This window comes from bacterium (genome assembly GCA_030652805.1).
Taxonomy (GTDB): Bacteria; JAHJDO01; JAHJDO01; order JAHJDO01; family JAHJDO01; genus JAHJDO01.
The window spans coordinates 1-55,606 of record JAUSPT010000044.1 but is presented as its reverse complement, the minus strand read 5'-3'; the positions used below and the strand labels follow the sequence as shown (position 1 = coordinate 55,606).

Annotated in this window: 58 protein-coding genes, 1 tRNA gene and 1 pseudogene; 41 read left to right on the top strand and 19 right to left on the bottom strand. The window is 37.4% G+C overall.

Going from position 1 to position 55,606, the window contains the following annotated elements; genetic code table 11:
- Positions 1 to 166 precede the first annotated feature (166 nt).
- The 10 genes from Q7J67_04995 to Q7J67_04950 all read right to left on the bottom strand — a co-directional run bounded on the left by Q7J67_04995 (position 167) and on the right by Q7J67_04950 (position 9,582).
- Positions 167 to 562, bottom strand: coding sequence for a prepilin-type N-terminal cleavage/methylation domain-containing protein (locus Q7J67_04995; GenBank protein ID MDO9464636.1), 396 nt, complete (start codon positions 560 to 562; stop codon positions 167 to 169).
- Between the two features lie 225 nt (positions 563 to 787).
- Entirely contained in the window at positions 788 to 1,999 is a 1,212-nt protein-coding gene (locus tag Q7J67_04990) for a type II secretion system F family protein (GenBank protein ID MDO9464635.1), read from the bottom strand.
- A gap of 48 nt (positions 2,000 to 2,047) precedes the next feature.
- On the bottom strand, positions 2,048 to 2,416 hold the full coding sequence (locus Q7J67_04985) for a four helix bundle protein (protein MDO9464634.1): 369 nt from the start codon (positions 2,414 to 2,416) through the stop codon (positions 2,048 to 2,050).
- Positions 2,417 to 2,484: 68 nt separating this feature from the next.
- On the bottom strand, positions 2,485 to 3,843 hold the full coding sequence (locus tag Q7J67_04980; protein ID MDO9464633.1) for a sigma-54 dependent transcriptional regulator: 1,359 nt from the start codon (positions 3,841 to 3,843) through the stop codon (positions 2,485 to 2,487).
- A gap of 96 nt (positions 3,844 to 3,939) precedes the next feature.
- Positions 3,940 to 4,755, bottom strand: coding sequence for an AAA family ATPase (locus tag Q7J67_04975; protein ID MDO9464632.1), 816 nt, complete (start codon positions 4,753 to 4,755; stop codon positions 3,940 to 3,942).
- 2 nt (positions 4,756 to 4,757) lie between these two features.
- Positions 4,758 to 6,599 (bottom strand): ATPase, T2SS/T4P/T4SS family, encoded by a 1,842-nt coding sequence (locus Q7J67_04970; GenBank protein MDO9464631.1) that lies wholly within the window; start codon positions 6,597 to 6,599, stop codon positions 4,758 to 4,760.
- An 11-nt stretch (positions 6,600 to 6,610) separates the two neighbouring features.
- Positions 6,611 to 6,982, bottom strand: a complete 372-nt coding sequence (locus Q7J67_04965; GenBank protein ID MDO9464630.1) for a response regulator — start codon at positions 6,980 to 6,982, stop codon at positions 6,611 to 6,613.
- Entirely contained in the window at positions 6,979 to 7,359 is a 381-nt protein-coding gene (locus Q7J67_04960) for a response regulator (protein MDO9464629.1), read from the bottom strand. The genes Q7J67_04965 and Q7J67_04960 overlap by 4 nt, the downstream gene beginning before the upstream one ends.
- The gene (locus Q7J67_04955) at positions 7,352 to 8,827 is read right to left on the bottom strand and encodes an ATP-binding protein (GenBank protein ID MDO9464628.1); all 1,476 of its coding nucleotides are present in this window, start codon (positions 8,825 to 8,827) and stop codon (positions 7,352 to 7,354) included. The genes Q7J67_04960 and Q7J67_04955 overlap by 8 nt, the downstream gene beginning before the upstream one ends.
- 2 nt (positions 8,828 to 8,829) lie before the next feature.
- Positions 8,830 to 9,582, bottom strand: coding sequence for a response regulator (locus Q7J67_04950; GenBank protein ID MDO9464627.1), 753 nt, complete (start codon positions 9,580 to 9,582; stop codon positions 8,830 to 8,832).
- A gap of 173 nt (positions 9,583 to 9,755) precedes the next feature.
- On the opposite strand from Q7J67_04950, the gene Q7J67_04945 reads away from it, so the two are divergent.
- Genes Q7J67_04945 through Q7J67_04915 form a run of 7 tightly spaced genes read left to right on the top strand, consistent with a single transcriptional unit; the run spans position 9,756 to position 14,976 of the window.
- A complete protein-coding gene (locus Q7J67_04945) occupies positions 9,756 to 10,355 on the top strand; it encodes a hypothetical protein (protein MDO9464626.1) in 600 nt (199 codons plus the stop codon).
- Positions 10,342 to 11,160, top strand: coding sequence for a nucleotidyl transferase AbiEii/AbiGii toxin family protein (locus tag Q7J67_04940; GenBank protein ID MDO9464625.1), 819 nt, complete (start codon positions 10,342 to 10,344; stop codon positions 11,158 to 11,160). The genes Q7J67_04945 and Q7J67_04940 overlap by 14 nt, the downstream gene beginning before the upstream one ends.
- A 2-nt stretch (positions 11,161 to 11,162) precedes the next feature.
- Complete coding sequence (locus Q7J67_04935) at positions 11,163 to 12,008, top strand: ABC transporter permease (GenBank protein MDO9464624.1); 846 nt, start codon at positions 11,163 to 11,165, stop codon at positions 12,006 to 12,008.
- A 49-nt stretch (positions 12,009 to 12,057) separates the two neighbouring features.
- The gene (locus Q7J67_04930) at positions 12,058 to 12,414 is read left to right on the top strand and encodes a four helix bundle protein (protein ID MDO9464623.1); all 357 of its coding nucleotides are present in this window, start codon (positions 12,058 to 12,060) and stop codon (positions 12,412 to 12,414) included.
- Positions 12,411 to 13,733: an ABC transporter ATP-binding protein gene (locus Q7J67_04925; protein ID MDO9464622.1), complete on the top strand. Its 1,323-nt coding sequence runs from the start codon at positions 12,411 to 12,413 to the stop codon at positions 13,731 to 13,733. The genes Q7J67_04930 and Q7J67_04925 overlap by 4 nt, the downstream gene beginning before the upstream one ends.
- 14 nt (positions 13,734 to 13,747) lie before the next feature.
- A complete protein-coding gene (locus Q7J67_04920; protein MDO9464621.1) occupies positions 13,748 to 14,662 on the top strand; it encodes a class I SAM-dependent methyltransferase in 915 nt (304 codons plus the stop codon).
- Positions 14,659 to 14,976, top strand: a complete 318-nt coding sequence (locus Q7J67_04915) for a hypothetical protein (protein MDO9464620.1) — start codon at positions 14,659 to 14,661, stop codon at positions 14,974 to 14,976. Before Q7J67_04920 ends, Q7J67_04915 begins: the two co-directional genes overlap by 4 nt.
- Here the strand turns inward: Q7J67_04915 and Q7J67_04910 are convergent.
- Positions 14,944 to 16,215, bottom strand: coding sequence for a transposase (locus tag Q7J67_04910; protein ID MDO9464619.1), 1,272 nt, complete (start codon positions 16,213 to 16,215; stop codon positions 14,944 to 14,946). The two genes, Q7J67_04915 and Q7J67_04910, sit on opposite strands and share 33 nt — an antisense overlap.
- Positions 16,216 to 16,376: 161 nt before the next feature.
- Here Q7J67_04910 and Q7J67_04905 point away from each other — a divergent pair, with 161 nt between their 5' ends.
- Genes Q7J67_04905 through Q7J67_04885 form a run of 5 tightly spaced genes read left to right on the top strand, consistent with a single transcriptional unit; the run spans position 16,377 to position 21,433 of the window.
- Positions 16,377 to 17,513 (top strand): radical SAM protein, encoded by a 1,137-nt coding sequence (locus tag Q7J67_04905; GenBank protein ID MDO9464618.1) that lies wholly within the window; start codon positions 16,377 to 16,379, stop codon positions 17,511 to 17,513.
- Positions 17,506 to 18,432 (top strand): glycosyltransferase, encoded by a 927-nt coding sequence (locus Q7J67_04900; GenBank protein MDO9464617.1) that lies wholly within the window; start codon positions 17,506 to 17,508, stop codon positions 18,430 to 18,432. Before Q7J67_04905 ends, Q7J67_04900 begins: the two co-directional genes overlap by 8 nt.
- A 14-nt stretch (positions 18,433 to 18,446) precedes the next feature.
- The gene (locus Q7J67_04895; GenBank protein MDO9464616.1) at positions 18,447 to 19,412 is read left to right on the top strand and encodes a glycosyltransferase family 2 protein; all 966 of its coding nucleotides are present in this window, start codon (positions 18,447 to 18,449) and stop codon (positions 19,410 to 19,412) included.
- 6 nt (positions 19,413 to 19,418) lie between these two features.
- Entirely contained in the window at positions 19,419 to 20,351 is a 933-nt protein-coding gene (locus tag Q7J67_04890; GenBank protein ID MDO9464615.1) for a glycosyltransferase family 2 protein, read from the top strand.
- A complete protein-coding gene (locus tag Q7J67_04885; GenBank protein MDO9464614.1) occupies positions 20,348 to 21,433 on the top strand; it encodes a glycosyltransferase family 4 protein in 1,086 nt (361 codons plus the stop codon). The genes Q7J67_04890 and Q7J67_04885 overlap by 4 nt, the downstream gene beginning before the upstream one ends.
- Before the next feature lie 112 nt (positions 21,434 to 21,545).
- On the opposite strand, the gene Q7J67_04880 is transcribed toward Q7J67_04885, so the two are convergent.
- Positions 21,546 to 21,695 (bottom strand): hypothetical protein, encoded by a 150-nt coding sequence (locus Q7J67_04880; GenBank protein MDO9464613.1) that lies wholly within the window; start codon positions 21,693 to 21,695, stop codon positions 21,546 to 21,548.
- Between the two features lie 55 nt (positions 21,696 to 21,750).
- Here Q7J67_04880 and Q7J67_04875 point away from each other — a divergent pair, with 55 nt between their 5' ends.
- From Q7J67_04875 to Q7J67_04745, 27 genes and pseudogenes are all read left to right on the top strand, one after another.
- Positions 21,751 to 23,181: an O-antigen ligase family protein gene (locus tag Q7J67_04875; protein ID MDO9464612.1), complete on the top strand. Its 1,431-nt coding sequence runs from the start codon at positions 21,751 to 21,753 to the stop codon at positions 23,179 to 23,181.
- A gap of 94 nt (positions 23,182 to 23,275) precedes the next feature.
- Positions 23,276 to 23,827, top strand: a complete 552-nt coding sequence (locus Q7J67_04870) for a type II secretion system protein (protein ID MDO9464611.1) — start codon at positions 23,276 to 23,278, stop codon at positions 23,825 to 23,827.
- 2 nt (positions 23,828 to 23,829) lie between these two features.
- Complete coding sequence (locus Q7J67_04865) at positions 23,830 to 24,357, top strand: prepilin-type N-terminal cleavage/methylation domain-containing protein (GenBank protein MDO9464610.1); 528 nt, start codon at positions 23,830 to 23,832, stop codon at positions 24,355 to 24,357.
- Positions 24,357 to 24,905, top strand: a complete 549-nt coding sequence (locus tag Q7J67_04860; protein MDO9464609.1) for a prepilin-type N-terminal cleavage/methylation domain-containing protein — start codon at positions 24,357 to 24,359, stop codon at positions 24,903 to 24,905. The genes Q7J67_04865 and Q7J67_04860 overlap by 1 nt, the downstream gene beginning before the upstream one ends.
- Positions 24,902 to 26,917, top strand: a complete 2,016-nt coding sequence (locus Q7J67_04855; GenBank protein MDO9464608.1) for a hypothetical protein — start codon at positions 24,902 to 24,904, stop codon at positions 26,915 to 26,917. Before Q7J67_04860 ends, Q7J67_04855 begins: the two co-directional genes overlap by 4 nt.
- A gap of 177 nt (positions 26,918 to 27,094) precedes the next feature.
- Positions 27,095 to 27,478 (top strand): hypothetical protein, encoded by a 384-nt coding sequence (locus Q7J67_04850; protein MDO9464607.1) that lies wholly within the window; start codon positions 27,095 to 27,097, stop codon positions 27,476 to 27,478.
- Positions 27,479 to 27,704: 226 nt separating this feature from the next.
- Positions 27,705 to 27,912: pseudogene (locus Q7J67_04845) on the top strand (type II toxin-antitoxin system HicB family antitoxin).
- Positions 27,909 to 28,124: a DUF5678 domain-containing protein gene (locus Q7J67_04840; GenBank protein MDO9464606.1), complete on the top strand. Its 216-nt coding sequence runs from the start codon at positions 27,909 to 27,911 to the stop codon at positions 28,122 to 28,124. The pseudogene Q7J67_04845 and the gene Q7J67_04840 overlap by 4 nt, the downstream one beginning before the upstream one ends.
- Positions 28,121 to 28,519, top strand: coding sequence for an aspartyl protease family protein (locus tag Q7J67_04835; protein MDO9464605.1), 399 nt, complete (start codon positions 28,121 to 28,123; stop codon positions 28,517 to 28,519). The genes Q7J67_04840 and Q7J67_04835 overlap by 4 nt, the downstream gene beginning before the upstream one ends.
- 114 nt (positions 28,520 to 28,633) lie before the next feature.
- Positions 28,634 to 29,260, top strand: a complete 627-nt coding sequence (locus tag Q7J67_04830; GenBank protein MDO9464604.1) for a flagellar brake protein — start codon at positions 28,634 to 28,636, stop codon at positions 29,258 to 29,260.
- 35 nt (positions 29,261 to 29,295) lie between these two features.
- Positions 29,296 to 30,492: a GGDEF domain-containing protein gene (locus Q7J67_04825; GenBank protein MDO9464603.1), complete on the top strand. Its 1,197-nt coding sequence runs from the start codon at positions 29,296 to 29,298 to the stop codon at positions 30,490 to 30,492.
- Positions 30,493 to 30,613: 121 nt separating this feature from the next.
- Positions 30,614 to 31,264 (top strand): PilZ domain-containing protein, encoded by a 651-nt coding sequence (locus Q7J67_04820; GenBank protein MDO9464602.1) that lies wholly within the window; start codon positions 30,614 to 30,616, stop codon positions 31,262 to 31,264.
- A gap of 1 nt (position 31,265) precedes the next feature.
- Positions 31,266 to 31,469, top strand: coding sequence for a hypothetical protein (locus tag Q7J67_04815; GenBank protein MDO9464601.1), 204 nt, complete (start codon positions 31,266 to 31,268; stop codon positions 31,467 to 31,469).
- A complete protein-coding gene (gene pilM / locus Q7J67_04810) occupies positions 31,466 to 33,193 on the top strand; it encodes a pilus assembly protein PilM (protein MDO9464600.1) in 1,728 nt (575 codons plus the stop codon). Before Q7J67_04815 ends, pilM begins: the two co-directional genes overlap by 4 nt.
- A 29-nt stretch (positions 33,194 to 33,222) precedes the next feature.
- Positions 33,223 to 33,780 (top strand): type 4a pilus biogenesis protein PilO, encoded by a 558-nt coding sequence (gene pilO / locus Q7J67_04805; GenBank protein ID MDO9464599.1) that lies wholly within the window; start codon positions 33,223 to 33,225, stop codon positions 33,778 to 33,780.
- Positions 33,777 to 34,265 carry a hypothetical protein gene (locus Q7J67_04800; GenBank protein MDO9464598.1) on the top strand — a complete coding sequence of 163 codons (489 nt, stop codon included), beginning with the start codon at positions 33,777 to 33,779 and terminating at the stop codon, positions 34,263 to 34,265. Before pilO ends, Q7J67_04800 begins: the two co-directional genes overlap by 4 nt.
- A 14-nt stretch (positions 34,266 to 34,279) precedes the next feature.
- A complete protein-coding gene (locus tag Q7J67_04795) occupies positions 34,280 to 35,776 on the top strand; it encodes a secretin N-terminal domain-containing protein (GenBank protein MDO9464597.1) in 1,497 nt (498 codons plus the stop codon).
- A gap of 37 nt (positions 35,777 to 35,813) precedes the next feature.
- Positions 35,814 to 36,728: a tetratricopeptide repeat protein gene (locus tag Q7J67_04790; protein ID MDO9464596.1), complete on the top strand. Its 915-nt coding sequence runs from the start codon at positions 35,814 to 35,816 to the stop codon at positions 36,726 to 36,728.
- A 436-nt stretch (positions 36,729 to 37,164) separates the two neighbouring features.
- Positions 37,165 to 38,100, top strand: a complete 936-nt coding sequence (locus Q7J67_04785) for a CsgG/HfaB family protein (GenBank protein MDO9464595.1) — start codon at positions 37,165 to 37,167, stop codon at positions 38,098 to 38,100.
- A gap of 57 nt (positions 38,101 to 38,157) precedes the next feature.
- Positions 38,158 to 38,697 carry a CDP-diacylglycerol--glycerol-3-phosphate 3-phosphatidyltransferase gene (gene pgsA / locus Q7J67_04780; protein MDO9464594.1) on the top strand — a complete coding sequence of 180 codons (540 nt, stop codon included), beginning with the start codon at positions 38,158 to 38,160 and terminating at the stop codon, positions 38,695 to 38,697.
- Positions 38,678 to 40,000 carry a ribosome biogenesis GTPase Der gene (gene der, locus Q7J67_04775; GenBank protein ID MDO9464593.1) on the top strand — a complete coding sequence of 441 codons (1,323 nt, stop codon included), beginning with the start codon at positions 38,678 to 38,680 and terminating at the stop codon, positions 39,998 to 40,000. Before pgsA ends, der begins: the two co-directional genes overlap by 20 nt.
- Entirely contained in the window at positions 39,997 to 40,638 is a 642-nt protein-coding gene (plsY, locus tag Q7J67_04770; GenBank protein MDO9464592.1) for a glycerol-3-phosphate 1-O-acyltransferase PlsY, read from the top strand. Before der ends, plsY begins: the two co-directional genes overlap by 4 nt.
- A 24-nt stretch (positions 40,639 to 40,662) precedes the next feature.
- Positions 40,663 to 41,658 carry an NAD(P)H-dependent glycerol-3-phosphate dehydrogenase gene (locus tag Q7J67_04765; GenBank protein MDO9464591.1) on the top strand — a complete coding sequence of 332 codons (996 nt, stop codon included), beginning with the start codon at positions 40,663 to 40,665 and terminating at the stop codon, positions 41,656 to 41,658.
- A gap of 5 nt (positions 41,659 to 41,663) precedes the next feature.
- The gene (locus Q7J67_04760; protein ID MDO9464590.1) at positions 41,664 to 42,005 is read left to right on the top strand and encodes a MerR family transcriptional regulator; all 342 of its coding nucleotides are present in this window, start codon (positions 41,664 to 41,666) and stop codon (positions 42,003 to 42,005) included.
- A 6-nt stretch (positions 42,006 to 42,011) separates the two neighbouring features.
- Positions 42,012 to 42,088: transfer RNA gene (locus Q7J67_04755), tRNA-Pro, on the top strand.
- A gap of 18 nt (positions 42,089 to 42,106) precedes the next feature.
- Positions 42,107 to 44,773, top strand: coding sequence for a preprotein translocase subunit SecA (gene secA / locus Q7J67_04750; GenBank protein ID MDO9464589.1), 2,667 nt, complete (start codon positions 42,107 to 42,109; stop codon positions 44,771 to 44,773).
- Positions 44,766 to 45,413 (top strand): uracil-DNA glycosylase, encoded by a 648-nt coding sequence (locus tag Q7J67_04745; protein ID MDO9464588.1) that lies wholly within the window; start codon positions 44,766 to 44,768, stop codon positions 45,411 to 45,413. Before secA ends, Q7J67_04745 begins: the two co-directional genes overlap by 8 nt.
- On the opposite strand, the gene Q7J67_04740 is transcribed toward Q7J67_04745, so the two are convergent.
- Complete coding sequence (locus tag Q7J67_04740; GenBank protein ID MDO9464587.1) at positions 45,414 to 45,809, bottom strand: PilZ domain-containing protein; 396 nt, start codon at positions 45,807 to 45,809, stop codon at positions 45,414 to 45,416. It abuts the gene before it with no gap.
- Positions 45,810 to 45,840: 31 nt separating this feature from the next.
- Positions 45,841 to 47,094: a proline--tRNA ligase gene (proS, locus tag Q7J67_04735; protein MDO9464586.1), complete on the bottom strand. Its 1,254-nt coding sequence runs from the start codon at positions 47,092 to 47,094 to the stop codon at positions 45,841 to 45,843.
- A 94-nt stretch (positions 47,095 to 47,188) separates the two neighbouring features.
- Here proS and Q7J67_04730 point away from each other — a divergent pair, with 94 nt between their 5' ends.
- Both Q7J67_04730 and Q7J67_04725 read left to right on the top strand, forming a co-directional pair.
- Positions 47,189 to 48,952 (top strand): AMP-binding protein, encoded by a 1,764-nt coding sequence (locus Q7J67_04730; GenBank protein MDO9464585.1) that lies wholly within the window; start codon positions 47,189 to 47,191, stop codon positions 48,950 to 48,952.
- Positions 48,953 to 48,984: 32 nt separating this feature from the next.
- On the top strand, positions 48,985 to 50,259 hold the full coding sequence (locus tag Q7J67_04725; protein ID MDO9464584.1) for an MFS transporter: 1,275 nt from the start codon (positions 48,985 to 48,987) through the stop codon (positions 50,257 to 50,259).
- Positions 50,260 to 50,374: 115 nt separating this feature from the next.
- Here the strand turns inward: Q7J67_04725 and Q7J67_04720 are convergent, their stop codons facing one another.
- The 5 genes from Q7J67_04720 to rpmA all read right to left on the bottom strand — a co-directional run bounded on the left by Q7J67_04720 (position 50,375) and on the right by rpmA (position 55,399).
- Positions 50,375 to 51,571 carry a hypothetical protein gene (locus Q7J67_04720; GenBank protein ID MDO9464583.1) on the bottom strand — a complete coding sequence of 399 codons (1,197 nt, stop codon included), beginning with the start codon at positions 51,569 to 51,571 and terminating at the stop codon, positions 50,375 to 50,377.
- Between the two features lie 64 nt (positions 51,572 to 51,635).
- Positions 51,636 to 52,706 (bottom strand): flavodoxin-dependent (E)-4-hydroxy-3-methylbut-2-enyl-diphosphate synthase, encoded by a 1,071-nt coding sequence (ispG, locus tag Q7J67_04715; GenBank protein MDO9464582.1) that lies wholly within the window; start codon positions 52,704 to 52,706, stop codon positions 51,636 to 51,638.
- The gene (gene rseP / locus Q7J67_04710; GenBank protein MDO9464581.1) at positions 52,678 to 54,021 is read right to left on the bottom strand and encodes an RIP metalloprotease RseP; all 1,344 of its coding nucleotides are present in this window, start codon (positions 54,019 to 54,021) and stop codon (positions 52,678 to 52,680) included. Before rseP ends, ispG begins: the two co-directional genes overlap by 29 nt.
- Positions 54,009 to 55,142, bottom strand: coding sequence for a 1-deoxy-D-xylulose-5-phosphate reductoisomerase (locus Q7J67_04705; protein ID MDO9464580.1), 1,134 nt, complete (start codon positions 55,140 to 55,142; stop codon positions 54,009 to 54,011). The genes rseP and Q7J67_04705 overlap by 13 nt, the downstream gene beginning before the upstream one ends.
- Positions 55,139 to 55,399, bottom strand: coding sequence for a 50S ribosomal protein L27 (gene rpmA / locus Q7J67_04700; protein MDO9464579.1), 261 nt, complete (start codon positions 55,397 to 55,399; stop codon positions 55,139 to 55,141). The genes Q7J67_04705 and rpmA overlap by 4 nt, the downstream gene beginning before the upstream one ends.
- Between the last annotated feature and the right edge of the window lie 207 nt (positions 55,400 to 55,606).

The window sequence follows — 55,606 nt, the reverse complement described above, 5'->3', positions numbered from 1 at the left end:
AACTATGTCTTAAATCGTCTAATTCCTTCTGAAAATCTCTTTAACATTCTTTTTTCTACCTTTGATGTATGTTTCTGCCTTTTTTTATTCTCTATCTCTTTTTCTTTTTCCTTTAATTCTCCATTTTGCAGAACTCTTGTTTGTCTGAATCATTACATCTCAGGCATTACTTAAAAGACCCGTCTGAAGTGTTGTAAGTATATGCAATACCGTTAGGTCCTGTATAAGTATTAGTAGTTCTGGTCCACCCTGTAGTGATTGGTGTATCTAATACTGAGACAAAAAACGGATCAGTCGTATTAGCAGTTGTCCCTGCATAATCCAAGACATCCGGCCATGAAGCTGCGTCCGATCCTCCGTCTATTAGATTTCTAGCATGCCAGATACTGATTCCCGCTCTTACACCTCCAACTGTTCCCTTCTCAGAAGCATTCTTAGCATCTGTCTGCAAAGCGATATATTTAGGAACAGCTACCGCTGCCAGTATTCCGATGATCACGATTACCATGACAAGCTCAATCAGTGTAAATCCTTTGTCCACTTTAAGCATTTTTTTTAACATGTTTCTCACCTCCTCTTTTAGGATGCTATCACATCAACTTTTATTACGTCAAGCCTTTTTTGCATTTCGCACCCTGATTATATTAGAAGCAAAATACGTGCCAATTTAGCCAATTCCTTTTCCGCAAACCTATCTATGAATCAGGTGTTTTATCTTCTATTCCTATCTGAAACAGTAAAAATAAGAACCTGTTCTAATATGATACAGCCCATTTTTCTATCCTCCTCATTTCACAGCGCTCGCCAAATTCCACATAGGTAAAAATATTCCCATAGCTATAAACAAAACTATGACACCAAGAGCAACAGTGAGTATGGGCTCAATCAGAGTGGTTAAGTTTTTAACCATAGAGTTAATCTCCTGGTCGTAGTGCTGCTGGAGAGAATCCAGCATTTCGTCAAGATGCCCGGACCGCTCGCCTATAGCTACCATATGAGAAACAAGAGGCGGAAAAAACTTGCCTTCTAGAAGCGGCTCAGCAAGTCCTTTTCCTTCCGTAACTGAGGCGCTTAACTTATTTATTTCTTCAGCTATAACAACATTTCCCACAGTTGTTCCTACTATATCCAGAGTTTTAAGGATAGGCAGTCCAGACCTGTTTAAGGTAGCCAGCGTCTGGGCGAATCTGGACGCAGCAGTCTTGGTGGAAAGGGGACCGAATATAGGAAGTTTAAGCTTGATCCAGTCCCACTGATACCTCCCTCGTTCTGTCTGGATATATTTCCAGAGGCCGAATGCCAAAAAGAGAATAGACGGGACAATATAGAACCAATAGTGGCGGATGCCATAATCTATACCTATCAAAATCCTGGTAGGCAATGGGAGTGCTACTTTAGAAGCTGCGAAAACACTTGCAAACTTAGGGACAACCGTAGTAACCAGAACAAAGAATGCTATAGTTATTCCGACTATTACTATAATAGGATATCTGGTAGCTGCTTTTATATTTGCCTGGATTTCGCTCTCATGCTCCAGTAAGGCAGCCAGTCTGTTAAGGGACACGTCTAAGGTGCCCCCTGCCTCCCCTGAGAGGACTGTGCTTATATACAGCTTGGTAAAAACCTTTGGATGCAGGGAAAGAGCTCTTGAAAAAGGGCTCCCTTCCTGAATAGCCATATTTATTTCTCTTAAGATCTCTTTAAATTTTTCATTTTCCGATTCTGCTATCAAGGTGTTAAGACTCGCAATAATAGGCACTCCAGCGCGAATCATAGTGGCAAGCTGCCGAGTAAAGACCACCAGAGTTTTTCCCTTTATCTTTCCTCCTAATGAAAATTTGAATTTTGGTCCTTCTTTTTTCTTAACAAGGGATACTGTAATAGGAAGATTTCCCAGGGCTTCCAGTTGAGCTATAACCTGAGGCTCACTATCTGTGTCTAATCTGCCCGTGACAATCTCACCTTCTTTATTCCTGGCTCTGTATTGATAAGTCGGCATATTTAAAAGTTAGAAGTTAAAGTTAAAAAGTTAAAAGAATTCAAGTTCTTAAAGTTTCCTTTTTTTTAAAGTTAGGATGCTTGCTCCCAGAATATTTGCTATCTCACAGACCTCCTGTAATAAAGGCGCTATTACATTTTCTGTTACTTTTTTAGAATCTTTTAATAATCCAAGCCAATATTTAGTCTCATTGGCTGATTTTAAAGAGTAGCTATAAAAATTCGCAAAATCTTTTCTAGAGCTTCCAGCTTGGGCTTCAGTGATGTTAGCTCCTATAGAAGTTGCCGATCTTAATAGCTGCGCCCCTATGACTTGAGCAGAGTGTTGTTTAGGTAAGTTATCAACTAATTTAATTATTTTTAAAGAATACTGATAAGCTCGTTCTCTTAGGCTAGTTTTAGTCCGCAATTTCTCCACTTTGTCCTCTTCTTTTTACTTTTAAGTTTTAAGCTTTTACTTTCTTTCAAGCTTTTACTTTTCACATTTCACATTATTCCATATTTTTTGACTTTTCGATAAAATGTTGTCCTGCCAATTTTAAGTTTCTCGGCTGCTTGAGAAATATTCCCTTTAGTCAGAGACAGAATTTTAGAAATCGCTTCTTTCTCTATCTCTTCCAGGGAAGGTATGTCCGCATCCGACAAATTTAAGTAAAGGGAAGAAATATTTTCTTTTCTTATATTTATACAAGCGGGGAGATATTCCGGTTTTAATGTATCGCCGTCAGAGAGAATCATAGCCCTTTCAATAACATTCTCCAGTTCTCTGACATTTCCCCTCCAGTTATAATGGGTAAGCAGCTGCACAGTCTCAGGAAGAATGTGTTTAATTTTATGGTGATTATAACTATTAAGCCTGTCCACAATGTGTTGAATAAGCAGAGGTATGTCTTCTTTTCTTTCTCTTAAAGGATGAAGATATATTGGAAAAACATTTATCCGGTAGTATAAATCTTCCCTGAAATTTCCGTTTTGAACCTCTTTGTCCAGGTCTTTATTGGTAGCGGCTATAATTCGCACATCCACATTTATTTTTTTCCTGCCTCCTATTCTCATAAACTCTTTCTCTTCCATGACCCTTAATATTTTTACCTGCAGAGATGCGGACATTTCTCCAATCTCATCCAGGAATAGAGAGCCTTTATGCGCCAGCTCAAATTTACCCAATTTGCGCATTTTAGCATCGGTAAAAGAACCTTTTTCAAAACCAAAAAGCTCTGATTCCAGCAAAGTCTCTGGTATAGCTGAACAGTTTATAGAGATAAAAGGGCCCTCTTTACGGACGCCATTGAAGTGAATAGCCCTGGCAACCAGTTCCTTGCCTGTGCCTGATTCGCCATGAATAAGGACAGTAACATCATTATCTTTAACTTTTTCAATGGATTTAAATGTTTGTCGTATACTTGAAGATTTTCCTATAATCTCTCTGAATCCATATTTCTGCTGGATATGCTTTCTTAGGGGAGTGGAAGGGAAACCTCTAGATATCAAAGCTCTTTCTATACAGTCCTGCAGCTTTTCTTTATCAAAAGGTTTGGTAATATACCCGGATGGCTCCCATTTTTTAGCTATCTCTGCTAATTTGCTGTCTCCGTAAGCGGTCATAAATATCACAGGTAGTTTTTCATCAATATTTTTTATTCTCTTAAAAGTTTCTACGCCGTCTATGATAGGCATTGCTAAATCCAAAAGAACGACATCATATTTATTTAAAGCTATTTTCTCCAGAGCTGTAAAACCTGAGTTAGCAGTGTCTACTTCATAACCCAGGTTCTCAAGTCTTATATTAACAGCGCGGATGATATCTGATTCATCGTCTACAACTAAAATTTTTGCGACCGCCATCTTTATACCTCAAAAGTTAAAGTGCAAAAGTCAAAAGAAAAAAATTCCCTTATCTTTTACCTCTCTTTTAAGCTTTTACTTTTTACTTTTACGTTTTTATATCCCAAAATCCTTTATCACCTGCTGAACTAATTGCCCGCTTATTTCGTCCGCTTTTTTCCCGAAGCCGACAAGCATAGAAAGGTCACATATATGATTGATTCTTCTGGGAATACCACCTGAATGTTCCTGAATTACTGATATTGCCTCAGGAGTAAAAATAGGTTCTTCTCTCCCGGCAACTTTGAGCCTGTGTGTCATATACGCTGAAATCTCTTTTGTCTCTAATTTGTCCAGATGACATTTTATAGGCATTCTTTGTTCTAACTGTTTAATATTATATATCTTGTTTTTAAGTTCTGGCTGTCCGAATAGAAGCAGAGTCAGGAGAAATTTTCCTTCAGTCTGAAAATTGAGTAAGAGTCTCAACTCTTCAAACACCTTTGGGTCATCTATAATATGCGCTTCATCTACGATTATTATAGTCTTCTTTCCGTCCCTGTCGTTGTCTATCAGGACACCCTCCAGAATTTCCAGAAGTGAGTCTACCAAGAGCTCAGTTTTTTTATCAGGCAGCTTAGAAGAATTTAGGTTTCTTACTATAGAGCGCAGAAGATCAGGGAAGCTGAGCATGGGATTATCTATAAATGCAAAATTATACCTTTCCACACCCAGCTGCTGCATCAACGACTTACCAACAATAGTCTTTCCACAGCCGAATACACCCGTCATTACGGCTCCACCCATGTCTCCAGTCACTGCGTATGAGAGTTTCATTAAAGCATCTTCGTGCTGGGGGGAATAATACAGATATCTGGGATCAGGAGTGTTTTTAAAAGGCTTCTCCTCTACTTTCCAGTATTTTTCATACATCTTTACCTTTCCTTTGCAATCCAGGAGGTTATCTTATTCTCATATTCGTTCAGGTTTAAAGCTCTTCCCCAATTTGCAGATGGAGCTTTTTCTTCTGTTATTATCTTTCTTTCTTTTATTTCCTCTTTCTTTGCTTCCACCTTTTCTTCCTGGCTGACCTCCATAGGCGCCATCATATCAGCAGTCATCTGAGTAACCCGGGTAACTTCTTCTATAGTAGTAACACCCTGCAAAATCTTACTTATTCCATCTTCTCTTAACGGTTTCATTCCCTCTTTTTCCGCTTTTTTCCTAATAGCAGTAGACGATATTCCCTTAATTATTAACTCTCTTATTTCATCACTTACTCTTAGTAGTTCAAATAGACCGGCTCTTCCTTTATATCCTGTCTCTTTACATTCTTTACATCCTCTTCCTCGATGGAAAAGGTATGATTTATTTTCTTCTAATCCTAATCTGCGCAGAAGAACTCTGCTTGGTTTGTAGGACTCCTTGCATCTGGAACATATTCTCCGAACTAAACGTTGAGCTACCACTCCAATCACAGACCCGGCGATTAAGAAAGGCTCTATCCCCATGTTAACCAATCGAATTACTGCCCCTGGAGCGTCATTAGTATGAAGTGTGGAAAAGACCAAGTGCCCGGTAAGAGCGGCTTGAGAAGCAATGTCTGCTGTTTCATGGTCTCTGATCTCTCCAATCATAATAACATCAGGGTCCTGCCGTACTATAGATCGCAGACCATTGACAAAAGTAAGACCTGCTTTTGGATTTGCCTGAATCTGACGAATGAGACCGAGCCGGTATTCTACAGGGTCCTCAATAGTAACAATGTTTTTCTCCACGGTATTAATTCTGTTCAAAGCCGCATATAATGTGGTAGTCTTGCCGGAGCCGGTTGGGCCTGTAACCAAAACAGTACCCCATGGCTGGGATATTATCTCTTCAAATCTAGTCAGCATTTCAGGAGAAAAACCAAGTTCGTCCAGCCCGAGTAAAGCAGTAGCTGGATTTAAGACTCTAATAACTAAATTCTCTCCATAAATGGTAGGGACAGTGGAGATTCGGCAATCAATTTCTTTGCCTTCAAGTCTCTTTTTAAAATGACCATCCTGCGGGATACGGGTGGTAGCAATATCTAAGTTTGACAGAACTTTTAGCCGAGAGATAATAGCCAGTTCCAGATGTTTTGGCGGAGAGGGAACTTCATAGAGTATACCATCTATTCGGAAACGAATTCTTAAAGAATCTTCATCAGGTTCAATATGAATGTCACTGGCTCCATCTCTTGCAGCTTGAGTTAGAATAATATCTACTAACTTACTCACTGGAGTACTAGTTGCAACCTCGGTTAAGGATTCCGGGCTAATTTTAATGAGCTCCTCCACATCCTCTATAAGGGCAAGAGCTGCATCACCTTTTTCATAACTCCCTCTTATAGCTTCACGTATGTCGTCTTCTGTAGCCAGGCAGGCTTCTATTTCCAGATTAGTTTTCATTCTCACTTTATCTATAGCCGCCAGATTCGTAGGGTCTGCCATAGCTATAGTCAGAGTATTTTCTATTTTGAACAGGGGATAAATCAGGTGCTGAGTAGCATCTTCTCCATCTATCAGATTAATAACCTTCGGGTCCACAATATAATTGGACATGTCCACATAAGGAACATCTATTTCTTCAGCTATAATACTATACGCTTCTTCCTTGGTAACAAATCCCATCTCTATCAATACTTGAGACAGGGATAGTCTGCCCCTCTTTGCTCTTGATAAAGCCTCATCCAGTTGTTCTTCGGAAATTAGCCCTTTAGAGAGAAGACTCTGTCCCAGATTTTCTTGGTCCATTTTCATTCACCTCATTTTTTGGAAAGGAGACTTTTGATTTTTTCAAAAAGAAAAGGCCAATCAAATGGTTTTGTAATATATTCGTCAGTGCCATTCTCATATCCTTTTTTCACTGCATCCTCTGATGATTTGATACTGAGCATTAGGACAGGAATATGTTTATATTCAGGGTCAGCTTTTAAGCGATGGCAAGCTTCAAAACCGCTCATTTTTGGTAGAACGACATCCAGAATAATCAGGTCGGGAAATTCCTCTTTAGCCTTCTTCAGACCATCTTCACCATCTTTACTCATAATTACTCTGAAATTATGCTGCTTTAGTCTGATCTCCAGGGCTTTTCTCAGGTCTTCTTCGTCTTCTACTATCAGAATTTTCTCATTCATTCTTTCTCCTCACATGGTATGAATTTAGTTATTTTTTCCAAAAGGTCTGACCAGTCAAATGGTTTTGTAATATATTCATCAGTGCCTGTCTCCATGCCCAATCTCTTATCATCTTCCTCAACCCTGGCAGTAACCATTATTATAGGTATCTCTCTATACTTCTGGTCAAATTTAAGAAGACGGCACACCTTATACCCATCTATTTTGGGTAACATCAAGTCCAAAATAATAAGATCAGGTTTCTCCTGGCGGGCTTTTTTTAAAGCTTCCTCTCCATCATGAGCAATGCTCACCTCATAACCTGCTGCAGTTAACCTGATCGTCATAGCTTTGGTTAACTCCACTTCATCATCCACTACTAATATCTTTTTAGCCAATTTTAAATTTTTTCTCCTTACTGGTGCTCATGCAGCTTTTAATCAATTCTTCCGCTGTGCCGCCATCAGCCGGATAGGTTGCAATTCCTATTATTAAAGAAAGAGGGATGGGGAACTGCACAGCTTTTAACTCTTTTACCAGTCTCTCAGCTAAAGCAGAAGATTGTTTCACATTACTGTTGGGCAGTCCAATGAATAAACTACTGCCTTTTTGCAGAGGCCCGTAATCAACAGCCTTGCGTAGTTTTTCTTCAAGACTCTTTTTGATTCTTTTGATTATAATTCCCTCTTTCCCCAGTTTCTTTTCTATGCCGTGAATGTTTTCTACTTCTATACGTAGAATGCTAAATTCTCTTCCAATTACCCGGGAAAAATTAACATTATCTTCTACATATTCACTTAATCCCTTCATTTTATAACACGGAACGGTAAAACTAAAATCAGAACCTTTGCCTTTCCTGCTTTCTACCCAGATTTCGCCGCGATGCAGCTTAATAATTTCTTTACATATAGGCAAACCTAATCCTAATCCTTTAGCTCCAGGGCCCGGTTCTATACCAATCTGATAGAAAGTGGTAAAAATTCTTTCTGTATCTTCAGGAGGAATGCCCTCGCCATTATCAATAACAGAAACCTTAATACATTCTTTATCTTTTTTGGCCTTTACCTTAATTTTCCCGCCAGGCGGAGTATGTTTGATTGCGTTCTCTATTAAATTAGTTAAAACCTGCGTTATTCTATCCACATCTATGTAAGCGTATGGGAAATAGGCGGGAAAAGAAACTGCAGCTAAAGAGATATTTTCCTTGTCTGCATGGGGCTTTAGGAAGTAAACAGTCTGCTTAATGAGTCTCTTTATACTGGCGATTTCCAAATTAAGTTTAACTTTTCCTGCTTCTAACCGAGAAACATCAAGAAGAGTTGAGATGATCCTGCCTAATCTATTTATATTGTTATGAGTTATACCTAAATAATCTTTCTGGGTAGGATTCAACTCGCCTGCTAAACCATCCAGAAGAATAGAGATGAACTCTTTGATAGTGGTCAGAGGAGTACGTAACTCATGAGAGACATGGGATATCAGCTCTGACTGGAACTTCTCCCTCTCCTTCTGGGAGCTTACGTCAAAAACGGAAATTATAAATCCTGAATTCATATCTTTTTCGTCTATTGGCGCAAGCGCTGTTTTTATGACCTTTTCCCTTTCTTTTAATGGCAAAAATATTTTAAGTTCTTTGTTTATTGTCTTTTTCCCGGGTTCGTTCAATTCGCGAAATAAAGGAACAAATATCTCTTCCTGGAGTTTCCTGGATAAGTTCTCTTTAGGTCCTATTTCTAGTATTCTTCTAGCTGATGGGTTGAGAAATATGAAATTATAATTTTTATCAGCAACTATAATCCCTTCATCTATAATCGCATCTATTTTCTGGAGAAGGGCATCAGAGGAAAGTTCTTTAAATATCTTCAAATTTACTCTTCTAAATATTTTCTTATCTTACCTATTAATAGTTCGGAAGAATAGGGTTTGGTTATATACTCTTCTGCTCCAGCCTCCATGCCCGATATTTTATCTTCTTTCTCTGCTCTCACTGTCAGCATTATTACCGGTATATGTTTGTACTTGGCATCAAATTTGATAAGGCGGCATATTTTATAACCATTCATTTTAGGAAGCATAATATCCAAAATAATGAGATCAATGCGAGACTTTCGGATTTCTTTTAAAGCTTCATCTCCATCAGCAGCTAAAAGGACATCCCAGTTGTTATCCTCCAGCCGTATCTTGAGAGCTTTGCGAACATCCGGCTCGTCTTCTACCACCAGAATTTTCTTCTTCTCAGAAGTTTTTTCCTTTTTTAGAAGAGCCTCTCGAATCATTATAGCTGATTTATTAAATTCATATCCCTTAGGGGAGAATCCTGCTATTTTGAGATTTTCTTTCTCATCTACTAATTCCTGAGGAATATAATCAGATAACATTATTACAGGAATGTCTTCGTCTAAATCTCTTATTAACCGAAGAGTGTGAATCCCATCCATCCCTGGCATGTTCTCCTCCAACAGAATAAGAGCAGGCAGCGTTTCCGATATCTTATTTAAAGCAGCTCTCCCGGATGAAGCTATAGTTACTTCAAATCCCCAGCTTTCTAATTTTTCCTTCAAATATCTAGCTACATCAGGCGTGTTCTCTATCACCAGAATTTGTTTCTTTTTAACAATCATATTCAATATGTATCATAATAAAACAGTTGTGTCAAGATAGACTCGCTCGCACTCGCTAACTTCCAAGGGGCAAAGTCCCTTTGGAAAAATCGCACTTGCGATTTTTCTTGACAGCCGTAAAAAGCTAAGGTATATTCATTTCAGTAAGTAGACAAAAAAGTATACTTAATGAAATGAAATTTAAAGACTTATATAAAACACTGGAAGAATATAAGTACTACGTTTTTTCATACGAAGACATCCTGTCGTTTTACCAAGATGAAAAAAAATACAATCTTAAAAAGATGATTTTTAGATGGAAAAAGAAAGAATGGATTTATCCTTTAAAAAGGGGATTATACGAACTTACATACCCTAAAGACTTTAATATTCCTGATATGTATGTTGCTAATAAACTCTACAGCCCCTCTTATGTATCATTAGAAACCGCCTTATCCAATTACAGTATTATTCCAGAAGTTTCAATGGCAGTAACTTGTATTACTACGAAGCCAACGCGAACCTTTAAGAATAAACACGGTCTTTTTATGTACCGAACAATCAAACAAGATAAGTTCACAGGATATTATGTAGAAAAACATGGAGCTTTTGATATCCTTATCGCTGAACCTGAGAAAGCACTTATTGATTACTTATATCTCTACAATAAGAAATTGAACCTCAAAGATGAAAGATTAGACAAAGATGTGATTTCACAACTCAACAAGAAGAAACTAAATAAGTATGCAAAATTGTATGGGCTAAATTTAAAGGAGCAGTATGCTTACTTATGACTCTCTCATAGAACAAGCAAAATCCAGAGAAATGCCTCCTACGAAAATTAGGGGAATTCTAAGAGAATATCTTCAGATCCTCATTCTCAAGGAACTCTATAGAACTGAAGCAGGAAAGAAGCTTTATTTTACAGGAGGAACCTATTTAAGATTAGTTCGCAATACTAAAAGGTTCTCAGAAGATCTGGATTTTAACGCCAACAAAATAACAAAGGAAGAATTTGAGAATCTTTTGGGAAATGTAAAGCGAGAACTCAAAAGAACAGGATTAGAAAGCCATATAGTATTTACTCACTGGGGAAATGTGTATGTTTCAAAACTAATCTTTCCTAACGTAGAAAGAATGTACAGCGTTATATCAAAATATTCGAAGAAAAAAGGCATAATAATAAAAGTAGAAACAAATAACCCAAAATGGGAAATAAAAAATGAAACCCAAGTAATATCAGGTTTTGGCGAATTTTATCCCTGTATATGCACAGATAGAAGTGTTTTATTTGCAGATAAAATAGACGCGCTTACCAAAAAGAATAGAGGAAGGCACCTGTATGATATTATATTTATGCTTTCAAATAAATTCCCTATCAGTAAAAGTATCTTAAGATCTCTGGGTATAAAGAAAGATCCTTTAAAAGTTATATCAGATAAGGTGAAAAGTTTATCAAAAGAAGAATTGAAAAAGCAGGCGGAGATATTGAGACCTTTTCTTTTCGAGGAAAGTGAAGCGGATTTAATTGCAAACGCTCACAGTATAATCCCGCCACTGATAGAACAATATAGAGCATCTATCCAAGATAGAGGATAAATATGAACGAAATTATAACAACTTACCAGCCCGATAACTCTCTAAAACAGGGTTACCATTCTATCTTTAAAGAAATATTCTATGAGCTTAAGAAAAACAGATGGCTTACATGGCAGCTATTTAAAAGGGATTTTTTCTCCCTTTACAAGCAGTCATTTATTGGCGTTCTATGGGCATTGATAGTGCCTATCGTAAGTGTCGGAACATTCATTATATTAAACAGAGCAGGCATATTCAAAATCGGGGCGATTAGTGTCCCCTATCCTGTCTATGCAATACTTGGTATGGCTTTCTGGCAATTGTTCGCTACAGGATTAATCAATAGCTCAAACGCGCTTGTAAAAGCAGGCTCAATGATAGTGAAAATCAATTTCTCCAAGAAAGCTCTTGTAATTGCCTCATGGGCTCAGTCAATAATAGCGTTTTTAGTTCAATTAGTTCTCCTGTGTGTTTTATTCACATGGTATGGGATTTTACCAGGTATAGCAGCATTATGGGTTCCGCTTCTTATGCTTCCGTTAATATTATTGACATTAGGGCTGGGATTTATGCTATCTCTTCTAAATGGAATTATGCGGGATATTGGCAATATTCTTTCAATATTTGTAACATTTCTGATGTTTCTAACTCCTGTCTTGTATACAAAACCCAAAATAGGGATGCTTGCTTCAATTAGTAAATATAACCCTTTATACTATCTTGTTTCAGTGCCAAGAGAACTTGTATTGATGGGAACAATTTCCGAATGGAAAGGATTTATAATATCAAGCATCATATCAGTAATTGTTTTTGTCGCATGCCTGCTTGTATTTCATCTGACAGAGACAAGAGTTGCGGAAAGAATTTAAAAACAGTTATGAGTAATCGGTGATCAGTAATGAGTGAAGGGGAATTGGTGTGAAGACACATAAAGATTTAGATGTTTGGAAGAGTAGTATGAGTTTAGTTGAGGAAGTATATAACATCACACGAGAATATCCACAGGAAGAGAAATTTTCATTGATTAATCAAATTAGAAGGGCATCTGTTTCTGTTCCAAGTAATATTGCTGAGGGTGCGGCAAGAAATTCAACAAAAGAATTTATTCAGTTTCTATATATCGCACTTGGTTCCCTTTCAGAATTGGAAACACAATTACTTTTATCTCAAAGATTGGGATATCTATCTGATAAGAAAGAAATTTTTGCAAATGTTGAACAGATAAGACGAATGCTTTTAGGCTTAATAAAATTCTTAAAAGGAAAACCCTCATGACCCATCCCTCATCACCCATTACCCATAACCCATCACTCGTTACCGCCGATACAGCCATCAGAGTTGAGCATGTTTCAAAAAAGTACTGCAAATCCCTAAAACGCTCCATGCTTTATGGTATGAAAGATATCGCAAAGAATACACTTGGATTGAGTTCGCACTCTGAGAAATTACGAAAGGATGAATTCTGGGCATTAAATGATATTTCTTTTGAAGTAAAAAAAGGAGAAACTCTCGGAATTATCGGGCCTAACGGTTCAGGGAAAACTACACTGCTTAAGCTTCTAAATGGTATTTTCTGGCCGGATAAAGGCAAAATAACTGTCAGAGGCAGAGTTGGCGCTCTTATAGCAGTAGGGGCAGGTTTTCATCCGATGCTTACAGGCAGGGAAAATATCTATATCAATGGTGCAATTCTTGGAATGGGTAAAAAAGAAATTGATGAAAAATTTGATGAGATTGTCGCATTTGCAGATATCGGCGATTTTCTTGACACACCGGTAAAATTTTATTCATCTGGCATGTTTGTAAGACTAGGCTTTGCCATCGCAGTCCATTGCGAGCCGGATATTCTGTTGGTGGATGAAGTGCTGGCGGTAGGGGACTTCAACTTTCAAGATAAATGTGTAAAGAAGATCGATGAGTTCAGAAAAGAAGAAAAAACCATTGTGATTGTCTCACATGATAAAGAAAGGATTAGAAATCTATGTTCTGAAGCAGTATGCTTACATCGAGGCAAGATAGTTTCCTATGGTGACACGAATGAGGTATTAGACTATTACTATGCATATATTAAGCAGGAAAAAACTGATAAGATAATTGGCGAAAGATTGTACAAAGAAGGAAAAAAGAGAATTAAAAAAAAGTTAGAAATAGTTGAGGTAGCAACTTGTGATGAAGATAGAAATCAAAAAGGCATCTTTGATTGTGGCGACCCCATGACCGTTAGAGTAAAAATAAAGGCTAACAGGTCTATTGATAATTCAATAGTGGCATGCCAGATTTACCGAGAAGATGGCATTCTTATTCATGGAGCAAGTACCTATCGATTAGATTTAACCCTCAATGTCAACAAGGGTAAAAGCACAACTGTGGAATTCCATTACGAAAAACTCAATATTTTGGAAGGAAATTATTACTTAAAGGTTTTTCTGATGGGACATTGGCTTTCTCCTATGAGATACGACGAAATTGAGCAGGCCTGTTTTTTTATTGTCAAGAGTGAATTGGCCAAGAGTGGATTGGCCAAGAGCGAAGGCTTGGCATATATACCTTGCAAAATAACAGGCGATCATGTTAAAAAGTCAAGCAAAATCTAATTTTCCAAATCTAATTGGATAGGGATATTACGTCTGTCGTTAAAAAAGGAACTGACAGAAAATCTATTATGGACTCTTGCAAAGAATATCTTCAGAAAAAAATAGACCTTACAAAGAAAAACAGGAACTATTCAAAGATAGTTGCGTTGATAGGGAGAGATAAAAGGGTTATTGATTTCGGATGTGGTTCTGGTTATTTTACCAAGATTCTCAAAGATAAAGGATGCAGGGTAACATGTATTGATATCTTGGAGGCGGAAGCAAGAAAGGCCATCCCTTTCAGCGAAAATGTAATAATCCATGACATTGACACCATCAATCTTAAGGAGCAGTTGAATGGGAAATATGACGTGGCTCTATTTGCAGATGTTTTGGAACATCTCAAATACCCTGAAAGGATACTTTTACAGACAAAGAGATTTCTTCATCCTCATGGTAGCATTGTAATAAGCGTACCAAACATAGCACATGTAACCATAAGACTAGCTCTTTTAATGGGCAAATTTAACTATCAGAAAAGAGGGATATTGGACAGAACTCATCTGAAGCATTTCACCAGAGAAAGCATATTGAGACTACTTGTTGAATGTGGTTATCGGGCACAATCTATTGATGGTACAATTCTTGGTGTCTCACACTTCTATATCGAGTCCGTAGCAAAAACAATAGGGGTAGATAATATTAAGAAGTTTGAAGAGTATCTCCTAAAAGGCGATGCTCTTGTTGGCCAGTTTGTGATAAAGGCCTCTGTTGCAGATTATATACCAAAGAGTCTGGATGTTCCGGAGATAAATGAACAATTTATTGACTATGAGAATGTAAAATCTTACGTTCTCGATCTTGAGAGAAAGATTAGTTTTTTGAGCAAAAGAAAAATTGAACGGGTATTTACCTTTGTACGGAACTGTCTCAGGAAATATAAGCAATGAAAATAGCCCTGGTTCATGCAAGTATTACGTCGTGTGGATTTAACAGTTTTGGCAAAGGAGACCTTACTGAAAGCACATGGATAAGTCATGGTCTTTGTTCTATAGCTGCCTTTGCAAATAGCAAAGGTTTTAGTAATGTTGAACTAATAGATTTACGCAGGTTGAAGAACTGGCAAGACTTCACTCAAAAAATAATGAATAAAAATCCTGATGTAGTTGGTATAACCATGATGAGTGTAGATTTCAACCCAGTCATGCGATCTGGAGTTTCCCCAAAAAATTTATTCATAAGTGACTGCAAAATCGAAGGATAACTGATTTGAGCATTTATTTTTGTCAGAATTCGCGAAATTTTTAGATTTGTAGTTGAATAAAACCTTGTATATACCGTCAGCTATGGCGTATTGCTTAAAGTCTGGTATCTCAAAAAATCTTTTCGCTTTCTCATACAACTTTCTCAATAATATGTTCAGTTTTATCTTTTTCCCTAACTCAATACTGACAAAGTAAAATATCGCATGAATCAAAGCTACTGTGTTCCTTATCGCAATGTAACTTCTAACTCTGACGTCCTCCAAATTGTATGACTGTTTAATGAATCTGTAGCTCTCCTCACATTTCCATCTGGTTAAATATGTATCCAATATCCATTCCATATCATATTTGCTTCTTATCGGCTTTGTATTAGTTAGCAGCATCATTGGTTTATCTCCAAACCCTTTTATTACTACCATCCATAGCGGCTCATCCCAAAATGTTAATTTCACTTTCTTAGAACCTATGGATATTTTTCTCCTATCCAGTTTTCCTTCTTTTCTGATTACTAATTCTCTTGTTCTCCAGCAGTGACAGTTATTCGCTATCCTTAGAGCCCTTCTCTTTTTATCCCCAATCCATAAATCTCTTGTTCCAACCATCCTTATTACAAACCTATTTTTATTTTCTAAAAAAGGTTTTATTATCTTTTTGCGGTCTCCTCCTCTGTCTATGCAGTATATACCTCTGCCATTCAGCACACTGCTTACCGCTTCTACTGCATGTTCTATCTGCTCATTTTCGCTTTTGAATCCTTTTGCTCCTGCTGAATAAAGTTCGCTGTAAAGCGGAATTAATTCTTCTCCGTCTATGTCCGCTCCTACTATCTCACATGTCCAATATCCCTTCTTTATCTTTCCTGTACTTCCGTCTCTCACCCTCTCTAAAAATTCTAAACTTTTACTATGCTCCTTAGAAATATCTCCCAAATCTACTGCTAACACTGTATCATTACTTATCCTTAAAGCTCCTTCCTCTATTATTTTCTTGTTAATTTCTTGTGTCAGGTCTTTCTGTGACATCTGTCTGGATAACCTGTTCTCTGTCTTTATTAAACGTATTTTTTCTTCCAAACTTCTGGAAATGTTTGATAATTTTATATCCTTGCATGCTTGTATTCCATACATCATTCCAAACAAAAACTTTTGCTTCGGTTTCGATAGCCCTCTTCCTATCTTGTTACTGAACATTTTGATCTGCGCTTTTAATTTGCCTGCTGTTTTGCTAGTATTCTCCATTGAGATCCTCCTTGTTTTGGTTTTTAGAGATTCCCCAAATTTTAACAGATTTGGGTACCAATCACAGGGAGGATTCTCTATTTCCACTTCCTAACTTCCTTAACTTACTGATATTACTAACGTTATACTTCTTATTATCAAAAAAATGGGGAAACTCCAACATGCGATGTATTGACATTATTAAAAAAGTTAATCCGGAGATTAAAATAGTAGTGGGGGGACCACATCCTAGTTTGATGTTGGATGAAGTAGCTTCCAACTCAAAAATTGATTATATCATGCTTGGTGAAGGAGAAATAAGTTTTACTAATCTATTAAAAAATATTCAAGAAGGCAAAAATAGAAAAAGGATTATTCAAGGAATCAAGCCGGAGCTTGATAAACTTCCTTTTATAGATAGAGAGCTTTATGAAGGTTTTGAAAAACCTTGCATAGAAGACTTCCCCAGCCCTTTTTCCACTATTATTGCGGGAAGAGGATGTATATATAATTGTAGTTTCTGCCAGCCTTCAGAAAAAATTCTTTTTGGGAAAAAAGTTCGACGAAGGTCAGTTGACAATGTAGTTGAAGAACTGAAAATCTTAAAAAAAAGATATGGATTCAAGAGTTTTTTAATCCATGATGACTGTTTGACAGAAGATAAAAAATGGATAAATGAATTCTGTGAAAAATATAAAAATAATGGATTTAACCAGCCTTTCTACTGTCAAACCAGAGCAGACATCATTTGTAAAAATGAAAATTTGGTAAAGCAAATGAGGGACTCAGGACTAGCAATGTTTATTATCGGGTTTGAAAGCGGAAACCAAAGAATATTAAATTTTTTACGAAAAGGAACTACTGTTGAACAGAATTATAAAGCTGCTGAAATGTGTAAGAAATATGGAATAAAAATTTGGGCCAATTATATGATGGGTATTCCCACTGAGACCAAGAAAGAAATGATGGATACAGTGAGAATGATTAAGAAGATTAAGCCCGCTCATTGTAGCCCAGCGTACTATACACCGCATCCTGGAAGTGATTTATATACATATTGCATTGAAAATAATTTATCTTTGATTGCTAACCATGACAGTTATAGAAGAAATCCAGGTGAGGCAAAAATAAAGGGGGTTGACTATAAATTTTTAAATCAGGCTCTGTTAGACTCAATGCATTATGGGAAGGTAAATATACGCCTAAGCCGAATTTTCTTAGAAAACAAGCAACTAATGTTTTGGAAGGAACGCATTAAAAAAACTTTTTTGGGGAAAATACTCGTAGGGTGGATTAAGAAAATTATTAAATATGTGTGAAAAAGTCTCCATAATCATTCTAACTAAAAATGCGGAAGAAAATATATTTGATACTCTCACAACGGTTTTCAAACAGAGAACTTCTTTCCCTTTTGAAGTCATGGTTATAGATGACAGTTCAACTGATAAAACTGTAGAAATAATCAAAAAATTTTCGAAGGTCACACTTATCCAAATCAAACCCGAAGAATTCGGCCATGGAAAAACAAGAAATCTTGGCGCTAGTTTAGCCAGTGGACAATATCTGGTTTTTCTAAATGGTGATGCTATCCCTAAAGACGAATATTGGCTTTCATCTCTGATTGGAAACTTCAAAAATAATGATAAAGTGGCTGGAGTATATAGCAGACATCTTCCCAGAGAAAATTGCCACTTATATATGAAGCTAGACCTCTTTAATGGAATGCCACCAATAAAAATGATAAAGCAACTTAAGAATGTTTCAAAAGATGAGATCAACCTTTTTATTAACGATTTAATCCAATTTTCTACTGTGAGTTGCGCAATAAAAAAAAGAATCTGGGAGAAAGAGCCATTTGACGAAAGATTAGTTTTAGCGGAAGATCAAGATTGGTCAAAAAAAATGCTAGAAGAAGGATATACAATAATATATGAACCAAGCTCTATGGTATTTCACTCTCACAATTATACTCCAATGGAATTTTTTATCTATCATCTCAAATGCGCAAGAATGTTCAACTATATCAAAGGTAACCCAAGAACAAGGAAAGGTATTTTATATTCGATTTTATTTTCCCCCTTTAATATTTTCCTCCAAATAATACATCAGACAATTTATGCTTTGCAAAGAGGCTACAAACCTGCTAGGGTTTTAAAAGAAGGAGTCATAACTTTTATTTTAAGGTTTAGCGGCCTGCTGGGAAATATCTGTGGAGCAAGGAGTAAAACACTTAAATAATAAACTATCAAAAAATGAATTTTGTGTCTGTTATCATTGTCAATAGGGACGTGAGCTTTTTAAAAAGATGTTTGGATTCTGTATATCAACAAACTTACGAAAAGATTGAGGTAATTCTCATTGATAATGCATCGTCTGATGGATCAGTAGAATTTGTTACGATGAACTACCCTGCTACTGTAGTGGTAAGAAATTCTGTTAATGAGGGTTTCTGTAAGGGCAACAATCGTGGCTTTGCGCTGGCTAAGGGAGAATACATAATGCTTCTCAATGCAGATGTCTATCTAAAGCCGACATATGTAAGCGAGCTTGTTAAAGCTGTTGAGAGTAGTAATAAAATTGGCTCATCCTGTGGGAAACTGCTGCGGATGAAGCTGGATGGAACATTTACAAACATCATCGATTCAGCTGGCATACAGATTGGAAAGAACAGAAATTTTCTTAACCTTGGCTCAGGTGAAGCCGACCGTGGTCAATATGACACGCGCTTATATGTCTTCGGAGTTCCTGCGACTGCTTGCCTTTGTAGGAGAGAAATGTTGGACGATATTAAAATCGGCGGAGAGTATTTTGATGAAGCCTATTTCATGTATTTTGAAGATGCTGATTTGAGCTGGAGGAGTCAACTTTTTGGCTGGAAGTGTATCTATACCCCGGTCGCGGTTGGATATCATATTGGGGGTAGTTTTCCCGATGAGTTGCCCCATCGAGCTAGCTCGAGAACCATGGACTACCTACTTTTCAGGAACAGGTATTTGACCATGATAAAGAATGACATAGTGAGTAACTGTCTCCACGATTTATTTCATCTTGCTATGTTTGAAATAAAACAGCTCGTAAACACTCTTTGTCTGCGACCTTATCGATTCCGGGCCATAAGCCGACTCTTAAGGCTGTTACCGTATGCCATTTCCCGGCGTAGATTAATTCAGGAGAGAAGAGTGGTTTCTGCAGTAGATATGAGACATTGGTTCTCTTAAATTGATATGGACATTACGACGCAAGTTCTCTCAATTGTAATAGTTAATTGGAATGCTGAAGGGTTTTTGAAAGATTGCCTAAATTCCATTTACAAAAGTTGTAAGTTAAAACTTGAGGTGTTTGTAGTAGATAATTCTTCTTCTGACAAAAGCATGGAAGTGCTCGAGAACGAATTTCCTCAAGTTAAAATAATAAAAAATAAAGAGAATTTAGGATTTGCTAGAGCTAATAATCAAGCAATAAAACAAAGTAGAGGAAGATATGTATTAATGTTAAATCCGGACACCATTGTTTTACCCAATGCTTTAGATATTATGGTAGAATTCATGGATGAACATACTGAAGCTGGCGCATGTGGCCCTAAGTTGCTAAATCCAGATGGGAGCTTACAGCCTTCCTGCAGAAGCTTTCCTACGCTTCTAACGACATTATTTGAAGAGACTTTATTAAATAGGATCTTTCCTAAAAATAGGGTTATTGGTGAATATAGGATGGGATATTGGGATCACGGTGATATTTGGGAAGTTGACCAACCAATGGGGTCGGCTCTAATGGTAAGGAGGGAAGCCATTGAGCAAGTTGGGCTTCTAGATGAGCAATTTTTTATCTATTATGAAGAGGTTGACTGGTGCTACCGGATGAAAAAGCGAAGCTGGAAGGTGTTTTTTCTCCCCCAGGCGCAAATAATTCATTATGGGGGAGCCAGCTGCAACCAGGATAGAGGCATTAACTTGATGGAAATGTATCGCAGCCTGATTAAGTTCTTTCGGAAGCATTATGGGCAGACCTCGGTAATCTTATTAAGGTTTCTGATTGTATATGGACTGCTCCTAAGAACATTTATCTTTTCTATTCTCTATCTATTGAGCAGGGAGCAATTAGAAGCAAGGCAGAAATTGAAGGCCTGTTTAGCGGTTTTTAGAGAGGCTATTCGATGAGAAAAATGCGAGTCCTATTCTTAACACAGACCGCAGAGCTTGGAGCAGCCAGTAGATACCTGGTCTATCAGTACTTAAGGTTTCTGGAGCAAGAAGGCATTGAATGCACCGTGAGCCCTGGCATACCTTCCAAACATTTCTCAAAAGCATATTTCACCGAGAGTCTCCTTAAAAAAATTCCCTATCACGGTCTAGTCTTCCTAAAACGACTCAGGGAACTGAGCTCTCTTAACGGATATGACATTATCTTCGTGCAAAAGTGTGTGCTGCCTCAGACCTTTCCCGTCATTGAAACGATAATTTCTCATTTGAATAAAAAACTAATCTTCGATATTGATGAAAGCCTCTTCTATTTGCCGCCGCGCCGCAAGCGAAGCACCCTTTACAGATTGCGTTATAATGCCATTCCACGGATCCTAAAGATGAGTAGACATGTTATTGCGGGCAATAATTACCTCAGGGATTATATCTTAAATTATAATAGCAATGTTTCAGTAATTCCAACCGTAATAGATACCGACCGATATGCTGTGAGAGACTATAAAAATGATAATAACAAAAACATTGTCATCGGCTGGATGGGAAATCCTACCACTAGCATCTACCTTGACCAGTTGAGGACAGTTTTTAAGGTGCTTTCCCAGAGATATAATATTACCATACGCATCATTGGTGCCAACGGTTTTAAAATCGATGATGTCGAGGTGGATAGCCGTGATTGGAATCTGCATTCCGAGGTCAAGGAACTGCAGGATTTTGATATTGGAATAATGCCCCTAACAGACGATGTATGGACTCGAGGGAAATGTGGTTGTAAGATCTTACAATACATGGGAGTAGGCGTGCCTGCAGTTGCTTCCCGCATCGGAGAAAATGGCAAAATTATCAAGGATGGAATCAATGGATTTCTAGCGGATTCTAATGATGAATGGATTGAAAAGTTATCCTTGCTCATTGAGGACCCGACTCTCAGGCAAAAGATGGGAAAGGAAGGCCGAAATACAGTTGAAAATTTTTACTCTCTCAAGGTAAATACTTCCAAGTTAAAGGCTGTTTTGGAGAAAGTTTATTTAAGTTCATGAGAGAATAAAAAAGTGAAAGCAGTTTCTATTTACGATCAAACAATAGAAATAGAATTATGGAAAGAATTATACAATATGTTTTAATCCTCATAATCATAATTACCCCGTTTGATTATGGATTCCTGGATTTAAAGATACTTACCTTAACATTACTTCTTTCTTTAACTCTTTTTTTCTTCTCACTTTTAAGAGGGCTCAAAAACAGCAGGATTTCCTTTGTTATTACACCTCTGTATATTCCGCTGTTACTTTTATTATTCATTATTGGCTCGTCCTTTTTTTACTCCATTTACCCTTATTCCAGTCTCACTGAGATTATGAGAATTTTCTCTTACCTTCTTATCTTCTTAGCAGCTCTGAATACTCTTTCTACTTCTAAATTTCTTTTAATTTTTAAGGTTTTGGTTATCTGGGTTACTATTTTGAGTATATACGGACTAATAGAATATTTTCTAGAGAGAGTTCCTGCGGTTGATTCTGTATTTGCCTATCACAATAATTTCGCCTGTTATCTTCTTCTCAGCGTACCTTTGGCCATAAGTTTGGGCAAAGAAAAAAAGTTTTTCTTTTGGTTAGGAGGATTCAATTTTCTGGTTCTTTTATTGACAGGCGCTCGCAGCAGCTGGTTAGCTTTTCTCTTAAGTTTCTTAATTTTTATTCCTCTGGTTATTAAATACCTAAAATGGAAATGGCTCATCATTTCTTTACTGGTTTTAGTACTCTCTTTAGGTCTGCTTTTTACTTATGATCAAACATTTAGGAACTCTGGGCTTGCCAGTAGAACAAAAAGCCTCCTGTCCCCTTATAAAGTCTCAAGTGTTCAGGCGCGTTTCAAATACTGGCAAAGCGGCTTTAAAATCATTAAAGGAAGTTTTCCTTTCGGAACCGGAATCCAAACTTTCTATCAAATTTATCCCAAGTATAAACACTCTAGTTTCAAATCCTGCACTCACCATTTTGCCCACAATGATTATCTGCAGCTTCTTTCTGAAGCAGGGATATTAGGGCTGGGGGCTTTTATCTATCTAATCTTCTTTTATCTCTATCTCCTCTTTAATATTATTTTCAAAAAAAGAGGAAAAGAGCCTGTCTTTATTGGTATAGGAATGGGCTCAGTCTGTTTCTTTCTACACAGTTTTTTGGAATTCAATATATATATTCCTGCGCTAATGGTAGTTCTTTATCTGTATTTTGCTTTTGTTGGCAAAGAAAGCTCCTTAGGGGTAAAAACTCTCGAGATTTCTGCTTCAAGCAAGAAATTTCTTTATCCGAGTCTTGGGATTGTATTTCTTCTGCTTGTCTGGGTTAGCAGCCTTCCTTATCAGGGGCAGATTTATAACGAGAAAGGACTGATACAGTCCAAAAAGGGCGATTTTCTCACAGCTTTAGAAAGTTTCAAAAAAGCAGGCAGATTAAGTTCTTTGAATTCTAATGTGTGGACTAACTTAGGAAAAACTTATTTTAAGCTGGAAGATGCGGAAAGCGCTAAATCGGCGTTTCATAAAGCCATTAAGTCAAATCCCTATGAAGCGATTAATTATGAGCTCTTAGCTGATATATTATACAAAAGCGGTTCTGCAAACGATAAAATTAGGGCTGTAAACTATCTTGAGAGGGCAAAAAAACTCAATCCCTCTCAGGACAGGCTCGGTTTTAAGCTGGGTATACTTTATAAAGACTTGGGGCTGGATAAAGAGGCGGCGCACAAACTGCTTGAAAAATTAGAAAGGCGAGAAGATAATATTTAACTCACCCTGACCCTCTCTTGAGAAGAGAGGGAAAGGGCTATCCCTTCTCTTGGAAGAGAAGGGTAAGGGGATGAGTTGGAGGGGCAAGGAAAGAGTGGCGATTAGAATGGAGAAAATAATTAAAAATTTAAAATTAAAAATTGCAGCCATAGGCTGCCATGGCTTTACAGTGATTGAGTTAATTATGGTGATTTTAATTGTTTCTATTTTAGCGGTAGTTCTAATACCAAAAATTGGAGGCATTCATTCATTTAAGCTTGATGGGGCAGGGCAAAAACTGGTTTCTGATATAAAATACGCTCAAAAGCTGGCTATGTCCAAACACCAGATACATGGAATTTTGTTTGAACCCGCTCAGGAGAAATACACAGTATATCAGGACGGTGCAGATACCCCGGTAGAAGATCCCCATCGTCCCGGATCTTCTTTAATTGTGGATTATGATGATGAACATTTTGAAGGGGTTGATCTTTACTCAGCTAACTTTACAGGCGGAAATGAAGTAAGATTTGACTGCTTTGGTACACCTTCTGATGCATCAGATACGCCATTGACAGTAACTGGCGAGGTGGTGCTAAAATGTAGTGGTGAGCAAATTTCTATACAGGTAACTCCCAACACGGGCAAAACAGAAATGGTTAAATAGAAATGAAAATCGCAAAAGGCAAAGTGAAAAATAAAAAACACTGTGGTCTATGGTCTATGGTCTATGGTCTGTGGTTTATTAAGAGAGGAATGACTCTAATAGAGATAATTATAGTAATAGTAGTCCTTTCCATAGCTATGCTGCCCCTTCTTATTATGTTTAGCAATGTAGTCGCTAAGAGCGCTGAAGGACAGTTTGTCCCCACGGCTACTCTTTTAGGCCAGGATTTAATTGAAGAAATAGAGAGTAAAAGATACGACGAGAACACGGATCCTCCGTGGACAGTAACATTAGGTCCTGAAGAAGCAACCAGAGATGATTATGATGATGTTGATGATTTTAAGGGATATAGTGAAGATCCCATTAGCGGCTATCCAAATTACAGCAGTTCTGTAGATGTCTATTATGTTGAACCTGGAGATTTAAATATAGAAGTAACAGGTCCTACCGATTTCAAGAAGATTATTGTAATGATTAGCCACAGTCAGACAGGAGATATAGAATTGGTTACAGTAATGCAAGGATACTAATGAAAAGTCAAAAGTCAAAAGTCAAAAGTCAAAAATTTAAAGAAATTCTGACTGTTGATAAAAAAGGATTTACCATAATTGAGCTTATCATGGTAATTGTAATAACAGGCATAATAGCGGGTATCACTGCGATGCTGTTATTGCAAGTGATGAACGTGTACAGTTTCGTAACTGTAAGAGAGGTTATTTTATCTGATGGGGAGTTAGCTATGGGAAGAATGTCCAGAGAGATCAGGCAGATTGAAGATGTCTATAGCATTTATAAAGCTGATAGCGAAGAAATAGAATTTGAAGATGCTTATTATAACCTAATCAATTTCAGACGCTCCGGCGGTTCTCTTCTGCGAAATAGCGATGAATTGGCAACTGACTTGACCAGTCTAACTTTTCAGTATACTACCAGTGACGGCAATCCTCCAGTAGTGAATGACCCTGCTACCCCGGAGGAAGAGGAGACTAATATTAAAAGAATCCAGATAAACCTTACTATTAAAAAGGGCGATGAAGAGATAGCGCTGCAGTCTCAAGTCTATCCCAGGAACCTATGAAAAAAACTCAAAACGCAAAATGCAAAACGCAAAACTCAAAAGCTGAAAATTTTCTGCCTTCTGCCCTCTGCCTTCTGCCTTCTGGAAACAACCGAGGCGTAGCTGCAGTTATGGCTGTTTTTGTTCTGATTCTTTTCTCTCTTCTGGGACTTGTGATATGTCCGCTTTTTTCCACTCAAAGCGCTGGCAAGGTCAATTTTTTAGCGTCTCAGCAGGCTCTGCAGATTGCTGAAGCCGGCAGGCAGTATGCTGTCTGGTATCTTAATACACAGGATAATTTATGGGCTACAGATTGGACTCCGGAACAAACTCTGGGCAGGGGCACCTGGCGGGTAAAAGTAGAGAGTGATACAGGAATAATAGTTACTTCCAAGGGTTATGTGCCTCAAGAAACTAATTTCCGGGCACAGAGAATAGTAGAAATGGAAGGGATTTATGATATTAATGAAAGCACTCATCCAATTTATAGTTATGCTTTGTATACTGACTCACAAGATGTTATTGCCGATTCCCCATTAGTTTTTGACGGAAGCAGTTATACTCTTTCTACAACCGAAGATAATGACGGCGATGCTGATGTCCATTCCAATGAAACAATTACGTTTTTAAATGGCAGTGGACAGGTAGTGGCTGGCACTGTTTATTCAGCTAATCAAATAGATGCATCCGGCTGGACTGGCACCCCTTGGAGAGATGGAGCCTATGCCGATACTGGTGTAATTCTGCCTCCTTATATGGGGGAGGAGACTAAAGACTACTATAGGCAAAGAGCGCAAGCGCAGGGGAATTATCATCTTGGTGACTTTACTATTACAGGAGATCTTCCGCTGAATTCCATCCTCAGCGGGACAGCTACTTTGATATTTGCCGAAGGTAATGTAACTATTGGAAATGTCATCTATAGAGGACCGCAGATTTTCGGGAATAATTATGCTGCCGGGGTAGGGACTATTGTAGCCGGGGGAAACATGACTATCAATGGCTATATTGAACCTCATAGTGGGATAATAGGACTCTGGAGAGATAGATGTACTTTGGCTTTAGTGTCTTTTGGGGATGTAAGTTATCAGGAAGAGCTTATTGAACCCCCTTATTATGAAGATGATAGAATATTGAATATTGAGGATAGCGCGGGAGAAGATACATTTATTTTTAATAATGAGAATATTACTATCACTTATCAACGTAATCCTGGAGACTGGCGTTCAGCATACGGTTGGATAACCATTGCTAACCATGACCTATCCTATTATAACGATGTCTATATAGGAACACCAAGTGGGGATCTCTTTTCCTATACGTTTCATACCAGTAGTTTGCCACCACCGCCCGATGGAAATGACTGGTACTACTTCCGGGTGCAGATTTGCCGAAGAAGTAATAGAACCCAGTTGAGAAATCAGGTTTATGCCTACTTTATTAACGGTAGCCCTTCCGAACCACAACATTCTATTAGATGTTATGAGGATGCTGGTTTTACTCAGGAGACAAGTGAGTTTGAGAATGAAGGGACCATCTATCTTAAGATTTATACTAAAAATTCAGGTGCCGCTATAGATATCATTGAAATAAGCGACTATCCACGGCAAGAAGTTGAAGATCTTTCAGGAGAACAGGAAAATGAGATCAATGATGGAACATATATTACCTGTAACTTTGATCTTCCCGCTCTTACTACTGAATACTGGTGGTATAATCTATATGTTACCACAGATGATGGATGCTATTTTGCCAAACAAATCTATATTAAACCTGCTGGAGCAACAGATGTATATAGCTGTATTTACGCGGATGATAAATTCGGAGTTCCCGAAAGCAGTAATCTTAAAATTACGGGAAACTTAGCAACAAGACGTGGGCTAACTCTCACCCCGGACAGCCCTTTGACCAATTTAGAAATAGAGAAAGATACTGAAGCTTTCCGAGGCGATCTCCCCTGGCAGCAGAATGACCCCAATGCTGTTCCCGGCGCAGTCAGTTTTAGCTATACATGGAAGGAAGTGAAGGATTAAAAGAGATTAAATTCGAGGTACAAAGTACATAATCGCAGAATTATCTTAATAACCAAGTTTTATTGTATAAAAAACGGAAAATACAAAGTTTGCATATTAGTTGTTCGACAAGAATAAAAGGAGGATTACTTGAGATATTTAGTTATTTTATTAATAAGTATTGCAATCGTGTTTATAATATTTTCATATAAACAGAAAAATCTAGATGCACCCGATAACGCAATATTAATAATAAAGCCATATTGGCATAATGGAACATGGGTCTTTGACGATAAAAGAGTGAATTTATATCAAGAACCATTTGTCGCGGGGATACCCGAAATAATTAATCAGATTACAAAGGATATTCCAAATGCTAAAAATGGGTTTAGATTATTGTTTTCAGTTAATCCATTTCCAAGTTATCAAATAAAATTAACATGGTTAAGAAAAGAAAATGATGGGAATTGGTATTATTCAGATAGTTTAAAAATGGAAGGCTGGTTATGTCCAGCTCTGTTTAAGTATTACAAGAAGACTCCAAAAAATATATATGCTAAAGCAGAGACAATAGATGAATGATCCTTGAGTTTCCCCATTTTTTTGATAGTAGGAAGCGTAACATTAGTAATATCAGTAAGTTGTGGAAGTTAGGAAGTGGGAATAGATAATCCTCCCTGTAATTGGTCCCCAAATCTGTTAAAATTTGGGGAAACTCTAAAGCACAATGTGTTTGATTTTATAAAAGTTTTAAGTATAATAAAAACTCAAAATTGGAAAGCAAAAATGGAATAGGAGGGTTTTAGCTATGAGAGAAAACAAATACACGGCAATAACAAAAAAAGATGACGATTGGCTGGATAGAAGAAGTGCCAGGCGTAAATTGCCAAGGACATACGCATGGTGAATTGATGAAAAATCTCGCTATAACATTGAAAGAAGCTCTGGAATTCAACAGACAGGATGAGATTGCTTCGCTAACGCTCGCAATGACAGAAGGGACGTTTTCCGGATGAAAGATAAGATTTTATTAGAGAAAAAGGGGGGATGTACTGATTTAGAACGGTTTGCTGGTGAGTGGGTAGCTTTTTATGAAAATAAAATTGTGGGGCATAGCAAGGCGCTTGAAGATTTGATGAGAAGCATGAGAAGTCGTTCATTTAAGAAAAAACCATCTGTTCTGTTAGTACCACGCAGGGAAGAAGGTCCCTATATTCTCATACTATGAAACAAGAATTTTCTTATTTAAAAAAAGGTAAACAGTCTTTTCCTGTGATAGATGTAGAATTAAAAGGCAGAAAAAGATCTTTAGTTGTTAAAGCGTTAGTCGATTCAGGAGCAACGTTCTCCATCTTCCGAACAGAAATAGCCGATTATTTAGGAATAGAGATTGAAAAAGGAAAGTCAATTTACTTAGAAGGTATTGGAGGAAGAATACTTGGACATGTTCATACTCTGCCATTGAAATTAGGAGAGAAAACTTTTCCCTGCAAAATTGTTTTTTCTTATGAATTTACAGTCTCATTTAATCTGTTAGGTAGGGATAATTTTTTTCTTCCTTTTGTAATCAGCTTTGCCGAAAGAACTCAGAAAGTTACTGTGGAAAATTTAGAAAATGGATAAACACAGGTTTAGAATTTTGAAAATTAAGATTTTGGATTTGTTTAGGATTTCGTCCCGAATGCTTTCGGGAGGATTTCGGATTTTGTGGTTTGCTCAAGCAAAGCGAGAGGTATTATGTTCCCCGGAGAGATAGGTTTTTTAAGACCAGGAGAAAAAGTGAGAATATTTATTCACAGTGGGGAAAAACGCTATGTATTTATTTCAAGGATAAAGGATGTAACTTCAAATTTGGGGAAAGTAGAAGGACCTTATGAAGAAGAGATATCTTCTTTAATTACCCCTGGCACAAAGCTAAAAATATCCTTAATGTCGCATTTTGATACAGAAAAAGGTCTTCCAGTAATTGATACTTCTGTAACACATTATAGTGAAACTCCTCTGCCTCTTATAAGTTTTTCTACAAAGGAGGCTACGCTTGGATGGGAAAAAAAGAGAAAATATTCCAGGTATAAAGCAACGATTCCTGTAAGATGCCGATGGGAAACTGGTGAGGAAAAGAGTAAATGGAGCACGAATATAAGTGAAAAAGGAATTCTTCTTTCTAGCTTCTTGGAGAATGAGATAAAAATAGGAAATATTTTTCAATTAAATCTTTTTATTCCCTCAGGGAAAGAGATAGTAAAAGCAAAAGGGAAAGTAACTCGCTTAGATCCAATAGGGGACGACAAATATCAAGCAGCTTTTGAGTTTGTTTCTATGGACCAAGCCAGTTGGAATACTCTTATAGGTTATATTACATAATATCTGTGATTATAAAAGCTCTCTTCTCATTTTTTATGCCAGGTGGTCTTCTATTCCTGATAGCGATGGTCTTTGTACACCTGGACATGCTGGCTGAGTCGCTGCCTGCGGTTGTTAATGTCTATTCATATGTAGTTTTGGGCACAGGGATATTGATTGGCTGGCGTTTCAATAGAAGCAGATTAATTTTCCCTATTCTTTTTTTGGCTTTAGCTGATAGCTCGCTGTTTCACTTTGTTTCTGGCAGTGAGGTATCGATGGGACTAGGACGAATTATTTATAACGCTGCAAGCATTCTGTTGCCGCTGAATCTTGCTGTATTCTCTTTGATAAAGGAGCGAGGAATTGTGACTATACGCGGTCTATGGCGTATGAGTCTGATTCTCTTACAGGCATCGGTTGTCGTTCACATCTGTCGTTACCATTATTTTGATATTTGCGCCTATCTCGAATATTCAATAATTGATACTCATCTCTTCAGCCGCACATCCATGTCCCAGCCGGCTCTGTTCACTTTTGGAGCAGCATTCATCATTATTGTTATTCGCTTTATTATGCACCGGGATGCTATTGAAAGCGGCTTTTTCTGGGCATTGATATCGACTTTTTTTGCCTTAAGCAATGGCTGGGTTGAATATCATTCCACAATGTACCTTACTACAGCTAGTCTTATTTTGGTTGTTTCAGTAATTGAAACTTCCCACAGTATGGCTTTTAAAGATAAATTGACAGGCCTGCCTGCGCGGCAAGCCCTGGACGAGGCCCTCCTCAAACTTGAGATTGAGGAGGGCTACACAGTTTCAATGCTTGATATTGACTATTTTAAGAAGTTTAACGATCGGTATGGACATGATGTGGGGGATCAGGTATTGCACATGGTTGCCTCAAAGCTGTCTAAAGTGAGCGGAGGCGGCCAAGCATTTCGCTACGGAGGAGAAGAATTCACTATAATTTTCCCTGGTAAATTTGTGGACGAAGTTATACCGCACCTGGAGCAATTAAGAAAAGAGCTCCAATTGTCGAACTTTCTCATCCGCAGTCGCAGTCGCTCCCGTGCTAAATCGCAAAGCTCAAAAGCCATGAAAAACTCCCGAAAGGGAGTCTCCATTACCATCAGCATTGGGGTGGCTGAACAAAATGGTCGCCATAAGAGTCCACAGCAGGTGGTCAAAGCCGCAGACAAGGCGCTCTACCGCGCAAAGAAAGCTGGACGTAATCGGGTTAGTGCTTGATTTTTCTGAAAGTTTTAGGTATAGTAAATAAAGTAAAAAGTAAAAAGTAAAAGTAAAAGATTAGATAAGAAAATTTGTTTTCTTTTAACTTTTGCACTTTGAGCTTTAGGCGGGAGGTATTATGTTCCCTGAGGAGATAAAATTCTTAAAGCCGGGAGAAAAGGTAAAAGTATTTGTTTCTAGTGGACAAAAACGCTATGTATTTGTCTCAAAGATAAAAGATGTAACGTCAGATCTGCTAAAAGTAGAGGGCTCTTATGAAGAGGAAATTTCTTCTTCGCTTTCCCCTGGCACAAAGCTAAGAATATCATTAATGAGCCATTTTGATACTGAAAAAGGCCTTCCAGTAATTGATGCTTCTATAGTGCGCTATAATGAAGTTTCTGTGCCTCTTATAAGCTTTTCTGTAAAGGAAGCAAAATTTGGATGGGAGAAAAGGAGAAAGCATTTTCGCTACGAGACAGTGATTCCAATAAGGTGTCGGTGGAAAAATGGAGAGGAAAAGAGTAAATGGAGCGTAGATATAAGTGAAGGCGGAGTTTCTGTTTCTCCTTTTTCAAAGGATGAGATAAAGATGGGAGATGAGTTGGAATTAACACTTTTTATTCTATCAACGAAAGAGACACTAATAGTAAAAGGGAAGGTAGTTCGATTAAAAGAAGTAGATGGCAAATATCAGGTTGCTTTTGAATTTGTTTCTATAAATCAAGCCAACTGGAATATTATTATAAGTTATATTCTGGAACTTGAGCAGCTCCAAAGGAAATGGTAATATGACAGCATGCGTTGTATGGGGAGGAGTCTTTTTTCTTTTAGGATTACTTTTTGTGTTTTCCCCTGGTATGCTTCAAAAAGCCAACAATTTAGGCAATCGCCTTCTTTTCTCAGATGAAAGAGCTTTTATTTATCGTAGAATGGCAGGAATAATCTTATTTTTATTAGGAGCATTCATTCTCTACAGAGGGTTAAGATTGTGACTCCATTGGAGATTTTAGCTCAACGTAGCACGAAGATTTATAAAGAGTTTTTCCTGCCCTATACGACAAGCTTACGGAATAAATCTCTAACGAGGTTTACTTTAACACCTCTCTTTTTAGGTTTAGATATTGGGTTTTTTAGTATAAAAATTGCTCAATTTAGAGGATCTCGTCTTACAGGAGCAGCCTATAAAGAAATTCCTCAGGAAATAAGAGCGAATAAGGAAGAAGTCTCACGTTTTATCATTCAAACCCTGCCATCTATGTTGAAAGATGGTAAATTTGAAGGTAAAAATGTAAATTTTTTCGTTAATGGTCCTCAGCAGATTAATGTTTCTTCATTCACCTTGCCATCCACCCTTTCTGGCAAAGATTTAGAAGGGGCGATTGTAATGAGGTTAAAGAAAGAAACTAGTTTTGATTTTAAAACTAGTTTCTATGATTTTAGTTCTACTCCCTTACCTGGAAGTAATGAATGCAGGATCATAGGAGTAGTCAGCCCTCAGGAAGTAATAGAAGAAAAAGTTGATACCTTGCAAAAGGCAAAACTTATTCCTGTTAGTTGCAATACAGTTGGATATCTTCTCCAGAACCTGCTGAAAATTAGTAAAATAATGGATGAAAAGGAAGTGGCAGTCTTTATGAATGTGGGGGGTAGAGTCACTACTATGAATTTTTTTAAAGGAAACAAGTTCCAGCTCACAAGAGAAGTATATATGGGAGGGGATGATATAACTAAATCCTTACTAAGACCTATAATTACAAAGGAAGGGAAAAAGACACTATCTTATACACAGGCAGAAGCTATAAAGAAAGACTATGGAATAATTGGAGAAGAGGATAAAAAGGAGATTGAAGGAGATATTCCTTTCTCTCAAATTTCCGCTATGATGAGACCTTTCTCGGAACGGTTTTTAAGAGAAGTAAATCGGTCCTTTACTTTTTATGAGAGAGAGTCCAATACTAAAGTGGATAGAATATACTTATGCGGTGGCGGTTCTAATCTTAAGGGGTTAGATGAATTCTTAAGTAAAAGCTTAAACTCAGAAATAATTCACTTTAATCCTTTGAAAAATCTTTCTCTGGAATTGCCTCCTGAACAGAAAAAAAACCTAGAAAAGATCGGTCCTGATTTAATCTTTGCTCTTGGAGCAGCTTTGGATAAGGAAAAAGAGATTAATCTTCTCCCTCCCCAACTTAAACTTACTTATAAACTTTCCAGTATAAAAACAGGTATTACCATAGCAATTATTTCATTTGCTCTTGCTTTGTTCTCTCTTTATGGATTGGTCTCAGCAAAAATAAAACAACAACACGAATTGATTAAGAACAGCAAAGCATATTTAGCTCCTGTTGAGGAGAAATTAGGCGCATTGGACGAACTGCAAAATTGGCAAAAAAAAGTGGATATGATGAAGAATGTTTTTCTTAAGGCAGGAAAGCAGCCCATTTGGGAAGGAGTTTTGAAAGAAGTATCCCGACTTATTCCTGAAGGTATAGTATTAAGTTCTATATCGCTAGACACTTCTTCTAAGGAAGTAATGAAATTGTTCATGAAGGGAAGCATTGTTTCTTCTGCTTCCATTGAACAGTTCCCTTTGGCTGAATTTTTGATCCAACTTAGAACTTCTCCATTTTTCTCTCAGGTGGAGATGTTATCTTTTCTAAAGAATATGGAAACAGGAAAAGCAGATTTTGAGCTGAATTGTAAAATAGTATACTAACTTATGAGAAATTCTAATAGGGATATTTTATGAGAATTGGTTCTCAGGAGAAAAGTTTTATAGTTTTAGGAGTAATATTAATTGCTTTAATTCTATTTTTCTTTTTTGGTTTTTTACCAGGGAACAAAAAGTTGAATGAATTGAGGAAGGATTTAGAGTCTGTTCAAAATAAATTGGAAAAAGCTCGGAAGGAAGTAACAACTTTGCCTATAATATATCAAAAAATAGAGGAAGCTAAAAGCAGCTTTTCTTCTCTTAATAAAAAATTGCCGGATACAGTAAATATTCCTGAGATTGTTAATCAATTGAGCAGAGAGCTTAATAAATTGGACATAAAATTAGTCTCTTTAACCCCGGATATAAAAGAAAAAACAGAGGAAGGGGAAATAGGCAGAATGGATATTGAAATTATTGCTCATTTTACTTACCTTGCCTTAGCTAACTACCTGGGGAGCGTTAGTAAATTACCGCTCTTATTTAAAGTACAGGACCTAAAAATTGAAAAGGATGAGAAAATAGCTCCTTATCTCATGGTTCGCCTGGTAATGAGCAGTTATTTTCTATCCACAGATGAATCGGGGAAATGAGTAAAACTACTAAAGAGTTAATAATGACTGCCATTCTAGTGGGTGTTTTGGTATTTGTTGTTATTAATCAAGTAGGAAAAGCAAAAAAGAAAACATCTCCCGCAAAAGAAGGGAAGAGTATAGTTTCTGTTGAAAAACAAAAGAAAGAAAAGAAGGAAGAGGTTATCCTGCCATCCAAAGTTACTCCTGAACTGAAGGAAATTATTGAACTTCAAAAAGCAAAAGCTTCTGAACAATATGGAAGAGACCCATTCTTTCCTTCAGCTGAAGTTTCAGAAGGAAAAGAAATGCAGACGAAAGGACATCATATTGCTTCTCTTGTTCTTAAAGGTATAGCGTGGAAAGGAAAGACTCCTATGGCGCTAATTGGTGATAAAATAGTAAAAGAAGGCGATATAGTTGGAGAATATAAAGTTATCAGTATTCAGAAAAATAGAGTTGTTTTGACAAAGGACGGAAAGGAACTTATACTTACACAAGAATAAAGAGGTTGAGAAAAATGAATAAAAGGATTCGTAAATTTTTTGTTCTACTATTAGTTGTTTTTTTTCTATTTCCTTCAGGGAATGGAATATTACATTCAGAGGAAGAGCTCTTAATCAGCTTAGATTTTGATAATGCCGAAATTAGAGATGTACTTCGGGTTCTGGCAGAACAGCATAATCTTAATATCATTGTAAGTGAGGAGGTAAAGGGCGAAGTAACTGTGCATCTTACGGAGGTAAGATTAGAGAACGCTCTTAGGGTTATTTTGGGGACAGAAGATTTTGGATACTTGAAGAGAGGCAATATTATTGAAGTAGGCAGCTTAGAAAGATTGAAATCTTTGAAAGCGGCAGAAGACGAAGCGATTCTTGGAACAACTACCGAGATTTTTCATCTGAAATATGTAAACGCAGAAGAGATTGAAAAAACTATTAAAAAGTGTCTCTCATCAAAAGGGAATACAACTGTTTACTACAGCACTATACGCAGCGGCTGGCCGGTTGGAGGAATAAGCAGCGGCGAAGGAAGTATGGGAGTTGTCCCGAGAACCGCTAACAAGAGGGAAGAATTTTCAAGAATGCTTATAGTGAGAGATTTTCCTGAGTATCTCACGAAGATAAGACAACTTGTTGAAGAACTTGATAAGCTTCCAAAACAAGTTCTTATTCAAACCTTGATTGTAGAGGTAAGCCATGACCTAACAAGGGATATAGGGATTGACTGGAAAACTCTTAACTCGCTAGGAACTGCGGTAGGGGACATTCGTTATGGAGATTTTGGAGAGACATTAAGAGGAGTGGTAGAAGGTGGAACTGTAACAGTCCCATCAACAGGTTTTACAGGACTTACAGCTACATACAAACGACTGGAATCTCCAAGGTTTGAAGCAGTTATTAACGCATTAGAAGAGAAGGGCAAGGCAAATGTCCTCTCAAATCCTAAAATACTGGTTCTTAATGGGCATGAAGCTACAATTCTTGTAGGAGAGAAATATCCGATACTGACAACCGATATTTCGGCGGATGGAAATGTTACAAGTGAATCGCTTGCCCACTATGAGCCTATCGGCATAACATTAAAGGTTGTTCCTATAATATGGGAAGGCGACAGGGTTAATATGTCAATTCATCCTGCAGTAACTGAACTTGGAGATAACGTTACAGGCAGCACTGGGTTAACAGTAAAGCGAATCACAACAAGGGAGCTTGATACGAATATAACTATCAACAGCGGGGAGACGATTGTAATTGGCGGACTTATAAAGAATAAGGAAACCGTAACACGCTATAAAGTCCCTCTCATTGGCGACATTCCGATTTTGGGATGGCTTTTCAAGAGAGAAAGAAAAGTAACTGAGAAAACCGAACTGCTTATCTTCATTACACCAACAATAATGGATACTCCCCAGCTTACGGAAGGAGAAAGAGCCAGCATGGAAGAAACTTCTAAAAAGTTGAAGAAAGAGTTTGGTCTGAGACCTAAGAAATTGAAGGAGGAAATGAATAGATGAAGTATAGAAAAGGGGTAAAAACATGGGAGATAAAATTATGAAGAAAAGGACAGTGGGTTTGATGGTTGTGTTTTTACTTATGGGTCTTAAGCCCATAGGAACAGCCTTCTCAGACCAGAAACAGGAGGGCGCGACAGCGACAAAGGAATTGAAAGAAGAAATAGAAAGAAGTCAACAGAGATCAAAATGGTTGGAAACTTACATTGAATCTGTGGAAACTCAATCAGAGGAAAAAGAAAAAGCCATTCTTCTCTTAGAGAAAGAGAATAAGAAGTTAGAGAAAACAAATGAGGCCTTGGACAAAGACTATGCAGTTTTAGAGGCGAAACAGAGAAAACTGAATGAAGAAAAAAACCGGTGGGAGGAAGAAGTAAAAGAATTAAGAAAAGATAAAGATAGACTTGAAAAAAGAATGGTTAAAGTAACTGGAGAGAAAGAAACTTTGGAAAACCAGATACAACAGTTAGAAACTAAAATGGGAGATACCCTTGCGAGAAAAGAAGAAGAGATAAAGAATTTTAGACAACAGTTAACCACCCAAACTGAGACTATCCATGAACTTAATAAAAAACTTGCTGAAGTACAGGGAGAAGTTTCTAATTCCCAAAAAAAATTGGAGCAAGCAATGCTTTTAAAACAGATAGCTGAGGGAGAAAAAAGGGGAGATGAACGTCGGCTGCGGAAAGAATGCATAGCTATGCATTACAAATTAGCTTTGGTTTATCAGAAAACAGATCGTTATGAGGAGGCAGAAAAGGAGTATATGAAAGTCCTCTCTTTTGACCCAAATAATTCCGCTGTGCATTACAACATGGGAATTCTTTATGATGATCATCTGAGAAATAATAAAAAGGCGGTCCATTATTATCAGCAGTATATAAAATTTTCTCCAAACGCAAAAGATGTATCCTTGGTAAAAGAGTGGATTCTTAGGATTCAAAATAAAAAATAGCTGAATATTAAGAAAAGTAACGGATGAACATAATTTTGATAGGAATAGGTGTTTTGTGCTTAGTTTTTTCCATTCTTTTGCTCCTTCTGCCCTTTGTTCTTTTAAGCTTATCTACCTTTTTTAATCGTATTTTTTCAGTAGATAAAACTGTAATTAAGCTGCGTGTGGGAATAGGCGTATGTCTGATTCTTGTGAGCTTTTTTTTATTCTTTACTGCCTATGTATTAGCTAAGACGTGATTCTTAAAAAAGCGCTTATTGTCCTATTCTTTATTTCTCAGGGCGTTCTTGATCCTCATGTAATAATTAATACAAAAATTAGTGTAAGTTTTATCTCATATTTAGGGAGTGCCCGCAGTATATGGGCTTGACAAAAATCATGATACAATGTTATATATAATCTATAATATTAATAATTGAAAAGGAGAAATTTTGGTATGAAGTGCGTAGAAAAGTCATTGGTTGTTATCTTGGCTTTATTATTTGTTGCTGTCTCGTTTTCAAGTCCTGTATGTGCGGAAAAGGTGCGTGTTGCTGTAAGTAAATTCACTGCAAAAGATGCTCCAGGAACTAATTATTGGAGGAAATCTGAGTTAAGTATGGGAACCGGAATGGCTGATATGCTGGAAAGTGCATTAACAGAGACCGGGCAGTTTTCCGTTATGAGCAGAATAGATGTGAAGGATATAATTAGTGAGCAGGATCTTGGGGCAAGCGGAAGAGTAAGCAAAAAAACAGGGGCAAAAATTGGAAAGATTAAAGGAGCTCAGATAATTCTTAATGGGGTAATTACAGTGTTCGAGTATTCACAGAAGGGCATGGGTGGAGGGGTGAGCTTTGGCGGATATTCAGTTGGAGCAAAAACTAAAACTGCAATAGTTGCTGGAATAATAAAGATTGTAAATGCTGAGACTTCAGAAATGCAGACACTCAGGTTCAGTGGAGAAGCAAAAAGAAGAGGGTTAAGCCTGGGAGCTGCCATACCTCTGCCTGGTGCAAAGAGTTTGGGAGTAAGTTTTGGTGGTTTTAAGAAGACTCCTATGGGAGAAGCAACGCAGAAAGCTATTGATGATATTGTGTTAAAGGTTCAGTCGCATTGTCAGAATTTGCTGGATGCTGGCACTGTGATGGTTGCTTGTCCAAAATGCGGGACTCAGGTCAAAGCAGGAATAAAATTCTGTCCGGGTTGTGGCGCATCAATTCCACAGGCTACTCTTGAAGAGTGTCCATATTGTAACGCTGAAGTATCTCCTGGCACTGTATTCTGTCCAGAATGCGGGAAGAAAATTCAGGGCGTAACATGTTCGAAATGTGGCGTATCTCTTAAGCCGGGAGCTAAGTTTTGCCCAAAATGCGGGACAAAGGTTCAATAAGTCAAGCATTAAAACTCTTGACCTCTGCAGTCTATATTAAGGGTTTTATTCGTGGATATGGCAAATTTTTTGACTGTTTTTAGGATATTACTGGTGCCTGTCTTTGCTGTTTTTCTACACAAAGGAACACCAGAAACTAGACTCATAGCTCTAGGCATATTTTTTATTGCTGGTATAACAGATGCCATAGATGGCTTAATTGCTCGCAAGAGAGATCAAGTGTCCAAATTCGGTAAACACATTGATCCAATAGCAGATAAGATACTTCTTATAACAGCTTTTATCATGCTAACGCTGGATAAGAGCATTCCTGCTTTTCTTGCAATCGTAGTCATTGCGCGTGATGTAGTTATCATATCCGGTTTTTTAATACTTTACGTTGTTTTAGGAGGTCTTGAGCCAAAGCCCTCAAAAATAAGCAAATGCACTACTTTTTTGCAAATTTTCACAATTATTTATGTCTTGTTAAATATAAGAGTTTCTTCAGTGCTTTTTGTTGATCCAATTGTATGGACAACAATGGTTTTTACAGTGATATCAGGAATTAATTATACTATACATGGAGTAAAGCTATTAAATGGAGACAGAAAAGCGTAACCCCATTGTTGCAATTTTAGGACGTCCCAATGTTGGCAAGTCAACGCTTTTTAATCGAATAATTGGACAAAGAAAAAGTATAGTAGACTCTTTTTCCGGCCTAACACGGGATAGAATCTATGGAACTGGTACATGGGGGGGTAAAAACTTTGAGGTTATAGATACTGGAGGCCTGGATTTCGAGGGATTAGATAACATATCCGCACAGGTTAGAGCACAAGTTGATATAGCTATTGTTCAGGCAGATTTTATAATTTTCATGGTTGATGCCAAGACAGGTGTTCTTCCAGTAGATAAGGAGATTATAGATAAAATTCGAAGAACAGATAAGAAATATATTGTAGTTGTTAATAAGGTAGACACTGAAGCAAAGACTAATGATATTTATGATTTCTATCAGTTTGGCACTGATGAGCTTTTGCCAATTTCAGCATCTCATGGTTTAAATATTAATACTTTATTAGATAAGGTAACAGAGGATTTTTCTGATGGGGAAAATGCATCATCATCTGATGAGATAAGAATAGCTATTGTTGGGGGCCCAAATGTTGGAAAGTCTTCTTATGTAAATGCAATACTCGGAGATAAAAGACTTATAGTAGATGAGGAGCCAGGCACAACAAGGGATGCAGTAGATAGCTTTCTAAAGTACAAAAACGCAAGTTTTGTGTTAGTTGACACAGCAGGTATTAGAGCGAGAAACAAACTAAAGACAGACGTTGAAAGATATAGTGTAATAAGAGCACAAAAAGCTATACAACTATCCGATATAGCGATCTTAATTATAGATATAACCAAAGGACCAACGCGGGAGGATAAAAAAATAGCCTCTTTTGTCTGTGAACAGGGGAAGGGCTTAATAATAGCAATTAATAAAGCAGATTTATCAAAAAAGCTGGGTATTGATAAGGGAATATGGCTCGAACAGTTTAAAGCTAACTTAAAGTTTCTTAATTTTGCATCAGTAGTTTTTATATCCGCATTGAAAAAAGAAAAGATTTTTACGGTCATGGACATGGCCCTTAATGTACATAAATATTATACAGAACGCATAAGTACTGCAGTGCTCAACAAGATGTTAGAAGATGCAAAAAAACGCAGGCCGTTCTCTTCTACATCCAGTAAGCAGTTGAAAATAAAATATATAACTCAAGTGTCAACCTGCCCGCCTACATTTGCTTTGTTTGTTAATAATAGAAATTTGATTATGGAAGACTATCTAAACTATCTAAAAAATAATCTGTATAATGATTTTGGATTTGAAGGTGTTCCAATAAGGTTCAAAATAAAGGAAACAACATGACAATTATATTAAAGATCCTGGCAATGGTGGTCGTAAGTTATCTGTTAGGGGCAATTCCAACAGGTTTTATAATTGGGAAATTAATAAAGAAGATTGATGTTAGAGAGTTTGGAAGCGGGAATATGGGAGCAGCTAATGTATTTAGAGTGCTAGGAATTATTCCCGGAATAATAACACTGATTATTGATATTGCCAAAGGCCTGATTTGCGCAAGTATAATAGCGGCATATTTTCATAGAGGTTGTTCAGATCAGTTGTATAATTTGTTTCAAATAATAGCGGGAACAAGTTCAATAATAGGCCATAACTGGACTATATTTTTGGATTTTAAAGGAGGAAAAGGAGTTGCAACAAGCGCAGGGGTATTTCTCGCTATAGCGCCGATCCCTATACTGTTATGCGTTGCAGTATGGGGGGTATGCGCTTTAATCACAAGATATGTCTCGCTCTCATCTATAATAGCTGCAATAAGCTTACCTATTTTTATAGGTGTTTTTAATTTCAGGATTGGGAATCTTGTTTTTGGAATAATTGCAGCAGTGTTTGTTGTTATAAGACACAAAACTAACATAAAGAGACTCTTAGAAGGCAGGGAAAACAGGATTGGGAAGAAAGTAAAAAACTTGCATAAAACATAGGGCTTTGTTAGTATTTAGTCTGTTATGAATAATAAAAAAATATGTGTGCTTGGAGCTGGTGGATGGGGGACAACGCTAGCTATTCATCTTTGTAGAAAGGGGTTCGAGGTTTCGCTGTGGGAGGCATTTCCTGATTATGCAGAGGTTCTCCTTAAACAGAGAAAGAATCCAAAATTCCTGCCGGGCATAGACATACCTGCTGAAATTTATATAACATCCAAAATAGATGAAGCCATATCAGATGTCTCTTTAGTAGTTTATGCTGTGCCTTCTCATGTGATGAGAGAGGTTGCAAAAAGTTCTCATGTTCCTGAAGGAGTTGTAAAACTGAGTGTCGCAAAAGGCATTGAGAATAAAACGTTAAAAAGGATGTCAGCGATAATCGCAGAAGAGACAACTAATACCAATATTGTTGTTCTCTCAGGTCCGTCTCATGCAGAGGAAGTGGCAAGGAAAATTCCTACTACAGTTGTGGTTTCCGGAAAAGATATGGATGTTGCAAAACATGTTCAAACAATTTTTATGTCTCGCGATTTTAGAGTATATACAAATTCTGATGTAATTGGTGTTGAATTAGGTGGTGCGCTAAAAAACATAATAGCTATAGCTGCCGGAATTTCTGATGGACTTGGTTTTGGAGATAACACAAAGTCTGCCTTGCTTACCAGAGGATTGGCAGAGATCAGGAGGCTTGGTGTGAAAATGGGAGCAAACCCCCACACTTTTTCTGGTTTAAGTGGTATAGGTGATTTAATTACAACCTGCACAAGTAAACACAGCAGAAACAGGTTTGTTGGGGAGCAGATTGCAAAGGGAAGGACACTTAGTCAAATCCTTGATTCAATGTCAATGGTCTCAGAAGGGGTAAAAACAACTCAGTCAGCATACTTTCTTTCAAAAAAGCATAGTGTAGGTATGCCAATAACAACTGAAATTTACGAAGTACTTTTTAATAATAAAGATCCGCGAAAAGCAGTTATGGATTTAATGACAAGAGATGCAAAATCAGAAATAGAATAAGAAATATGGAAATTAATATACCTGATAAAATCTTTTTCTCAATAGGCGAGGTAAGCAGACTCACGAAAGTGGAGCCATATGTGCTGCGTGACTGGGAAGGAGAATTTAAGCAGTTAAAACCTCAAAAGGACGGCGATGGTAAAAGGAATTATACTAAAAAAGATATAGAGCTTATACTGCAAATAAAAAAACTTCTGTGGGAAGATTTATATACAAGAGATGGCGCAAAGAAACAACTTGAAGCGCCAAAGGACGGCTTAAAGAGACCGCCTGACCATGAACTAATCAATATAATAAAAGATGTTAAGAAAGAGCTTACTGATATACGGGCTATTTTGAATAGATAATTCACTCGGGGCGTGGCGCAGCTTGGTAGCGCGCTTGAATGGGGTTCAAGAGGTCGCTGGTTCGAATCCAGTCGCCCCGACCAAATTAACAGGAATAAAAGATGTTCAGCTATATTCTTCGTAAGGTTTTTGGCACAAAGAATGACCGTGAGCTCAAAAGGCTGTGGAAGTATGTAAGCGCTATAAACCAGTTCTGGGAGGAATATCAAAACCTTTCTGATTCCGAGCTGCGTGCTAAAACTGATGAGTTCAGAAGCCGCCTGGAAAAAGGTGAAACTGAGGACGAGATTCTTCATGAAGCATTTGCTGTAGTCAAAGAGGCTGCAAAACGCGGATTTTCCAACCCGGAGATTGCAGAGAAACTTTTTGGAGACCCAAACCAGCGAAGGTTTGGACCGCACTTTGATGTACAGCTTATAGGAGGGGTAGTGCTTCATGATGGAAAGATTGTGGAGATGTCAACAGGAGAAGGGAAAACACTTGTTGCAACACTGTCTGCATATCTCAATGCGCTTTCCGGTAAGGGAGTCCATATAGTAACGGTGAATGACTTTCTGGCAAAAAGAGACGCAGCTTGGATGGGAGAGGTATATAAATTTCTGGGATTGTCTGTAGGTTTCATTCAGCACGATATGAATCCTCAGGAAAGGCAAATTGCCTATGGAGCAGATATTACTTATGGAACAAATAATGAATTCGGATTTGATTATTTAAGAGATAATATGGTTGTAAGAAAAGAGGATAAAGCGCAAAGAGGACTTAATTATGCTGTTGTTGATGAAGTAGACAGCATTTTAATAGATGAGGCTCGAACCCCATTAATTATCTCCGGACCAGCTGAGGAATCTACGGATAAATACTATAAACTGGAACAAATTTTCCTCCGGCTTAAAGAAGGAATACGCAATGAGGAAACCAAGCAGGAAACAGGAGACTATGTAAAGGATGAAAAAGCCCATACTACATATCTTACTGAAGAAGGGGAAATGAAAGTAGCCAAACTACTGGGTTTAGAAGACCTTCACACTCTTGAGACCATGGAATATAAACATCATGCCGAACAAATGCTTAAAGCGCATTGCAATTTCCAGCGGGATAAGGACTATATGGTGAAAGATGGTCAGGTGATTATTGTAGATGAGTTCACTGGCAGAATTATGCCCGGAAGGCGTTATTCGGACGGCTTGCATCAGGCGCTTGAGGCAAAAGAGAGAGTGAAGATAGAACAGGAAAGCCAAACACTTGCAACAGTAACATTCCAAAATTATTTCAGAATGTATAAGAAGCTGGCTGGAATGACTGGGACAGCAGAGACTGAAGCCGTGGAATTCCACAAGATATATAATTTAGAGGTAGTTGTAATACCCCCAAACAAAGTCCTTAAGAGAACTAATTATCCGGATGTGATTTATAAAACAGAGAAGGAAAAATTCAAGGCTATAATACAGGAGATTAAAGAGCTTTATAAGCTTGGAAGACCTGTGCTTGTAGGTACAATATCTATAGAAAAGTCAGAAGTTTTAGATCAGATGCTTAAGAAAGAAAGGATTCCTCATGAGGTTTTAAATGCCAAATACCATGAAAAAGAAGCAAAGATAATAGAGAAAGCAGGTCAGGCGAAAGCTGTAACTATAGCAACAAACATGGCTGGCAGGGGCACAGATATTGTTTTGGGAGAAGGCGTAGCAGAACGAGGAGGGCTGCATATATTAGGCACAGAACGTCATGAATCAAGACGTATAGACAATCAGCTTCGCGGACGGGCAGGCAGACAGGGAGATCCGGGTTCTTCAAGGTTTTACCTGTCTTTTGATGACGACCTTATGCGAATTTTTGGTTCTGACAGAATTAAGGGACTTATGGAAAGAATGGGTATGCCTGACGGGCAGCCGATAGAACATAGAATGGTAACAAAAGCAATAGAAAATGCTCAAAAGAGAGTTGAAGGCCGCAATTTTGATATACGTAAAGACCTGCTCAAGTATGACGATGTAATGAATAAACAAAGAGAGGTAATTTACCAGCAAAGAGATATGGTGCTGGAAGGTAAAAAGTTGGAAGATTATGTATCTGATATGATAAATGAAATTGTAGAGAAAAGACTTTCTATTTATACCCCGAAAAATATTCATCCTGAAGAATGGGATTTAGACGGGCTTTCAGCTTGGCTTAGACAGAGTACAGGCGTCTCTTTTAATAGGAATGAAGTAGATCCTGCTAAGATAGAATATCAGGATCTGAAGAACTCCTTGGTTAGCAGGATTAAGGCGGCTTATAAAGCTAAGAGGAGTGCAATTATACTCCAGGCTGAGCAGGCAATAATGCTGCATGTAATAGATGCAAAGTGGAAAGATCTCCTCTATGCTATGGACACGCTTAGAGAAGGTATAGGTTATCAGGCTTACGGACAGAAGGATCCGCTTGTAGAATATAAGAGGGAAGGATTTAATATGTTCTATGAGATGATTGAGAGCATAGAAGAGGAAATCATTGAGTATTTTTTAAAGGTTCAGGTTGGAGATGAGGCAATTCATATGAGGGAAGTCTTTGATGCTTCGTCTCAACATCTTAGTCACGAACAGGCAAAGGATATGAGACATCTCAGCCAGAGGCAAATGCCTCAGCAGCAGGAGATGTCTACAAATCAACCTGAGGGAGAAGCTCCAAGGGAGCCATACAAGAGAGAAGAGAAAAAGATAGGGCGTAATGAGTCCTGTCCATGTGGAAGCGGAAAGAAATACAAGAAATGCTGTGGGGCAAATGTGTAAGAAAGAACTGTTGGATGTCGTGAGGCTCACGAAACAGTATCTATGCGAACAGGGCATGGAAGTTGAGAATCCTGTACAGGAGGAGTGCGCAGGAGGACTCTTAGACTTGAAGGAGAGAATAAAGGACTGTCAAAAGTGTCCACTTGCAAAAACAAGAACTCATCTGGTTTTTGGCGCTGGAGGTGAGCATGCAAAGCTTATGTTTGTTGGTGAAGCACCTGGAAGAGATGAGGATTTACAAGGTGAGCCATTTGTGGGTAAAGCAGGACAACTTTTAACAAAAATAATAAATTCAATAGGGCTTAAAAGAACGGATGTTTATATAGCTAATATTCTTAAGTGCAGGCCTCCGGGGAATAGGAATCCTGAGCCTTATGAAATCGCTATGTGTCAGGGATATTTATTGGAACAGATAAGCATAATAAAGCCAAAGATTATTTGTTCTTTAGGCAAGTTTGCTTCACAAACTCTTCTCAATAACCAACAGCCTATCTCTCAACTTAGAGGGAGATTCTTTGAATACAGGAATGCAAAATTAATTCCTACGTTTCATCCTGCTTACTTGTTATACAATCCAAATGAAAAAAAACTTGTCTGGCAGGATATGAAGAAGATTAAAGCAGAATATGAGAAAACGTAGCTATTTCTGATAAGTAGCTATAGGCCCTTTCCGTTCAAATCTGTTAATGTAATAGAACATGTTTATAGCCTCTTTAGCTTCTTGAGATATATTCAGGAATTTTGCTCCTATATCATATACACCACTGCTGATTTTTTTGGAGTGAGTTACTTCCGCATTAACTATAAAGAATTTTCCCAATTTCGGCATTTTTATTCTAAGTGAAAGTTTCATGCCTTTTGAAATATCTTCGTCTGTTTCGAATTGGATGCCTCCTCCACTAAGATCTCGTGCAGTTGTTTTTTTAACTATTTTTTCTTTTGCAAGAGTGTAGACTTTCTCATATTCTATAGGAATGGATATAGAGAATCTGACATCATGCCGCGATCTTTCAACTGGTGTTTTTGGGTTAGGCATAGTAAGATAGCTCCTCTCTTATCTGGTTTGATTATACAAGACTTTGGACGTTTGTCAAATTCTCTAACAGATCATCTATATTCACCAGTTTATTTTCACCTGTGTCTCTTTTATGGATTTCCACAATATTGTCTTTTGCTTTTTGGGGACTAATTGTAATTCTGATTGGTATTCCAATTAAATCTGCATCTTTAAATTTTATTCCTGGCCGTTCATCCCTATCATCAATAATAACCTCTATTTTTTCTGATAGAAATTTTTTATATAGATTTTTTGCTATCTGCATTGTCTCGTTATCATTAACATTTAAAGGCAAAACTTCTACTTGATATGGAGCTATTGATTTTGGCCATATTATTCCATTTTCGTCATTATTTTGTTCTATAACTGCTGCAATAATTCTGGATATTCCAATTCCATAACAACCCATTATGATTGTCTTTTCCTTGCCGTGTTTATCGAGAAATTTTGCTTCCATAGACTTGCTGTATTTAGTGCCAAGTTTAAATATGTGTCCGAGTTCTATACCTCTCTTAGTTTCCATCTGCTTGGCACATTTGGGACATTTGTCTCCTGCGGCTTTTTCCATACTTGCGCTATATCCACAGGATTGACATATAACGATTACATCTTCTCCTGAATCAGCTAAAGCCATGAATTCATGGGATACATCTCCTCCCATAATGCCAGATTCTGCTTCAACAATCTGATATTTCAATGCACATCTGTCAAAAATTTTGCAATAAGTATCGTACATTTTCTTATAGTTTTCATTTAATCCATCAATATCCTTATCAAAGCTGTATGCATCTTTCATGATAAATTCTCTGGCTCTGATAACTCCAAATCGCGGTCTTATTTCATCTCTGAACTTTGTTTGAATCTGATAGAGTGTGACAGGCAACTGCTTATATGATTTTACCTCTTTGCGAATGATATCTGTTACAATCTCTTCATGTGTTGGGCCAAGGCCAAATTGTCTCTTGTGCCGGTCTTGAATCTTTATCATTTCCTTACCCATCTTATCCCATCTTCCACTTTCCTGCCATAGCTCTTCAGGCTGAAGAGTTGGCATCAGAAGTTCTAAAGCTCCAGAGGCATCCATTTCTTCTCGAACGATATTTTCTATTTTGCGTAATACTTTAAGTCCTAGAGGCATAAAAATGTATATGCCTGCAGCGAGCTTTTTGATAAGCCCGGCGCGAAGCATTAGTTTATGAGAGGAAATTTCTGCCTCAGATGGTGCCTGCCACAGAGTATTTATAAGAGATTCGGTCCAACGCATAATATTTTATACTTTTTTTATTTATACCTTCTTATTGCTATGAATTATAATTTATCTATGCTGGGTTGTAAAGCAGAATGAATTTTCGCAAATCTTGAAGTATTTATGGTATAATAAAGAGCTAAAAGAGGTTATCAAGATGCAGGAAAAATACTTTAATAAACTATCAGTGCTTCAGATTTTACAGAAGGCTAATGATCTGTATTCAGACAAAGTTGCTCTGGAGATTTTCGAAAAAGATGGCAGAATGAGAATGGTAACCTACTGTGAACTTACTGATAGAACCCGAGATATTTCAGCAACACTGATAAAGAATGGCATAGAAAAAGGAGATAGAGTCTGTATCTTCTCTGAAAGCAGACCTGAATGGGGAATTGCATTTTTCGGGATAGTGACTGCAGGAGCTGTTGTTGTTCCTCTGGATATAAAGTTAGAAGAAAAAGAAATAAGTTTTATACTTACTCATTCGGAAGCCAGAGCTATTATAGTCTCAGGCAAGTATATAGAAAAAACAAAAAGCATAATATCAGGTTTTGGCAAGGACATTTTTCTTATATCGCTTGAATATGAAAAGACAGATGAAAACCTTCTGTCTTTTGGAGAGCTCAGGTGGAGAAAAAATGAACCATACCATAGGGACATTGATAATGAGGATTTAATCTCAATTGTCTATACTTCGGGCACAACAGGCGATCCAAAAGGTGTTAAGCTGACATACAATAACATTCTTCATCAGATAGAGGCGATTAGTAAGATAATCAGTTTCTCAGAAAAGGATAGATTCTTATCAATACTTCCTCTTAATCATATGTTTGAAATAACAGGGGGATTTATTATTCCTCTTTCAAAAGGTGCAAGGATTACATATATGTCAAAAGGGATAAAACTTTCTTCTATTTCCGCCGTAATGCGAAAAACACAACCGACAATAATACTTGCAGTCCCAAAGTTTATCAAATTTTTATATCATTCAATATTATCTAGGTTAAGCTCAAGCTCCCGTTATACAAGGAAGCTATTTAATATGAGTCTCGATATTTCTTCTAAGTTCGGTAAGCTTGGTATTAATCCGGGCAAAATGCTTTTTAAAAAAATTCATAAGGAGTTTGGATGGGAGTTAAGGTGTTTTATATCAGGGGGCGCACCACTCGATGCTGAAATTACCCGTAATTTGAATTTAATGGGTATTACAGTGCTGGAAGGTTATGGACTTACAGAGACCTCTCCTGTTGTAACAGTAAATACATTCAGGCATAATCGGATAGGTTCTGTAGGAAAGCCTTTGCCCGGTACAGAGATAAAGATTGCTTCTCAGAATCCTGAAGACAAAATAGGCGAAATTTTAATAAGAGGTCCACAGGTTATGAATGGATATTATAAAAATCCGCGGGCAACAGAGAAGGCTTTCTCTAATGGCTGGTTCCATACAGGAGATATAGGACACACTGATGAAGATGGCTATCTTTATATAACTGGTCGGCTTAAGAATATAATTATTACTGATGGAGGGAAGAAAATCCACCCTGAAGAAGTTGAGGAAGTCCTCTCAAAGAGTCCTTATATACAGGAAATATGTGTATTAGGGAAGAAAGTTGCCAGTGGTATAAAGGCAGGGACTGAAGAGGTATTTGCAATTGTAGTTCCAAATCTGGAAAAGATTAAGAAGGATGGGTTAGCATTAAAGGAAGATATTCGGTCTTTTATTAGAGAAGAGATACACAAACATTGCAAACTCCTTGCTCCATACAAGAAAATCACAAATTTCCTGATCTCAGAAAAAGAACTCCCCAAAACGTCAACACAGAAGATAAAACGAAAAGAAGTAGAAAAAATAGTATCGGGAAACGATAAAACTTAAGTCTTTTCATCAAAATGAGACTTTCTGTAATCATGAATAACAACCTGAAAAGCAGAGGATTTAAGGCTCTTCTTGCAACACAATTTCTGGGTGCATTTAATGATAATGCATTTAAGCTGATAATATCCTTTATTGCAGTAGAGCATATGATAAAGAGCGCTGCAGGAGCTCAATATCTGAGCGCAGCAAGTGCATTTTTCATCCTGCCGTTTCTGCTTTTCTCTTCCTATGCCGGCTTTTTTGCTGACCGGGTTAGTAAACGGACCATTATGATTTATGCCAAATTTGCAGAGCTTGCCATTATGACTCTGGGCATGATTGCGTTGTTCTCAGGAAATTTTGCTTTTATTTATGCAGTGCTTTTCTTGATGGGAACACAGAGTGCTTTCTTCGGCCCTGCAAAATATGGAATTCTTCCGGAAGTTCTTACTGAGGAGGAAATCTCCGAAGGTAATGGGCTTATGCAGATGTGGACATTTCTGGCAATAATTCTCGGCATGGCATTCGGAGGATTTCTGATGACAGCAGTTAAAGGAAAAGCATATCTTGGGTCAATTGCATTCATTATAATCTCATTACTGGGAATAATAACAAGTTTTTACATTCATAAGGTTCTTCCATCCGGGTCAAAACGCAAATTCCAAATAAATTTTCTTAGCGATATCTGGTCCACAATAAAGATTGTAAAGGAAAAACGCCCGATGTATCTTTCTATGACAGGCATAGTCTATTTCTGGTTTCTAGGAGCTTTATTTCAATTAAATATCCTCTTATATACCAGTAAGATGATGCATGTTTCACAGCTTGCAACAGGATTATTGCTCACTGTAGTTGCTCTTGGCGTGGGTACAGGCAGTTTTCTTGCTGGAAAGCTCTCAAGAGGAAAGATTGAGTTTGGATTTGTACCATTGGGTTCAGTTGGATTAAGCATTTTCTCAATACTTCTTGCATTTTCATATGCATCTATTCCATTCACAGTTATTTGCCTTGTTTTTCTTGGTATCTCCAGCGGGTTTTTTGTTATTCCGCTCAATGCGTATATTCAGGAAAACAGCCCGAAAGATTCAAGAGGTAAGTTTCTGGCTACAACTAATTTCCTGTCCTTCACTGGTATTTTGGCAGCTTCAGGAATGTTGTGGTTAATTCTTGAAGTGATTGGATTATCTCCTGCCGGAGCGTTTGGTTTTCTTGGCGGATTAACTATTATATCTACAATTTATATAGTTCTGCTTTTACCCGATTCTTTTTCGCGATTTTTAGCCCTTATATCAGTTTTGTGTCCCCTCCGTCGCAACCGCCTGCTTTAGCTGGCGGTTATTGTAGATTTGGTGAGAGCAAGAATTTTGTCAACGATATCAACAAATGTTGTTGAGGTATTTGGAGAAAGGGCGATGTGTCGTTTTTTTATATAACAGCTATATCTTACTTATTCCCCTTCTCAGCAGAGTACTTCTCAAGTCTTTTAAACAGAAAAAGAGCAGATTCAACTGCAGTGTTTATCCCAAGTCGAGCATATTCTTTGTCTGATGTTAACTTATGGGTTCCTGAATCAGATAGAAATGCATAAATGCCCTCCAATAATTTGTCTTGCTTCACACTGTAAAATCCAACACTCTTGTTTTTTAGGTAATTTCTGGCTGCAACAAATTTATCCAAAGGCTCTGTTATTGGTATTTCGCAAATTAATCGAACATTTTTCGCAATTGTTATTAGTAGTGATTCTATAAAACTTCGTATATGGTCAATACAACTTTTATAGTCAAACTTGGTTTTAGATTCTCGCAATTTTTTTTCAATGTTGTCTAAACTTTCCCCAAGCGCGTTTGGCAAATTATACTTTTTTATTTGTTTTTTGAGGTCTTTTTTGTCCTGATTGATTTCTAAATTAATCGGGCTAAGTTCCTCTTCTACCCTCTCAAAGCGTATTGTGCGTATTTCACTGTTTATTGAAGAGACTAAATTCATTAAATTCTCCAATTTATTCATATGAGATATATCTTCGAAAGGAGTCTCATTTTTGCGAATTTCAACGATAAGTGAATGCATTCTATAAGCTATGTTTTCTGTGCAATTTAAAAGAGAATCACTTTGTAATAACATATCTTCATTTCGAAGAATGGAATATATACAGGATAAAAGTTTCACATAACTCTCTGGAATTTGTTTAGCTTGAATAATCTCCTTAAATTTATTTTCGTTTTTTAACCGTTCATAAAAACCATCCACAGCCTCTTTTTGCTTTTTTGATTTTATGTAAAGAAAAAATCCGTAATCACAATTCTTATAAATAGCCATTCTAGTCCTCATATAATATCTTCTTGCAGAGGAAGGTTCCCCAATCATTGGGCTTTTGAGAGGAGGGCTCAGAAAGGGAAAACCCATTAAAGACCAAAATTTTCTCTTTACCTCAGGATTATCTATACGTTCTACAAGTTGTAGCAATAATTCAACTTTTTTATTGCGAAATTTTCCATCAGAGTCATAGAACTTAGCACTGTTTTTATTAGGCTCAGGCCCTTCTAAAATAGCTTTAATTCTTATCATTGTATATTCAAGGTCTATTATTGACATCATTATTTCGTTATACAATCCCCTCTTATTCTCTCGCTCCTTTTTCATATACCCCTAATTATACCCCACCATCCCAAAATCATAAAAAAAAGGGCGGGGGCTGAATCCCCCTTCAACGGGGGATTTTTATTCCGCTTATCAGTTCCTGAACAAGTTTTTCTTTTTTGACTCTTTTGACGATTTTTCCCTTGCAGAACAGAATCCCTGAGATTTTTCCTCCTGCAATTCCAATATCAGCTTCTTTGGCTTCCCCTGGTCCGTTTACTTCGCAACCCATAACAGCAATCTTTATAGATGGCAATTGTAAGGCAATGGGTTCAAGCTGTTTTTTTAATTTAGTTACAATTTTTATAACATCAATTTTGCATCTGCCACAAGTAGGACAGGAGATGATCTCCGGACCATATTCTCTGAGTTTTAGTGATTGTAATATCTGGAAGCCTGCTTTTACTTCTTCTTCAGGAGGCGCAGTCAATGAAACCCTGAGAGTATCTCCAATGCCTTCTGAGAGGAGTATGCCCAGGCCAACAGAGGATTTAATAAGTCCTTCAGGCAATGGACCTGCCTCTGTAATACCAAGGTGAAACGGATAATCGCATTTACTTGCCATTTGCCTGTAAGCTTCCACTGTAGAGAGTACGTCTGAAGATTTAAGGGATATGATAATGTTGTAAAATTTACGCTTTTCAAAAATCTTTAGATACTTAAGACACTCTCCTACCATTAATTTCGGATTTCGGATTTCGGATTTCGGATTTTTTTTTATTGAGCCCGCATTTACACCTATTCTGATTGCTATGTCTTTCTCTGCGGCTGCGGAGATGATCATACTAAGATGCTTTTGACTGGAAATATTTCCCGGGTTAAGTCTTAATTTATCAACACCCTGTTTTATTGCTTCCAATGCAAGTTTGTAGTCAAAATGTATATCTGCAACAAGAGGGATATTAATCTGTTTTTTTATTTTTCCCAAGCATTTTGCTGCTTTGATATCAGGAACTGCCACTCTTATAATCTCGCACCCTGTCTTCTCAAGACTACTTATCTGTCTAACTGTAGCATCAATATCTCCGGTGTCTGTTTTTGTCATGGACTGGACAGATATTGGCGCACCGCCGCCTATTATAATATTTCCGACTTTAACAGGCCTGGTGTTACGGCGTTTGAGTGGAGGAGAAGACATTTTTTATTTTATCTCCAACATTTCTCATAATATCATTAAATGTTACGTATACCATCAAAGTTACAAGAAGCGCAATGCCGAATTTTGTTGTCCATTCAAGCCATTTCTCACTGACTGGTTTGCCTTTTATGGCTTCTATTAAAAAGAAGAGTGTATGCCCGCCATCAAGCACAGGGATTGGAAGCATATTAATTACAGCAAGGTTTATGCTTATTAAAGCAAGCAGGTAAAACAGGTTCACAAGTCCTGCTTTTGCCTGTTTGTCTGCAAGCTGTGCAATCATTATGGGGCCACCAAGTGTTTTAATAGATATTTCCCTTTTTATAAGCATCCATATAGACCTATACGTGAGCCCTATTAAACTTATGGTTTGATTGCATCCTTGAACAAATGCTCCGATTGGACCATATTTACGTGTTATTGTCTTAAATTCAGGAATTATTCCTATGAGACCAATGTTTAGTGTTTTATTAAGTTTAGGCACAACACTTATTTCCAATTGCTTCCTTTCACGCATTATTATAAGTGAGATTTTCTCTCCTGCACTGTTATGAATACTCCTTGCCATATCATTCCACGAGGACATTTGTTTGCCACTAATAAATAGAACAACATCTCCTTTTCTAATACCTGCTTTGTATGCAGGGCTTTCAGGCTCAACAATTCCTATTACAGGCGGAATAAATGGAGAAACTCCCAAGTACCCGCCTCCTTTTTCTTTGTTGAACTCTGTTTTGACCTGAATGCTTTTTCTTTCTCCGTTTCTATCAATAAGTATAGACAGTGCATGATTTGGATGAGTCAGGATAATGCGTTGGAACTTGCTCCAATCTTTGATTTGTTTGCCATTGGCTTTCAATATTGTATCTCCCACTTTCAGGTCAGCTTTGGAACCAGGCGAATCTTCGGTTATTTCTCCGATTTTAGCCTCAAAATAGGGTAGTTCTATTCCTGTAAAGAAGATACAAGAGAAGACAAAAATTGCCAGCAGTATATTCATAAAAGGGCCTGCAAGTATTACAAGGATTCTCTGAAAAGGCCCCTTAGAATAGAACTCCCATACAGCACCTGTTTTTTCTTCAGTAGATTCTCCTGCAAGTTTTACATATCCTCCTAAAGGTACGGCAGAAACTAGGTATTCTGTATCCCCTTTCTGAAAGCCAATAAGCTTAGGGCCAAATCCCAGAGAGAATTTTTCTACTTTAATGCCAAACCTTTTAGCTACAAGAAAATGTCCTAGTTCATGTACAAAAACCAGAACACTTATTACAACAATAAATGGGAGTATATGAATCAGCCAATTTAGAGCAAACATGTTTCCCTCGCCCAAGCATCAGATTCAAGGATATCATCAAGGCATGGATTTTGAATAACATTATGTTTATTCATAACCTTTTCTATTAGTTGAGGAATATACGAAAATTTTATTTTTTTCTTAAGAAACAGATTAACAGCAACATCGTTTGCACTATTAAGAACAGCAGGCATAGTTCCGCCAATTGTGCCTGCTTCATAAGCAAGTTTCAGGCATGGGAATTTATCAAAGTTCGGAACTGAAAAATGGAACAGGGATATTTTTGTTAAGTCTAAAGGCTCTAGTTGTGTAGGCATTCGCTCCGGATACGTTAATGCGTACTGAATAGGCATTTTCATATCAGGAATTCCAAGCAAGGCAAATACTGACCCATCAATAAATTCTACCATGGAATGGATAATGCATTCAGGATGTATGATGATCTCAATTTTTGAGATATCTATTCCAAACAACCAGTGCGCTTCTATGACTTCCAAGCCCTTATTCATAAGCGTTGCAGAATCTATGCTGATTTTTCTCCCCATTTCCCATACGGGGTGAGCTAATGCCTGCTCAGGACTAATATTATGCAAGTTTTTTTCTTTGTAAAATGGACCTCCTGAAGCTGTAAGGATAATTCTCTTTATATCCTTCTTTGATTTTCCCTCAACGCACTGAAAAATGGCATTATGTTCACTATCCACAGGAAGGAGTTTTACTCTATTTTTCCTAACCTCTTTCAGCATAATTTCTCCTGCAGCAACCAACAGTTCCTTAGCTGCAATTGCAATATGCTTGCCTTTTTTTATTGCTTCTAAGGTTGGGATTAGTCCGGTTATACCCGTGATTGCTGATACTACAATATCAACTTCATCAAGTGTCGATATTTTGACGAGACTTTCATCTCCGTATTCTATTTTTATCTTTTTATCTTTGATGCGGCCGCAAAGTTGATTTTGCGTATTCTCGTCCATTACTACAACAAATTTGGGATGAAACTGATTTATCTGCTTTTCTAAAAGGTTGACATTAGCTTTGCCTGATATGGCTGTAACTTTGAATTTGTCAGGAAAGGATTCTACAATCTCAAGAGTATTTCTGCCAATTGAACCTGTTGCTCCAAGAACAGCAATGTTTTTCATTTTGCATTTGGCTCATAGACACTTACGCATTTTCTGGAGCTGATATTTTCAAAACAGACCACACCGCTTATTTTAGAAAATAATGTCCAATCTCTTCCACAACCAACGTTTTTTCCTGGAGAGAATTTTGTTCCACGCTGACGAACAATAATACTACCAGCTTTTACAGTCTGTCCACCAGAACACTTTATGCCAAGTCTCTTACCTGCGCTATCTCTCCCATTCCTCGAACTTCCCAGTCCCTTTTTATGTGCCATACTATATCTCCTGACTTTTTAATGTATTGGGGAGTATATTGATTTTCTGATCTATTGTCAAGTAAGTGTGTCAACCACATTTAGAAATGTCCGCTTTTAAAACATTTAGAAATGTCCTATTTTGTTAAGATTAGTAGTAGTAAATTTTTCTTTTTGATCAAACTTTTTCTTTTTGTTAATTATGTGCATATTGTGGATAACTCCTTG

What these genes read in the sequence shown, in the direction of transcription:
- Q7J67_04815 (MDO9464601.1), top strand. Translation starts at nt 31,266, where the DNA reads ATGACAGCATGCGTTGTATGGGGAGGAGTCTTTTTTCTTTTAGGATTA.
- Q7J67_04800 (MDO9464598.1), top strand. Translation starts at nt 33,777, where the DNA reads ATGAGTAAAACTACTAAAGAGTTAATAATGACTGCCATTCTAGTGGGT.
- Q7J67_04835 (MDO9464605.1), top strand. Translation starts at nt 28,121, where the DNA reads ATGAAACAAGAATTTTCTTATTTAAAAAAAGGTAAACAGTCTTTTCCT.
- Q7J67_04945 (MDO9464626.1), top strand. Translation starts at nt 9,756, where the DNA reads ATGAAATTTAAAGACTTATATAAAACACTGGAAGAATATAAGTACTAC.
- Q7J67_04980 (MDO9464633.1), bottom strand. Translation starts at nt 3,843, where the DNA reads ATGGCGGTCGCAAAAATTTTAGTTGTAGACGATGAATCAGATATCATC.
- Q7J67_04740 (MDO9464587.1), bottom strand. Translation starts at nt 45,809, where the DNA reads ATGCCTAACCCAAAAACACCAGTTGAAAGATCGCGGCATGATGTCAGA.
- Q7J67_04865 (MDO9464610.1), top strand. Translation starts at nt 23,830, where the DNA reads ATGAAAATCGCAAAAGGCAAAGTGAAAAATAAAAAACACTGTGGTCTA.
- Q7J67_04885 (MDO9464614.1), top strand. Translation starts at nt 20,348, where the DNA reads ATGAGAAAAATGCGAGTCCTATTCTTAACACAGACCGCAGAGCTTGGA.
- ispG (MDO9464582.1), bottom strand. Translation starts at nt 52,706, where the DNA reads ATGTCTTCTCCTCCACTCAAACGCCGTAACACCAGGCCTGTTAAAGTC.
- Q7J67_04880 (MDO9464613.1), bottom strand. Translation starts at nt 21,695, where the DNA reads ATGAATAATAAAAGTAACAGCGGAATATACAGAGGTGTAATAACAAAG.
- Q7J67_04965 (MDO9464630.1), bottom strand. Translation starts at nt 6,982, where the DNA reads ATGAATGAGAAAATTCTGATAGTAGAAGACGAAGAAGACCTGAGAAAA.
- Q7J67_04855 (MDO9464608.1), top strand. Translation starts at nt 24,902, where the DNA reads ATGAAAAAAACTCAAAACGCAAAATGCAAAACGCAAAACTCAAAAGCT.
- Q7J67_04875 (MDO9464612.1), top strand. Translation starts at nt 21,751, where the DNA reads ATGAGAATTTTCTCTTACCTTCTTATCTTCTTAGCAGCTCTGAATACT.
- Q7J67_04940 (MDO9464625.1), top strand. Translation starts at nt 10,342, where the DNA reads ATGCTTACTTATGACTCTCTCATAGAACAAGCAAAATCCAGAGAAATG.
- Q7J67_04915 (MDO9464620.1), top strand. Translation starts at nt 14,659, where the DNA reads ATGAAAATAGCCCTGGTTCATGCAAGTATTACGTCGTGTGGATTTAAC.
- Q7J67_04820 (MDO9464602.1), top strand. Translation starts at nt 30,614, where the DNA reads ATGTTCCCTGAGGAGATAAAATTCTTAAAGCCGGGAGAAAAGGTAAAA.
- Q7J67_04705 (MDO9464580.1), bottom strand. Translation starts at nt 55,142, where the DNA reads ATGAAAAACATTGCTGTTCTTGGAGCAACAGGTTCAATTGGCAGAAAT.
- plsY (MDO9464592.1), top strand. Translation starts at nt 39,997, where the DNA reads ATGACAATTATATTAAAGATCCTGGCAATGGTGGTCGTAAGTTATCTG.
- Q7J67_04760 (MDO9464590.1), top strand. Translation starts at nt 41,664, where the DNA reads ATGGAAATTAATATACCTGATAAAATCTTTTTCTCAATAGGCGAGGTA.
- Q7J67_04860 (MDO9464609.1), top strand. Translation starts at nt 24,357, where the DNA reads ATGAAAAGTCAAAAGTCAAAAGTCAAAAGTCAAAAATTTAAAGAAATT.
- Q7J67_04950 (MDO9464627.1), bottom strand. Translation starts at nt 9,582, where the DNA reads ATGATTGTTAAAAAGAAACAAATTCTGGTGATAGAGAACACGCCTGAT.
- rpmA (MDO9464579.1), bottom strand. Translation starts at nt 55,399, where the DNA reads ATGGCACATAAAAAGGGACTGGGAAGTTCGAGGAATGGGAGAGATAGC.
- Q7J67_04925 (MDO9464622.1), top strand. Translation starts at nt 12,411, where the DNA reads ATGACCCATCCCTCATCACCCATTACCCATAACCCATCACTCGTTACC.
- proS (MDO9464586.1), bottom strand. Translation starts at nt 47,094, where the DNA reads ATGCGTTGGACCGAATCTCTTATAAATACTCTGTGGCAGGCACCATCT.
- Q7J67_04795 (MDO9464597.1), top strand. Translation starts at nt 34,280, where the DNA reads ATGAATAAAAGGATTCGTAAATTTTTTGTTCTACTATTAGTTGTTTTT.
- der (MDO9464593.1), top strand. Translation starts at nt 38,678, where the DNA reads ATGGAGACAGAAAAGCGTAACCCCATTGTTGCAATTTTAGGACGTCCC.
- Q7J67_04935 (MDO9464624.1), top strand. Translation starts at nt 11,163, where the DNA reads ATGAACGAAATTATAACAACTTACCAGCCCGATAACTCTCTAAAACAG.
- Q7J67_04765 (MDO9464591.1), top strand. Translation starts at nt 40,663, where the DNA reads ATGAATAATAAAAAAATATGTGTGCTTGGAGCTGGTGGATGGGGGACA.
- Q7J67_04895 (MDO9464616.1), top strand. Translation starts at nt 18,447, where the DNA reads ATGAATTTTGTGTCTGTTATCATTGTCAATAGGGACGTGAGCTTTTTA.
- Q7J67_04745 (MDO9464588.1), top strand. Translation starts at nt 44,766, where the DNA reads ATGTGTAAGAAAGAACTGTTGGATGTCGTGAGGCTCACGAAACAGTAT.
- rseP (MDO9464581.1), bottom strand. Translation starts at nt 54,021, where the DNA reads ATGTTTGCTCTAAATTGGCTGATTCATATACTCCCATTTATTGTTGTA.
- Q7J67_04995 (MDO9464636.1), bottom strand. Translation starts at nt 562, where the DNA reads ATGTTAAAAAAAATGCTTAAAGTGGACAAAGGATTTACACTGATTGAG.
- Q7J67_04900 (MDO9464617.1), top strand. Translation starts at nt 17,506, where the DNA reads ATGTGTGAAAAAGTCTCCATAATCATTCTAACTAAAAATGCGGAAGAA.
- Q7J67_04890 (MDO9464615.1), top strand. Translation starts at nt 19,419, where the DNA reads ATGGACATTACGACGCAAGTTCTCTCAATTGTAATAGTTAATTGGAAT.
- pilO (MDO9464599.1), top strand. Translation starts at nt 33,223, where the DNA reads ATGAGAATTGGTTCTCAGGAGAAAAGTTTTATAGTTTTAGGAGTAATA.
- Q7J67_04990 (MDO9464635.1), bottom strand. Translation starts at nt 1,999, where the DNA reads ATGCCGACTTATCAATACAGAGCCAGGAATAAAGAAGGTGAGATTGTC.
- Q7J67_04970 (MDO9464631.1), bottom strand. Translation starts at nt 6,599, where the DNA reads ATGGACCAAGAAAATCTGGGACAGAGTCTTCTCTCTAAAGGGCTAATT.
- Q7J67_04840 (MDO9464606.1), top strand. Translation starts at nt 27,909, where the DNA reads ATGAAAGATAAGATTTTATTAGAGAAAAAGGGGGGATGTACTGATTTA.
- Q7J67_04725 (MDO9464584.1), top strand. Translation starts at nt 48,985, where the DNA reads ATGAATAACAACCTGAAAAGCAGAGGATTTAAGGCTCTTCTTGCAACA.
- pgsA (MDO9464594.1), top strand. Translation starts at nt 38,158, where the DNA reads ATGGCAAATTTTTTGACTGTTTTTAGGATATTACTGGTGCCTGTCTTT.
- Q7J67_04785 (MDO9464595.1), top strand. Translation starts at nt 37,165, where the DNA reads ATGAAGTGCGTAGAAAAGTCATTGGTTGTTATCTTGGCTTTATTATTT.
- Q7J67_04825 (MDO9464603.1), top strand. Translation starts at nt 29,296, where the DNA reads ATGCCAGGTGGTCTTCTATTCCTGATAGCGATGGTCTTTGTACACCTG.
- Q7J67_04905 (MDO9464618.1), top strand. Translation starts at nt 16,377, where the DNA reads ATGCGATGTATTGACATTATTAAAAAAGTTAATCCGGAGATTAAAATA.
- Q7J67_04720 (MDO9464583.1), bottom strand. Translation starts at nt 51,571, where the DNA reads ATGAAAAAGGAGCGAGAGAATAAGAGGGGATTGTATAACGAAATAATG.
- secA (MDO9464589.1), top strand. Translation starts at nt 42,107, where the DNA reads ATGTTCAGCTATATTCTTCGTAAGGTTTTTGGCACAAAGAATGACCGT.
- Q7J67_04910 (MDO9464619.1), bottom strand. Translation starts at nt 16,215, where the DNA reads ATGGAGAATACTAGCAAAACAGCAGGCAAATTAAAAGCGCAGATCAAA.
- Q7J67_04830 (MDO9464604.1), top strand. Translation starts at nt 28,634, where the DNA reads ATGTTCCCCGGAGAGATAGGTTTTTTAAGACCAGGAGAAAAAGTGAGA.
- Q7J67_04975 (MDO9464632.1), bottom strand. Translation starts at nt 4,755, where the DNA reads ATGTATGAAAAATACTGGAAAGTAGAGGAGAAGCCTTTTAAAAACACT.
- Q7J67_04790 (MDO9464596.1), top strand. Translation starts at nt 35,814, where the DNA reads ATGAAGAAAAGGACAGTGGGTTTGATGGTTGTGTTTTTACTTATGGGT.